General features: G+C 72.5%; 56 protein-coding genes (2 of these 56 running past the window's edge). 43 read left to right on the forward strand and 13 right to left on the reverse strand.

Annotated features, from left to right (window positions below; all coding sequences use genetic code 11):
• The 3 genes from IEY71_RS02220 to IEY71_RS02230 all read right to left on the reverse strand — a co-directional run.
• Nucleotides 1-77, reverse strand: partial view of a GNAT family N-acetyltransferase gene (locus IEY71_RS02220; RefSeq protein WP_189083674.1) — the beginning only. The gene continues 427 nt to the left of window position 1, outside the view; only the first 77 of its 504 coding nucleotides appear in the window; its start codon is at nt 75-77; its stop codon lies beyond the left edge, outside the window.
• Between the two features lie 86 nt (nt 78-163).
• Nucleotides 164-1,801 carry a DEAD/DEAH box helicase gene (locus IEY71_RS02225; RefSeq protein ID WP_189083675.1) on the reverse strand — a complete coding sequence of 546 codons (1,638 nt, stop codon included), beginning with the start codon at nt 1,799-1,801 and terminating at the stop codon, nt 164-166.
• A 225-nt stretch (nt 1,802-2,026) separates the two neighbouring features.
• Nucleotides 2,027-2,536, reverse strand: a complete 510-nt coding sequence (locus IEY71_RS02230) for a hypothetical protein (protein WP_189083676.1) — start codon at nt 2,534-2,536, stop codon at nt 2,027-2,029.
• Between the two features lie 59 nt (nt 2,537-2,595).
• Here IEY71_RS02230 and IEY71_RS02235 point away from each other — a divergent pair, with 59 nt between their 5' ends.
• Together IEY71_RS02235 and IEY71_RS02240 are read left to right on the forward strand one after the other, a co-directional pair.
• On the forward strand, nt 2,596-3,870 hold the full coding sequence (locus tag IEY71_RS02235) for an ATP-binding protein (RefSeq protein ID WP_189083677.1): 1,275 nt from the start codon (nt 2,596-2,598) through the stop codon (nt 3,868-3,870).
• A gap of 53 nt (nt 3,871-3,923) precedes the next feature.
• The gene (locus tag IEY71_RS02240) at nt 3,924-4,700 is read left to right on the forward strand and encodes a 2-phosphosulfolactate phosphatase (protein WP_189083678.1); all 777 of its coding nucleotides are present in this window, start codon (nt 3,924-3,926) and stop codon (nt 4,698-4,700) included.
• A 6-nt stretch (nt 4,701-4,706) separates the two neighbouring features.
• Here IEY71_RS02240 and IEY71_RS02245 read toward each other — a convergent pair whose 3' ends face one another.
• From IEY71_RS02245 to IEY71_RS02255, 3 genes are all read right to left on the reverse strand, one after another.
• Complete coding sequence (locus tag IEY71_RS02245) at nt 4,707-5,318, reverse strand: CGNR zinc finger domain-containing protein (RefSeq protein WP_189083679.1); 612 nt, start codon at nt 5,316-5,318, stop codon at nt 4,707-4,709.
• Nucleotides 5,319-5,407: 89 nt separating this feature from the next.
• A complete protein-coding gene (locus IEY71_RS02250; RefSeq protein ID WP_189083680.1) occupies nt 5,408-5,905 on the reverse strand; it encodes a SprT-like domain-containing protein in 498 nt (165 codons plus the stop codon).
• Nucleotides 5,906-5,975: 70 nt separating this feature from the next.
• Nucleotides 5,976-7,139, reverse strand: coding sequence for a PQQ-dependent sugar dehydrogenase (locus IEY71_RS02255; RefSeq protein ID WP_189083681.1), 1,164 nt, complete (start codon nt 7,137-7,139; stop codon nt 5,976-5,978).
• On the opposite strand from IEY71_RS02255, the gene IEY71_RS02260 reads away from it, so the two are divergent.
• From IEY71_RS02260 to IEY71_RS02270, 3 genes are read left to right on the forward strand one after another with little or no spacing between them, the layout of a single operon-like run.
• Nucleotides 7,126-8,007 carry a LamB/YcsF family protein gene (locus tag IEY71_RS02260; protein WP_444541820.1) on the forward strand — a complete coding sequence of 294 codons (882 nt, stop codon included), beginning with the start codon at nt 7,126-7,128 and terminating at the stop codon, nt 8,005-8,007. The two genes, IEY71_RS02255 and IEY71_RS02260, sit on opposite strands and share 14 nt — an antisense overlap.
• Nucleotides 8,004-8,678, forward strand: coding sequence for a 5-oxoprolinase subunit B family protein (locus tag IEY71_RS02265; RefSeq protein ID WP_189083682.1), 675 nt, complete (start codon nt 8,004-8,006; stop codon nt 8,676-8,678). The genes IEY71_RS02260 and IEY71_RS02265 overlap by 4 nt, the downstream gene beginning before the upstream one ends.
• The gene (locus IEY71_RS02270; protein WP_189083683.1) at nt 8,675-9,538 is read left to right on the forward strand and encodes a 5-oxoprolinase subunit C family protein; all 864 of its coding nucleotides are present in this window, start codon (nt 8,675-8,677) and stop codon (nt 9,536-9,538) included. The genes IEY71_RS02265 and IEY71_RS02270 overlap by 4 nt, the downstream gene beginning before the upstream one ends.
• Before the next feature lie 55 nt (nt 9,539-9,593).
• Here IEY71_RS02270 and IEY71_RS02275 read toward each other — a convergent pair whose 3' ends face one another.
• Nucleotides 9,594-10,460: a spermidine synthase gene (locus IEY71_RS02275; RefSeq protein WP_189083684.1), complete on the reverse strand. Its 867-nt coding sequence runs from the start codon at nt 10,458-10,460 to the stop codon at nt 9,594-9,596.
• Between the two features lie 62 nt (nt 10,461-10,522).
• Nucleotides 10,523-11,284, reverse strand: coding sequence for a spermidine synthase (locus IEY71_RS18275; protein WP_229781490.1), 762 nt, complete (start codon nt 11,282-11,284; stop codon nt 10,523-10,525).
• 393 nt (nt 11,285-11,677) lie between these two features.
• On the opposite strand from IEY71_RS18275, the gene rpoB reads away from it, so the two are divergent.
• The 3 genes from rpoB (at nt 11,678) to IEY71_RS02295 (ending at nt 20,315) form a co-directional block, all read left to right on the forward strand.
• Nucleotides 11,678-15,169, forward strand: a complete 3,492-nt coding sequence (gene rpoB / locus IEY71_RS02285) for a DNA-directed RNA polymerase subunit beta (protein WP_189083685.1) — start codon at nt 11,678-11,680, stop codon at nt 15,167-15,169.
• 41 nt (nt 15,170-15,210) lie between these two features.
• Nucleotides 15,211-19,107, forward strand: coding sequence for a DNA-directed RNA polymerase subunit beta' (rpoC, locus tag IEY71_RS02290; RefSeq protein ID WP_189083686.1), 3,897 nt, complete (start codon nt 15,211-15,213; stop codon nt 19,105-19,107).
• Nucleotides 19,108-19,244: 137 nt separating this feature from the next.
• Nucleotides 19,245-20,315, forward strand: coding sequence for a hypothetical protein (locus IEY71_RS02295; RefSeq protein ID WP_189083687.1), 1,071 nt, complete (start codon nt 19,245-19,247; stop codon nt 20,313-20,315).
• 36 nt (nt 20,316-20,351) lie between these two features.
• Here IEY71_RS02295 and IEY71_RS02300 read toward each other — a convergent pair whose 3' ends face one another.
• Both IEY71_RS02300 and IEY71_RS02305 read right to left on the reverse strand, forming a co-directional pair.
• On the reverse strand, nt 20,352-21,119 hold the full coding sequence (locus IEY71_RS02300; protein WP_189083688.1) for a hypothetical protein: 768 nt from the start codon (nt 21,117-21,119) through the stop codon (nt 20,352-20,354).
• Nucleotides 21,116-21,733, reverse strand: coding sequence for a hypothetical protein (locus tag IEY71_RS02305; RefSeq protein WP_189083689.1), 618 nt, complete (start codon nt 21,731-21,733; stop codon nt 21,116-21,118). The genes IEY71_RS02300 and IEY71_RS02305 overlap by 4 nt, the downstream gene beginning before the upstream one ends.
• 52 nt (nt 21,734-21,785) lie before the next feature.
• Here IEY71_RS02305 and IEY71_RS02310 point away from each other — a divergent pair, with 52 nt between their 5' ends.
• The 3 genes from IEY71_RS02310 (at nt 21,786) to IEY71_RS02320 (ending at nt 27,938) form a co-directional block, all read left to right on the forward strand.
• Complete coding sequence (locus IEY71_RS02310; protein ID WP_189083690.1) at nt 21,786-22,895, forward strand: hypothetical protein; 1,110 nt, start codon at nt 21,786-21,788, stop codon at nt 22,893-22,895.
• Nucleotides 22,896-22,917: 22 nt separating this feature from the next.
• Complete coding sequence (locus IEY71_RS02315) at nt 22,918-27,249, forward strand: type VII secretion EssC family protein (protein ID WP_189083691.1); 4,332 nt, start codon at nt 22,918-22,920, stop codon at nt 27,247-27,249.
• A 131-nt stretch (nt 27,250-27,380) separates the two neighbouring features.
• Nucleotides 27,381-27,938: an FHA domain-containing protein gene (locus IEY71_RS02320; protein ID WP_189083692.1), complete on the forward strand. Its 558-nt coding sequence runs from the start codon at nt 27,381-27,383 to the stop codon at nt 27,936-27,938.
• 9 nt (nt 27,939-27,947) lie between these two features.
• Here the strand turns inward: IEY71_RS02320 and IEY71_RS02325 are convergent, their stop codons facing one another.
• Nucleotides 27,948-28,691 (reverse strand): hypothetical protein, encoded by a 744-nt coding sequence (locus IEY71_RS02325; RefSeq protein WP_189083693.1) that lies wholly within the window; start codon nt 28,689-28,691, stop codon nt 27,948-27,950.
• A complete protein-coding gene (locus IEY71_RS02330; RefSeq protein WP_189083694.1) occupies nt 28,691-29,308 on the reverse strand; it encodes a hypothetical protein in 618 nt (205 codons plus the stop codon). The genes IEY71_RS02325 and IEY71_RS02330 overlap by 1 nt, the downstream gene beginning before the upstream one ends.
• A 174-nt stretch (nt 29,309-29,482) precedes the next feature.
• On the opposite strand from IEY71_RS02330, the gene IEY71_RS02335 reads away from it, so the two are divergent.
• The 19 genes from IEY71_RS02335 to IEY71_RS02425 all read left to right on the forward strand — a co-directional run bounded on the left by IEY71_RS02335 (nt 29,483) and on the right by IEY71_RS02425 (nt 48,654).
• Nucleotides 29,483-29,776, forward strand: coding sequence for a WXG100 family type VII secretion target (locus tag IEY71_RS02335; protein ID WP_056010942.1), 294 nt, complete (start codon nt 29,483-29,485; stop codon nt 29,774-29,776).
• Between the two features lie 64 nt (nt 29,777-29,840).
• Entirely contained in the window at nt 29,841-30,485 is a 645-nt protein-coding gene (locus IEY71_RS02340) for a WXG100 family type VII secretion target (RefSeq protein ID WP_189083695.1), read from the forward strand.
• Nucleotides 30,482-30,793, forward strand: coding sequence for a WXG100 family type VII secretion target (locus IEY71_RS02345; protein ID WP_189083696.1), 312 nt, complete (start codon nt 30,482-30,484; stop codon nt 30,791-30,793). Before IEY71_RS02340 ends, IEY71_RS02345 begins: the two co-directional genes overlap by 4 nt.
• Nucleotides 30,794-30,866: 73 nt before the next feature.
• Nucleotides 30,867-35,861: a polymorphic toxin type 15 domain-containing protein gene (locus IEY71_RS18510; protein WP_189083697.1), complete on the forward strand. Its 4,995-nt coding sequence runs from the start codon at nt 30,867-30,869 to the stop codon at nt 35,859-35,861.
• Between the two features lie 104 nt (nt 35,862-35,965).
• Complete coding sequence (locus IEY71_RS02355; protein ID WP_229781491.1) at nt 35,966-37,501, forward strand: ADP-ribosylglycohydrolase family protein; 1,536 nt, start codon at nt 35,966-35,968, stop codon at nt 37,499-37,501.
• A 39-nt stretch (nt 37,502-37,540) separates the two neighbouring features.
• Nucleotides 37,541-38,026 (forward strand): hypothetical protein, encoded by a 486-nt coding sequence (locus IEY71_RS02360; RefSeq protein WP_189083698.1) that lies wholly within the window; start codon nt 37,541-37,543, stop codon nt 38,024-38,026.
• 41 nt (nt 38,027-38,067) lie between these two features.
• Nucleotides 38,068-38,427, forward strand: a complete 360-nt coding sequence (locus tag IEY71_RS02365) for a hypothetical protein (protein WP_189083699.1) — start codon at nt 38,068-38,070, stop codon at nt 38,425-38,427.
• Nucleotides 38,428-38,728: 301 nt separating this feature from the next.
• Nucleotides 38,729-39,085: a hypothetical protein gene (locus tag IEY71_RS02370; protein WP_189083700.1), complete on the forward strand. Its 357-nt coding sequence runs from the start codon at nt 38,729-38,731 to the stop codon at nt 39,083-39,085.
• A 25-nt stretch (nt 39,086-39,110) separates the two neighbouring features.
• A complete protein-coding gene (locus tag IEY71_RS02375) occupies nt 39,111-39,401 on the forward strand; it encodes a hypothetical protein (protein ID WP_189083701.1) in 291 nt (96 codons plus the stop codon).
• A gap of 31 nt (nt 39,402-39,432) precedes the next feature.
• Entirely contained in the window at nt 39,433-39,804 is a 372-nt protein-coding gene (locus IEY71_RS02380) for a hypothetical protein (RefSeq protein WP_189083702.1), read from the forward strand.
• A gap of 295 nt (nt 39,805-40,099) precedes the next feature.
• Entirely contained in the window at nt 40,100-40,957 is an 858-nt protein-coding gene (locus IEY71_RS02385) for a T6SS immunity protein Tdi1 domain-containing protein (protein WP_189083703.1), read from the forward strand.
• Complete coding sequence (locus tag IEY71_RS02390; RefSeq protein WP_189083704.1) at nt 40,957-41,295, forward strand: hypothetical protein; 339 nt, start codon at nt 40,957-40,959, stop codon at nt 41,293-41,295. The genes IEY71_RS02385 and IEY71_RS02390 overlap by 1 nt, the downstream gene beginning before the upstream one ends.
• 69 nt (nt 41,296-41,364) lie before the next feature.
• Nucleotides 41,365-41,841, forward strand: a complete 477-nt coding sequence (locus IEY71_RS02395) for a DUF6121 family protein (RefSeq protein ID WP_189083705.1) — start codon at nt 41,365-41,367, stop codon at nt 41,839-41,841.
• A gap of 78 nt (nt 41,842-41,919) precedes the next feature.
• Nucleotides 41,920-42,570, forward strand: a complete 651-nt coding sequence (locus tag IEY71_RS02400; RefSeq protein WP_189083706.1) for a spermidine/putrescine ABC transporter substrate-binding protein — start codon at nt 41,920-41,922, stop codon at nt 42,568-42,570.
• 238 nt (nt 42,571-42,808) lie between these two features.
• Nucleotides 42,809-43,183 (forward strand): 30S ribosomal protein S12, encoded by a 375-nt coding sequence (rpsL, locus tag IEY71_RS02405; protein ID WP_022889720.1) that lies wholly within the window; start codon nt 42,809-42,811, stop codon nt 43,181-43,183.
• Nucleotides 43,183-43,653: a 30S ribosomal protein S7 gene (rpsG, locus tag IEY71_RS02410; protein WP_092668506.1), complete on the forward strand. Its 471-nt coding sequence runs from the start codon at nt 43,183-43,185 to the stop codon at nt 43,651-43,653. The genes rpsL and rpsG overlap by 1 nt, the downstream gene beginning before the upstream one ends.
• 172 nt (nt 43,654-43,825) lie before the next feature.
• Nucleotides 43,826-45,940, forward strand: coding sequence for an elongation factor G (gene fusA, locus IEY71_RS02415; RefSeq protein ID WP_189083707.1), 2,115 nt, complete (start codon nt 43,826-43,828; stop codon nt 45,938-45,940).
• A gap of 131 nt (nt 45,941-46,071) precedes the next feature.
• Complete coding sequence (gene tuf / locus IEY71_RS02420; protein WP_189083708.1) at nt 46,072-47,265, forward strand: elongation factor Tu; 1,194 nt, start codon at nt 46,072-46,074, stop codon at nt 47,263-47,265.
• Between the two features lie 153 nt (nt 47,266-47,418).
• Nucleotides 47,419-48,654, forward strand: a complete 1,236-nt coding sequence (locus IEY71_RS02425; RefSeq protein WP_189083709.1) for an acyltransferase family protein — start codon at nt 47,419-47,421, stop codon at nt 48,652-48,654.
• Between the two features lie 17 nt (nt 48,655-48,671).
• Here IEY71_RS02425 and IEY71_RS02430 read toward each other — a convergent pair whose 3' ends face one another.
• A complete protein-coding gene (locus tag IEY71_RS02430) occupies nt 48,672-49,130 on the reverse strand; it encodes an OsmC family protein (protein ID WP_189083710.1) in 459 nt (152 codons plus the stop codon).
• Between the two features lie 515 nt (nt 49,131-49,645).
• Between IEY71_RS02430 and rpsJ the strand changes: the two genes are divergently transcribed.
• The 13 genes in view from rpsJ to rplX are tightly spaced (at most 32 nt apart) and all read left to right on the forward strand, a layout consistent with a single transcriptional unit that may run on beyond the window.
• Nucleotides 49,646-49,954: a 30S ribosomal protein S10 gene (rpsJ, locus tag IEY71_RS02435; RefSeq protein ID WP_087135818.1), complete on the forward strand. Its 309-nt coding sequence runs from the start codon at nt 49,646-49,648 to the stop codon at nt 49,952-49,954.
• A gap of 8 nt (nt 49,955-49,962) precedes the next feature.
• On the forward strand, nt 49,963-50,619 hold the full coding sequence (gene rplC, locus IEY71_RS02440) for a 50S ribosomal protein L3 (RefSeq protein WP_189083711.1): 657 nt from the start codon (nt 49,963-49,965) through the stop codon (nt 50,617-50,619).
• 3 nt (nt 50,620-50,622) lie between these two features.
• Nucleotides 50,623-51,282 (forward strand): 50S ribosomal protein L4, encoded by a 660-nt coding sequence (gene rplD / locus IEY71_RS02445; RefSeq protein ID WP_189083712.1) that lies wholly within the window; start codon nt 50,623-50,625, stop codon nt 51,280-51,282.
• Nucleotides 51,279-51,584, forward strand: coding sequence for a 50S ribosomal protein L23 (gene rplW / locus IEY71_RS02450; RefSeq protein ID WP_189083713.1), 306 nt, complete (start codon nt 51,279-51,281; stop codon nt 51,582-51,584). Before rplD ends, rplW begins: the two co-directional genes overlap by 4 nt.
• 15 nt (nt 51,585-51,599) lie before the next feature.
• Nucleotides 51,600-52,439: a 50S ribosomal protein L2 gene (gene rplB, locus IEY71_RS02455; protein ID WP_189083714.1), complete on the forward strand. Its 840-nt coding sequence runs from the start codon at nt 51,600-51,602 to the stop codon at nt 52,437-52,439.
• 12 nt (nt 52,440-52,451) lie between these two features.
• Complete coding sequence (gene rpsS / locus IEY71_RS02460) at nt 52,452-52,733, forward strand: 30S ribosomal protein S19 (RefSeq protein WP_022889728.1); 282 nt, start codon at nt 52,452-52,454, stop codon at nt 52,731-52,733.
• Between the two features lie 25 nt (nt 52,734-52,758).
• Entirely contained in the window at nt 52,759-53,124 is a 366-nt protein-coding gene (rplV, locus tag IEY71_RS02465; RefSeq protein ID WP_189083715.1) for a 50S ribosomal protein L22, read from the forward strand.
• Complete coding sequence (rpsC, locus tag IEY71_RS02470) at nt 53,124-53,879, forward strand: 30S ribosomal protein S3 (protein WP_189083716.1); 756 nt, start codon at nt 53,124-53,126, stop codon at nt 53,877-53,879. Before rplV ends, rpsC begins: the two co-directional genes overlap by 1 nt.
• Nucleotides 53,880-53,881: 2 nt before the next feature.
• Complete coding sequence (gene rplP, locus IEY71_RS02475; RefSeq protein WP_189083717.1) at nt 53,882-54,301, forward strand: 50S ribosomal protein L16; 420 nt, start codon at nt 53,882-53,884, stop codon at nt 54,299-54,301.
• The gene (gene rpmC / locus IEY71_RS18285; RefSeq protein WP_189083718.1) at nt 54,301-54,621 is read left to right on the forward strand and encodes a 50S ribosomal protein L29; all 321 of its coding nucleotides are present in this window, start codon (nt 54,301-54,303) and stop codon (nt 54,619-54,621) included. Before rplP ends, rpmC begins: the two co-directional genes overlap by 1 nt.
• A 2-nt stretch (nt 54,622-54,623) precedes the next feature.
• Nucleotides 54,624-54,926, forward strand: a complete 303-nt coding sequence (gene rpsQ / locus IEY71_RS02485; RefSeq protein WP_189083719.1) for a 30S ribosomal protein S17 — start codon at nt 54,624-54,626, stop codon at nt 54,924-54,926.
• Between the two features lie 32 nt (nt 54,927-54,958).
• Nucleotides 54,959-55,327, forward strand: a complete 369-nt coding sequence (rplN, locus tag IEY71_RS02490) for a 50S ribosomal protein L14 (protein ID WP_189083720.1) — start codon at nt 54,959-54,961, stop codon at nt 55,325-55,327.
• A gap of 3 nt (nt 55,328-55,330) precedes the next feature.
• Nucleotides 55,331-55,415, forward strand: partial view of a 50S ribosomal protein L24 gene (gene rplX / locus IEY71_RS02495; RefSeq protein WP_189083721.1) — the beginning only. Its footprint extends 275 nt past the window's final position; only the first 85 of its 360 coding nucleotides appear in the window; it begins with the start codon at nt 55,331-55,333; its stop codon lies off the right edge, out of view.

Consider the following 55,415-nt stretch of genomic DNA (forward strand, 5'->3'; position numbering starts at 1 on the left):
TGCACGCGACCGAGGGCCTCGACATCCGAATCGCGGATGGGGCGGACGACGACCTGTGCAACAACCTCGGTGCTCATGCACCTGAGAGTAGGCCAGCACGGCCGCACGACGAAATCGGGCGGCGACGGAGCACCGTCGCCGCCCGATCATCGGGGAAGGCGGGTCAGCCCTGCGCGCGGCGGTTCGTGCGGGCGCCCCGCGAAGAGCCGCCCACGAGGCTGCCGACGCGCAGCGGCTGGGGGCCGCGCGCGCTCTTCGCCGTGCCGCCCTGGCCGCGGCCCGAACCGGCGGCCCGGCCGCCCGAGGTGCTCGACGAGCCGCGCTCGCCGCCGCGCCCGGAGCCCTGCGACGAGGCCGAGCGCGACGCGGCATCCGCCCCGCCCTGACCGCGACCGCTGCCGCCGCGACGACGGCGCGAACCGCCGCCCTCGCCGCTGCGCTCGGTGCGCTCGGCGTCGCCGCGGGGCGCGCCGCCGCGCCCGCCGCGGCCACGGCCGCCCTCGCGGGGCTCGCCGCCCTCCGCACCGCCGGTGCGTCGGGCGCGCTTGCGCTGCGCGTTCGCGCCCTGCGAAGTGCCGCCGCCGCCGCCCTGCGGCTTCGCCTGGCGCGGGGCCGGCTTCACGTAGGGCGCGACGTCGCCGACGAGCGCGACGACCTCGGGGGAGGCCGGCGTGGCCGGCTTCGGGGTGACGGTGATCGCCGCCTTGCGGAGCAGCTGCTTCAGGTCCTGCAGCTGGCTCGGCAGGGCGATCGTGACGACGTCGCCCTCGTTGCCGGCGCGCGCGGTGCGGCCCGAGCGGTGCAGGTACGCCTTGTGCTCGACGGGCGGGTCGACGTGCACCACGAGCTCGACCTCGTCGACGTGCACGCCGCGCGCCGCGACATCCGTCGCGACCATCACGCGCACCGAGCCGTCGCCGAAGGCGGCGAGGTTGCGGTCGCGCTGCGGCTGCGAGAGGTTGCCGTGGAGGTCGACGGCGGGGATGCCGGACTCGGTCAGCTTCTTCGCGAGCTTCTTGGCCTGGTGCTTCGTGCGCATGAAGAGCATGCGGCGGCCGGTGCCGCTCGCGAGGGACTTCACGAGCTCGAACTTCGTGTCCTGATCCTCGGTGAGGTAGACGTGGTGGGTCATCGCGGCGACCGGCGAGTTCGCCTCGTCGACGGAGTGCAGCACCTCGTTCTGCAGGTAGCGCTTCACGAGCTTGTCGACCCCGTTGTCGAGGGTCGCCGAGAAGAGCAGGCGCTGCCCGCCGCGCGGCGTCTTGTCGAGGATGCGGGTGACGACCGGCAGGAAGCCGAGGTCGGCCATGTGGTCGGCTTCGTCGAGCACGGTGATCTCGACGGCGTCGAGGTGCACGAAGCCCTGCTGCATGAGGTCTTCGAGGCGGCCGGGCGCGGCCACGACGATGTCGACGCCGGCGCGCAGCGCCTCGACCTGGCGCTTCTGGTTGATGCCGCCGAAGATCGTCGTCACCTTCAGGCCGTAGGCCTCGGCGAGGGGCTCGATCGTGCGGGCGATCTGCGTGACGAGCTCGCGCGTCGGCGCGAGCACGAGGCCGAGCGGGCGGCCGGCACGACGCGAGCCGCCGGCGAGCACGGTGCCGAGGCGCGCGACCATCGGCAGCGCGAAGGCGATCGTCTTGCCCGAGCCGGTGCGGCCGCGGCCGAGCACGTCGCGCCCGGCGAGGGTGTCCGGCAGGGAGTCGGCCTGGATCGGGGTAGGAGTGGTCTTGCCGTCGGCGGCGAGGATATCGACGAGCGGCGCGGGCACGCCGAGCGTGCGGAAATCGGGGGTGGTCATGCGTGCCTTTCGGGCATGGCCCACGGGCGGGAGCGCGCACGGGCGTCGCGATTCGTGCGGCACGCCGTGGCGGTTCGACCCGTCGGTGGGTGAGTGGCGAAGGCGCCGGTCGGCGCATCCGTTCGCCGTACGAATGAGTCATCGGGGCGGCCTGAGCCGGCCCGGAAGCGTTCTACGACGCGGGGCGCGCAAGGCGCGCCACACCCACAGTCTAGCCGATGCCGCTCATTCGGCCGATTCGGGCTCGTGCGCCCAGCTCGGCGCGAGGGCCCGCAGGCGCGCGCCGCGCCACTGCCAGAACGCCCAGACCGGGTACCAGGCGAGGGCGTCGCCGAGCGTCGATCCCGAGCTCACCCGCAGCTGGTCGCGGTACCGGGTGCGCCCGCCGGGCGCGGGGGAGACGGCCATCCGGTGGTCCCAGCTGCGGAACGCCGCGAACGGGCCGGAGGTGGCGCCGCCGCCGTCCCGCAGCATCCGCACCTCGGGCGGCAGGCCGTCGCGCTCGCCCTCGAGGAAGCGCAGATCGACCACCTCCTCGCCCGCCGGCCAGCGCCGCAGCGCGAGCGGCTGCACCCGGTGCGGCCCCTCCGACCACGTGGTCGGCAGCCCGCCCGGCTCGAGGGAGCGGAAGTCGAGCCAGGGCGCCACGACCTCCCGCAGCACCGCGGGGCTCCGCAGGGCCCGCCAGGCGGCGTCCGGGTCGCAGTCGAGGGTGAGCTTCAGCAGCACGCGCATGCCCGAGAGGCTACGCGGCCGCTCGGCCGCCGTCGAGGCGCGCGCCGTAGACTCCGGCCATGGCCGATGGACTCTGGTGGCTGCCCTCCCTCCTCGTCTTCGGCGGCGCCGCGGTCGCGTTCGTCGCCGCGATCGTCGGAGTGCGCCGGCTCGGCCGCCGCCGCGAGCTCGCCGACCTCGAGGGGGGCCGCGCCGCGGAGGTGCGGGCGAAGCAGCTCATCGTCGAGACCGACGAGCGGGTGCGCGAGGCGCGCCGCGAGATCGCGTTCGCCGAGGCGCAGTTCGGCGCCGAAGCCGCCCGCCCGGTGCGCGAGGCGAGTGAACGGGCCGAGCGCTGGCTGCGCGAGGCCTTCCTGCTGCAGCAGCGGCTCGACGACGCGGAGCCCGACACGGCTGCCGAACGACGCAGCTGGAGCGAACGCATCGCCGGGCTGTGCACCTCGGCGCTCGGCGCGCTCGACCAGGCCGAGCAGGCGCTCGGCGCCCGCCGGGCCGCCGAACGGGGCGCGGGCGCGACGCTCGCCGAGCTGCCGGAGACGGCCGCGAGGCTCGGACGACGCCGAGCGGATGCCGCGGCCGCCCTAGACCGGCTCGGCACCCGTTTCCGGCCCACCGCCCTCGTCGGCGGGCGCGCCGCCCTCGATCGCGTCGACCTCTCGCTCGCCGCGGCCGGCGCCGCCCTCGCCGCCACCGGGCCCGCGGCCGGTGCGGGCGACGCCGAGCGCGCCGCGCGGATCGCCGCGGACCTCGACCGGGCCGCCGCCGACCTCGACGCGATCGACCGGCTCGAGCTCGAGCTCGCCGACGCGGAGCGCGCCGCGGAGCAGGGGATGCGCCGCCTCGACGCCGAGCTCGTCGACGCCCGGCGCCAGCGCGACGCGCTGAGCGAGCCCGAGGACGCGCGCGCGCTCGGCGAGGCCATCGCGGGCGTCGCCGAGCTGATCGGCGGCGCGGCCGCCGCATCCGCCGCCACCGAGCTGCCCGATCCCTTCGCCGAGCGCGACCGGCTCGACGCCGCCCTCGACCGCCTCGAAGCGGCGCGGGCCGAGGCGCGCACCGCGCAGGCGCGGCTCGACGGCGCCCGTTCGGCGCTCGGCGGCGCGCTCGCGATCGCCGAGAGCCAGCTGGGCGTCGCCCGCGCCCTCGTCGAACGCGGGCGCGGCCTCGTCGGCGCGGGGGCGCGCACCCGGCTCGCCGAGGCGGAGCGCCAGCTCGTCATCGCCCGGCAGGAGCCCGATCCGGTCGCCGCTCTCGATGCCGCCCGGCGTGCCGCGGCGCGGGCCGCGGACGCCGAGGCGCTCGCCTCCTGGGACGCCGGCGCCGGGCGGCGCTGACGCACGAGGACGCACGGGCGGGCCATCCCTCCCGCGTCCACTAGCCTGGCCCGGTGCAGCCTGACGCCCCCTTCGCCCAGTCCAAGTACCAGGTCCGGTTCGAGTGGGGCGCCGAGGGCCTCGAACGCCTCGCCCCCGCCGACGTCGTCGTGCTCGTCGACGCGCTCTCCTTCACGACGGCGGTCGTCGCGGCCGCCGAGCACGGCCTCGCCGTGGCGCCCTGGCCGAAGGGCGAGCCCGGCGCCGAGGCGTTCGCCGCGGGCCTCGGCGACGGCACCGGCCTGAGCGCCCCCGCCGCCTTCCTCGCCGGCCTCGCGAGCGGGCAGGAGCTGCCCGCCCGTCCCGGTGCGACCGTCGTGCTCGCCTCGCCGAACGGGGCGACCCTGGCGCGCGGCTTCGCCGTGCGAGCCCAGGCGGGCGGCGCCGACGCCCCCGTCGTGCTCGCCGCGTCGCTGCGCAACCGCACGGCGGTCGCCCGGCGCATCCTCGCCCTGCAGGAGGAGCGCGGCCGACGTCTCAGCGTCGCGATCCTCGCCGCGGGCGAGCGCGGCGGCGACGGCGTGCGCTTCGCCGTCGAGGACCAGCTCGCCGGCGGCGCGGTCGTCGACGCCCTCGTCGCGCTCGGCATCGACCACACGTCGCCGGAGGCCGCCGTCGCCTGCGCCGCCTTCGAGGGCCTGCGCCGTGCGGTCGGCCACCTGCAGAGCGCGAGCGGCAGCGGGGTCGAGCTCCTCGGCCGGGGCGTCGGCGCGGGCGTCGCCGCGGCGGCGCAGACCGACGTCACCGAGCTCGTGCCCGAGCTCCGCGGCGAGGTGTTCCGCGTCGGCTGAGCCCGCTCAGCCCGCCGCGACGGGCCGCTTGCGCGCGCGGTGGGCGCGCACCTTCGCCCGGTTGCCGCAGCGCTGCATCGAGCACCACCGGCGGCTGCCCGCCCGCGAGGTGTCGAGGAAGACGATGTCGCAGTCGTCGCCGGCGCAGACGCGGATGCGCTCGGCGTTCGCCGCCCCGAGGAGGTCGACCGCGTCGCGGGCGATCGTCGACAGCGCCTGAGCGACGAGCTGCACCGAACGGCCCGCCTGACGCGAGCCGCCCGCGAGCGACGGCGGGATGTCGGGGGTCGCCGCGTAGAGGTTCACGATGTCGACGTCGTCGCTGCGGCGCTCGCCGCCGTGCGCCGCGGCGAGAGTGAGCCGGGTGATCGCGTCGCGGAGCGCCGTGGCGTCGAAGAGGTCGCGGGTGCGGGCATCGCCGATCGCCATCGGGAAGCGCTCGCGCAGCCAGCCGGCGAGGTCGTCGGGGGAGTGCAGCAGCTCCTCGGCGAGCGAGGCGCCGATCGGGCCCGTGCACGCGAAGTCGAGGGCGAGCGAGCCGGAGTCGAACCACCAGCGGAGCCCGTCGCCGGAGACGACCCACTGGCCGACGGGGATCTGCACGGTGGAGACGGGCATGCTGCGCTTTCGGGTGGGGAGGTGCGGGGCGCCGCTCGGGCGCGCTGTCCATTCTGCCCGACGTGCGGGCCGCGTTCGGCGCGGCGCAGTCAGCCGGCCGCGGCGCTCGCGGCGCGGCGGCGCATCGCCGGGGTGATGTCGCGGCGGTGCCACTCGATGAGGTTCGCCCGGTCGAAGCCGCGCCGGCAGAGCCCGCAGCTGAGCGGCCGCTCGGGCCGGCGGTACCGGTAGTGCACGTGCCCCGCCGGGCAGCGGCCGACCCAGGGCGCGAGCTCGTCGGCGATCTCGCCGTCGTGGGTGCGGCGGCCGACGTAGCCGAGCTCGGCCGCGGTCTTGGCCCACTTCGGGCCGTGTCCGGCGCGCGGGCCGGCGAGCGCGTGCGCGACCTCGTGCAGCAGGATCTGGTGGATCTCGTCGTCGTCGTAGCGGGCGGCGAGGTAGCGCGACACCGAGATGTGCTTCGCCGTGTAATTGCAGAGGCCTGCGCGCTTCTTCGCATTGTCGAAGCCGAAGCTCCACTGGGCGGGATCGAGGTGCAGGGCGATGAGCGCCTCGGCCCACCGCCTGACCCGTTCGAGTTCCGCCATGGGACAGAGAATAGCGCCGCCCACCGGCACCCGGCCCGCGTCGGCGTCGGCGCTCGGCTTCGGCGTCCGCTCAGCCCGTGAGGCCGACGAGCAGCAGCCGGTCGTCGCCCGCGCGGGGGTCGCCGCGGCCGTCGGTGTTGTTCGTCAGCACCCAGAGCCCGCCGCCCGGCGCCGCGACGACGTCGCGCAGCCGCCCGTGCTCGCCCGCGAACCAGGCCTCCGCCGTCGGCGCGGCCGCGCTCGCCGGGGAGACCGCCCACAGCCGTTCGCCGCGGAGTGCCGCGAGGAACAGTGCGTCCCCGGCCGCCGTCAGCCCGCTCGGACTGGCCTCCGACGTCGGCCACTGCAGCACCGGGTCGACGAAGGCCGGGTCGCCCGCGACGCCCTCCACGACGGGCCAGCCGTAGTCGCCGCCCGGCTGGATGAGGTTGAGCTCGTCCCAGGTGTTCTGGCCGAACTCCGCCGCCCACAGCCGGCCCGAGGCATCCCAGGCGATGCCCTGCGGATTGCGGTGGCCGAGGCTCCAGACCTGCGTGCCGAAGGGGTTGCCGGGCGCGGGCGCGCCGTCCGGCGTCATCCGCAGGATCTTGCCGGCGAGCGAGCCGCGGTCGCGCGCCGCGTCGCGCAGCCCGGCGTCGCCCGTCGTCGCGTAGAGGAAGCCGTCGGGGCCGAAGGCGAGCCGGCCGCCGTTGTGGTTGCCCGCCTTCGGGATGCCGGTGAGCACCGGCTCGGCCGCGCCGAGCGCGATCGCGCCGGGGTCGCCGGTCACCGGCATCCGCACGATCCGGTTGTCCTCGGGCCCGGTGAACATCGCGTAGAGGGATGCCTCGCGCGCGCCGTCGCCCGGCAGCTGGGCGAGGCCCAGCAGGCCGCCCTCGCCGCCCGGGGCGACGCCCGGCACCTCGGCGACCACGCGGGTGCCGCCGCCGGGCAGCACCTCGACGATGCGGGCGAGGTCGCGCTCGCTCACGAGCACCGCGCCGTTCGGCAGGGCGACGACCGACCACGGCGCGTCGAGGCCCGTCGCGAGCTCGCGGACCGAGCCGTCCGGTCGGAGCACCGGGGGCGGCGCGGGCGGCGGGGAGGGGGCCGGGCTGGTCGCGGCGGGCGTCCCCGGGGCGCTCGGCGGCGGGCTCGTCGGCGCGGCGTCGCCCGGCCCGCAGGCGGTGAACGCGAGGAGCGCGAGGGCCGCGACCGCGACGGGGCCGCTCATGCGGCGGGTGCGGTTCGGCATCCTGCCCCCGTTCCTCGTCGACGTCGTCGGCTCCAGTCTGCGCGCCGCGCACCCGCGCGGCAACGCCCGCCGCGCGACGCCGCACGCGGCGCGGCAGAATGGGGTCATGGCGGCGGCGATCGATCTGAACTGCGACCTCGGCGAGTCGTTCGGGGCGTGGCGGCTCGGCGACGACGAGACGATGTTCGGCCTCGTGACGAGCGCGAACGTCGCGTGCGGCTTCCACGCCGGCGACCCCGCCACGATGCGCCGGAGCGTCGGGCTCGCCGCCCGGCACGGCGTCGCCCTCGGCGCGCACCCCGGCTACCGCGACCTCGGGGGCTTCGGCCGGCGCGCGCTCGACGTCGCGCCCGAGGAACTCGCCGCCGAACTGCTCTACCAGCTCGGCGCCCTCGACGGCCTCGCCCGGGCGCAGGGCGTCCGCGTCCGCTACGTCAAGGCGCACGGTGCGCTGTACCACCGGCTCGGCGCCGACGAGCGCGCCGCCGCCGCGTTCGCCGAGGCCCTCGCCGCCTACGATCCCGCGCTGCCCGTGCTCGGTGCTCCCGGCGGGGCGATCGAGCGGGCGGCGCAGGCGGCCGGCCTCCGCTTCGCCCGCGAGGCGTTCGCCGACCGCGGCTACGGCGCCGACGGCCTGCTGCTGCCGCGCGGGGCCGAGGGCGCGCTCGTCACGGACCCCGAGGAGGTCGCCGCCCGCGCCGTCGCCCTCGCCACGACCGGGGCGGTGCCGCTCGCGGACGGCGGTGCGCTCGAACTCGCCCCCGACTCGATCTGCCTGCACGGCGACACCCCCGGCGCGCCCGAGCTCGCCCGGCGCGTGCGGGCGGCGCTCGAGGCGGCCGGCGTCCTGGTGCGGGCGTTCGCATGACCGTGCGACTGCTGCCGAGCGGACCCGACGCGATCCTCGTCGAGTGCGGCTCGCAGGCCGAGGTGCTCGCGCTGCACGAGGCGCTCGCCGCCGAGCCGCCCGCGGGGCTCGTCGAACTCGTGCCGGCCGCGCGCACCGTGCTCGTCAGCGTCGATCACCGGGTGCTGCCGCTCGAGACGGCGGCGAGCTGGGTGCGGCGCGCGGCGCAGCGGAGCCCGGCCGACGGCGCAGTGGCCCCGTCCTCCGCCACGGTTCTCCCCGAACGCGCCGCGCCGGTCGTCCTCGACGTCAGCTACGACGGCGAGGACCTCGACGACACCGCGCGGCTGCTCGGCATCGGGACGGCCGAGCTCGTCGCCCGCCACCTCGCCGCCGAGTGGCGGGTCGCGTTCATCGGCTTCGCCCCCGGCTTCGCCTACCTCGTGAGCGACGACTGGCCCTATCGCGTGCCCCGGCTCGACGCCCCGCGCACGCGCGTGCCCGCCGGATCGCTCGCGCTCGCCGACGGCTACACCGGGGCCTACCCGCGGGAGAGCCCGGGCGGCTGGCGGCTCATCGGCCGCACGGAGGCGGTGCTCTGGGACGAGCTGGCCGAGCCGCCGGCCCGGCTCGTGCCCGGGGCGCGGGTGCGGTTCCGCGAGTCCGGCTCGCGGATCGGGGCGGACTCGTGACGGCGCTCCGCATCGTCGCGCCCGGCGCATCCTGCCTCGTCGAGGACCTCGGCCGGCCGGGCCTCGCCCGCCTCGGCGTCGGGCGCTCGGGCGCCGCCGACCGCGGCGCGCTCGCGCTCGCGAACCGGCTCGTCGGCAACGCGGAGGGGGCGGCCGGCCTCGAGGTGCTGCTCGGCGGCTTCCGCGCGGTCGCGGAGGCGGATGCCTGGATCGCCGTCACGGGCGCGCGCGGCCCCATCCTCGTCGACGGCGTCGAGGCGCCGCCGGCCGTCGCCGTGCGGGTGCCGGCCGGCGCCGAGCTGGAGCTGCGGCCCGCCGAGCACGGCCTCCGCTATCTCGTCGGGGTGCGCGGCGGCATCGCGGCGCCCGAGGTGCTCGGCTCGCGCTCCCGGGACACGCTCGCCGGGCTCGGTCCCGTCCCGGTCGCGGCGGGCGACCGCCTGCCGATCGGCCCGGAGCCCGAGGCGCCGGTCGCGCTCCTCGACCGCGAGGCGGCGTTCGCCCCGGTGGACGGGCCCGTCGTGCTCGAACTCGTGCCGGGCCCGCGCGCCGACTGGTTCACCGACGCGGCCCGGGCGCTCCTCTTCGACGCGGAGTGGCGCACCTCGGCGGCGGCCGACCGGGTCGGCACCCGGCTCGAGGGGCCGGCGCTCGATCGGCTCGTGGCCGGCGAGCTCGCGAGCGAGGCGACGGTGCCGGGCTCGATGCAGGTCTCCACCTCGGGGCAGCCGACGATCCTCGGGCCCGACCGCCCGGTCACGGGCGGCTACCCGGTGATCGCGATCGTCGCGCCCGCCTCGCTCGACCGCGTCGCCCAGCTCCGCCCCGGCCAGCCCGTGCGCTTCCGCCACGCCCGCTGACTCGCCGGGACCTCGCCGCGACTCGGCCGGGACGCGCTACTTGGCGAGGAAGACGCTATTTGGCGAGGAAGACGGAGCGGGCCGGCGGCGGGCTCGGCACCGCCGTGGCATCCGTCACCACCGGCGCGCCCGCGACGAAGCGGCGCAGCTCCTCGCCGTCGACGAGCTTGGCGGGCGCCGGATCGCTCGCGAGCCGGCGCGGCAGCTCGGCGAAGGGCAGCTCGGCGTCGCTCGCGTACATCACGACGTTGCCGAAGCGGCGCCCCTTCAGCATCGAGGCGTCGGCGGCGATCGCGACGTGCGCGAAGACGTGGCCGAGGGTCGCCGCCTGCGCCCGGGCGAAGCCGAGCCCGGCCCCGTCGGCGACGTTCACCGCGACGATGCCGCCGGGCGCGAGCCGCGGCTGCAGCAGGCCGTAGAACTCGGCGCTCGTCACGTGCGCGGGCGTGCGCGCGCCCGAGAAGATGTCGACGACGGCGAGGTCGACGGCGCCGTCGAGCCCGGCGGGCAGCTTCTGCAGCACGGCGCGCGCGTCCCCGTGGCGAACCCGCAGCTGCGCGCCGCGGGGGAGCGGCAGCACCTCGCGCACGAGCTCGACGAGCTCCGACTCGAGCTCGATCACCTGCTGCCGGGAGCCCGGGCGGGTCGCGATGACGTAGCGGGGCAGGGTGAGCGCCCCGCCGCCGAGGTGCAGCGCCGTGATCGGCTCGCCCTCGGCGCGGACGAGGTCGATCGCGTGCCCGATGCGGCGCACGTATTCGAAGCCGAGCCACTCGGGCCGTTCGAGCTCGACGTGCGACTGCGGGGTGCCGTCGACGTAGAGCGTCCAGGAGCCGGGCGTGCTGCGGGACTCCTCGAGCTTCGCGAGGTGGCCGCTCGCGGAGAGGCGGCGTTCGAGCGGCGGATCGTCGTGGTGCGGCACGCCCCCAACGGTACCCCGCGCCCTCGGCGGGTGCGCCGGGCGGGCGGCTTCAGCAGGCGGCTTCAGCAGGCGCCGAAGAGCACCGCGTCGAGGCGGTCCCGTTCCAGGACGGAGGCGGGGTGGGGGCCGTGCAGCGCGAGGCGCTCCGCGACGAGGGGCGGGATGCCGGCCGGGCCGGCGACGAGGACCGCGTTCCCCTCCTCGGCGCCCGCCAGCACGCCCGCGTCGCCCGCGACGAGCAGCTCGGTGCCCGGCCGCGCCCTGGCGATCGCCCGCGCCTGCTCGCGCAGCCGGCCGAGGCCGGCGGCGTCGGCGACGTTCGCGATGAGCAGCGGCGGCCCGTCGGCGGGGTCCAGCAGGGCGAGCAGCTCGCGCTGGAAGGCGACGTCGGCGACGAAGGCGGGCGGATCGAGCCGGCTGTACAGGTCGAGCACGACGAGGTCGAAGCCCGCGCCCGCCTCCCGCAGCGCCGGCACGGCGTGGGCGGCGTCGGCGATGCGGGTCTCGACGCCCGCGGGGGCGGGCAGCCGCTCGAGCACGAGGTCCAGGAGCTCCGCGTCGAGCTCGACCACGAGCTGCGCGGAGCCCGGCCGGGTCGCCGCCACGTAGCGCGGGATGGTCAGCGCCCCGCCGCCGAGGTGCAGCGCCCGCAGCGGCGCGCCGGGCGTCGCCATCGCGTCGATGACGTGGCCGATCCGGCGCACGTACTCGAAGAACAGCCGGCCGGGGTCCTCGGCGTCGACGTGGGACTGGGCGGTGCCGTCGACGAGCAGGGTCCAGCCGTGGCTGCTGAAGACGTCGCGCTCGAACTCGATCCGGGTCATCGACTGCGGTCGGCCGGCGCGGCGGGCGGGCTGGGAACGGCACCTGGCTCGGTCATGGCACCTCCTCGTGCCGGTCAGTCTAGGGATCGCGACGGGCGCGATGCGGGAGGATCGGCCCGGAATCCCGGGCGAGCCGGGCCGCGCGAGGAGGCATCCGGACCCCGCGCCGCGCGTTTATACCGGAGATCCACGACGAAATCAAGAATCCGGCTGGACATGGCGCGTCTTGTCGCATATGCTTGACCTTTGCGCTCCCAGACCCACTCTGCCTTCATATTGCGGTCGGCTCCGTGTAGTCCGTGATCTCGCGATCACCGACTCCCGCACACGTCTCGGGGCAACTCTCCACTTGTGACAATGAACCGGGCCGACGGGCCCATGGAGGTCATTTCCTTGGCTGCTGCGCGCAACGCGACCACGCCCACCCCCAAGAACGGACGCGAGGCAAGTCGCCTCTCGTTCGCGAAGGTCACCGACACCCTCACCGTCCCCGACCTGCTCGCCCTGCAGACCGAGAGCTTCGACTGGCTCGTCGGCAACGACGCGTGGAAGGCGCGCGTCGAGCAGGCCATCGCAGACGGTCGGACGGATCTGCCCGAGGCCACCGGCCTCGAGGAGATCTTCGAGGAGATCTCCCCGATCGAGGACCTCGGCGAGACCATGCAGCTCTCGTTCACCAACCCTGAGCTCGAGCCGCCGAAGTACACGATCGACGAGTGCAAGGAGAAGGGCAAGACCTACTCCGCGCCGCTCTACGTGAACGCCGAGTTCATGAACCACCTCACGGGCGAGATCAAGACCCAGACGGTGTTCATGGGCGACTTCCCGCTGATGACCGCCCGCGGCACCTTCGTGATCAACGGCACCGAGCGCGTCGTCGTCTCGCAGCTCGTCCGCTCGCCCGGCGTGTACTTCGAGCGCACCCCCGACAAGACGAGCGACAAGGACATCTACTCCGCTCGCGTCATCCCGAGCCGCGGCGCCTGGCTCGAGTTCGAGATCGACAAGCGCGACCAGGTCGGCGTCCGCATCGACCGCAAGCGCAAGCAGTCGGTCACGGTCTTCCTGAAGGCCCTCGGCCTCACCTCCGAGGAGATCCTCGAGCAGTTCGCCGGCTACGAGTCGATCGCCCTCACCCTCGAGAAGGACAACATCCTCACGAAGGAAGAGGCGCTCAAGGACATCTACCGCAAGCTCCGTCCGGGAGAGCAGGTCGCCGCCGAGGCCGCCCGCGCGCTCCTCGACAACTTCTACTTCAACCCGAAGCGCTACGACCTCGCGAAGGTCGGCCGGTACAAGATCAACCAGAAGCTCGGCCTCGAGGCCCCGCTGACGGACTCGGTCCTGACCGTCGACGACATCGTCGCGACGATCAAGTACCTCGTCGCGCTGCACGAGGGTCGCGAGACCCTGCCGGGTCGCCGCGGCGGTAAGGCGGTCGACATCCGCCTCGACGTCGACGACATCGACAACTTCGGCAACCGTCGCATCCGCGCCGTGGGCGAGCTCATCCAGAACCAGGTGCGCACCGGCCTCAGCCGCATGGAGCGCGTCGTCCGCGAGCGCATGACGACGCAGGACATCGAGGCGATCACCCCGCAGACCCTGATCAACGTGCGACCCGTCGTCGCCGCGATCAAGGAGTTCTTCGGCACCTCGCAGCTGTCGCAGTTCATGGACCAGAACAACCCGCTGGCCGGCCTCACCCACAAGCGCCGCCTCTCGGCGCTCGGCCCCGGCGGCCTCTCGCGCGACCGCGCGGGCGTCGAGGTCCGCGACGTGCACCCCTCGCACTACGGCCGCATGTGCCCGATCGAGACCCCGGAAGGCCCGAACATCGGCCTGATCGGCTCGCTCGCCTCGTTCGCGCGGATCAACTCGTTCGGCTTCATCGAGACGCCGTACCGCCGCGTCGAGAACGGCAAGGTCAGCAACCACATCGACTACCTGACCGCGTCGGAGGAGGACGACTTCATCGTCGCCCAGGCCAACGCGCCGCTGAAGGCCGACGGCTCCTTCGTCGAGGACCGCGTGCTCGCCCGCAAGAAGGGCGGCGAGGTCGACCTGTTCCCGGCCGCCGAGATCGGCTACATGGATGTCTCGCCGCGCCAGATGGTGTCGGTGGGTACCTCCCTCATCCCGTTCCTCGAGCACGACGACGCGAACCGCGCCCTCATGGGTGCGAACATGCAGCGCCAGGCCGTGCCGCTGCTGCGCAGCGACTCGCCGCTCGTCGGCACCGGCATGGAGGGCTACGCGGCCGTCGACGCCGGTGACGTCATCACCGCCGACCGTGCGGGCGTCGTCGCCGAGGTCTCGGCCGACTCCGTCACGGTGCAGCTCGACGAGGGCGGCACGCAGACGTACTACCTGCGCAAGTTCGACCGTTCGAACCAGGGCACCTCGTACAACAACCGCGTCGTGGTCTCGGCCGGCGAGCGCGTCGAGGTCGGCGAGGTCATCGCCGACGGCCCCGCCACCGACAACGGCGAGCTCGCGCTCGGCAAGAACCTCCTCGTGGCGTTCATGCCGTGGGAGGGCCACAACTTCGAGGACGCGATCATCCTCAGCCAGAACCTGGTGAAGGACGACGTCCTCTCCTCGATCCACATCGAGGAGTACGAGGTCGACGCCCGCGACACCAAGCTCGGCAAGGAGGAGATCACCCGCGATCTCCCGAACGTCAGCCCCGACCTGCTCGCCGACCTCGACGAGCGCGGCATCATCCGCATCGGCGCCGAGGTCCGCCCCGGCGACATCCTCGTCGGCAAGGTCACGCCGAAGGGCGAGACCGAGCTCAGCGCCGAGGAGCGCCTGCTCCGCGCGATCTTCAACGAGAAGAGCCGCGAGGTCCGCGACACCTCCCTGAAGGTGCCCCACGGCGAGCAGGGCACCATCATCGGCGTCAAGGTGTTCGACTCGCAGGACGGCGACGACGAGCTCGGCTCGGGCGTCAACCAGCGCGTGGTCGTGTACATCGCCCAGAAGCGCAAGATCACCGAGGGCGACAAGCTCGCCGGCCGCCACGGCAACAAGGGCGTCATCTCGAAGATCCTGCCGGTCGAGGACATGCCGTTCCTCGCGGACGGCACGCCGGTCGACGTCGTGCTGAACCCGCTCGGCATCCCGGGTCGAATGAACTTCGGCCAGGTGCTCGAGACCCACCTCGGCTGGGTCGCGAAGCAGGGCTGGAAGGTCGACGGCAGCCCCGAGTGGGCGAAGACCCTGCCCGAGGCCGCCCGCGAGGCCGCCCCCGGCACCAAGGTCGCCACCCCGGTGTTCGACGGCGCCCACGAGGAGGAGATCGCCGGTCTCCTCGACTCGACGCTGCCGAACCGCGACGGCGAGCGCCTCATCGACTCCTCGGGCAAGACCCAGCTGCTCGACGGTCGCTCGGGCGAGCCGTTCCCGTACCCCGTGTCGGTCGGCTACATGTACATCCTGAAGCTGCACCACCTCGTGGACGACAAGATCCACGCCCGCTCCACCGGCCCCTACTCGATGATCACGCAGCAGCCGCTGGGTGGAAAGGCGCAGTTCGGCGGCCAGCGCTTCGGCGAGATGGAGGTGTGGGCGCTCGAGGCGTACGGCGCCGCCTACGCCCTCCAGGAGCTCCTCACGATCAAGTCCGACGACATCCTCGGCCGCGTCAAGGTCTACGAGGCGATCGTCAAGGGCGAGAACATCCAGGAGCCCGGCATCCCCGAGTCGTTCAAGGTGCTCATGAAGGAGATGCAGTCGCTCTGCCTGAACGTCGAGGTGCTCTCGGCCGACGGCACCGCGGTCTCGCTCCGCGACACCGATGACGAGGCCTTCCGCGCAGCGGAGGAGCTCGGCATCAACATCTCCGCGCGCTTCGAGTCGTCGAACATCGACGAGATCTGAACCGCCAGGTACGAAACGACTTCAGGAATCTAGGAGAGAAATTGCTCGACGCAACGACGTTCGATGAGCTTCGTATCGGCCTGGCCACCGCAGAGGACATCCGCAAGTGGTCCCACGGCGAGGTCAAGAAGCCGGAGACCATCAACTACCGCACGCTGAAGCCCGAGAAGGACGGGCTCTTCGGCGAGCAGATCTTCGGGCCGTCCCGTGACTGGGAGTGCGCCTGCGGCAAGTACAAGCGCGTCCGCTTCAAGGGCATCGTCTGCGAGCGGTGCGGGGTCGAGGTCACCAAGAGCTCGGTCCGCCGCGAGCGGATGGGCCACATCGAGCTCGCCGCCCCGGTGACGCACATCTGGTACTTCAAGGGCGTCCCCTCGCGCCTCGGCTACCTGCTCGACATGGCGCCGAAGGACCTCGAGAAGGTCATCTACTTCGCCGCCTACATGGTGATCGATGTCGACGAGGACGGCCGTCACGCCGACATGCCCGGTCTCGAGAACGAGCTCCGGCTCGAGATCAAGACCATCGGCGACCAGCGCGACGCCCGCATCGCGACGCTCATGGCGCGCAAGGAGGAGGAGCTCGCGCAGCTCGAGGCCGACGGCGCCAAGTCCGACGTCCGCAAGCGCGCCGAGGCCGCCGCCGACAAGGAGATGACGCAGGTCCGCAAGTCGGCCGACGAGCAGATCGCGCACCTCGAGCGCGTCTGGGAGGACTTCCGCACGCTGAAGGTCGGCGAGCTGAAGCCCGAGGACTCGGTCTTCCACGAGCTGCAGGACCGCTTCGGCATGTACTTCGAGGCCTACATGGGCGCCGAGGCCATCAAGAAGCGTCTGCTCTCGTTCGACCTCGCGGCCGAGGCCGAAGACCTGCACCTGCAGATCGCCGAGGGCAAGGGTCAGAAGAAGATCCGCGCCATCAAGCGCCTCAAGGTCGTCAACTCGTTCCTGCAGACCGGCAGCTCGCCGGCGGCGATGGTGCTCGACGTGGTGCCGGTGATCCCGCCGGAGCTGCGCCCGATGGTCCAGCTCGACGGCGGCCGCTTCGCGACCTCCGACCTGAACGACCTGTACCGCCGCGTCATCAACCGGAACAACCGTCTCCGCCGCCTGCTCGACCTCGGCGCCCCCGAGATCATCGTGAACAACGAGAAGCGCATGCTGCAGGAGGCCGTCGACGCCCTGTTCGACAACGGCCGCCGCGGCCGCCCGGTCACGGGCACCGGCAACCGCGCCCTGAAGTCCCTCAGCGACATGCTGAAGGGCAAGCAGGGCCGCTTCCGCCAGAACCTGCTCGGCAAGCGCGTCGACTACTCGGGCCGTTCGGTCATCGTCGTCGGCCCGCAGCTGAAGCTGCACCAGTGCGGTCTGCCCAAGCAGATGGCGCTGGAGCTCTTCAAGCCGTTCGTGATCAAGCGCCTCATCGACCTGAGCCACGCGCAGAACATCAAGGCCGCCAAGCGCATGGTCGAGCGTTCGCGCCCGCAGGTGTGGGACGTGCTCGAGGAGATCATCCGCGAGCGCCCCGTGCTGCTGAACCGTGCGCCCACGCTGCACCGTCTCGGCATCCAGGCGTTCGAGCCGCAGCTCGTCGAGGGCAAGGCCATCCAGCTCCACCCGCTCGTCTGCGCCGCCTTCAACGCGGACTTCGACGGCGACCAGATGGCCGTGCACCTGCCGCTGTCGGTCGAGGCCCAGGCCGAGGCCCGCGTGCTCATGCTCGCGTCGAACAACATCCTGAAGCCGTCGGACGGCCGTCCGGTGACCCTGCCCTCGCAGGACATGATCATCGGCCTGCACCACCTGACGACCGAGAAGCCGGGCGCCCCCGGCGAGGGCCGCGCGTTCTCGTCGATCGCCGAGGCGATCCTCGCGTTCGACCAGAACCGTCCGGGCGACATCAAGCTCGACCTCGGCGCGGTCGTGAAGATCCGCCTCGAGGGCCTGCACTTCGGTGAGGGCCAGGAGCCGGAGGGCTTCGAGCCGGGCAAGTCGTTCCTGCTGGAGACCACCCTCGGTCGCGCGATCTTCAACGAGGCGCTGCCGGTGGACTACCCGTACTTCAACAAGCAGGCCGGCAAGGGCCAGATCTCGGCGATCGTCAACGACCTCGCCGAGCGCTACCCGAAGACGGAGGTCGCCGCGACCCTCGACCGCATCAAGGACGCCGGCTTCCGCTGGGCGACCCGTTCGGGCGTGACCGTCGCGCTCTCGGACATCATCACGCCGCCGAGCAAGGGCGAGATCGTGGCGAAGTACGAGAAGCAGGCCGCCAAGGTGCAGTCGCAGTTCGAGAAGGGTCTCACGACCGACCTCGAGCGTCGCCAGGAGCTCATCCAGATCTGGACCAAGGCCACCGACGAGGTCGCCAAGGCCATGCAGGAGAGCTTCCCGACCGACAACACCATCAACCGCATGGTGACCTCGGGCGCCCGTGGTAACTGGCTGCAGGTGCGCAACATCGCCGGCATGCGAGGCCTGGTGAACAACCCGAAGGGTGAGATCATCCCTCGCCCGATCATCTCCTCGTACCGCGAGGGCCTCTCGGTCGCCGAGTACTTCATCGCGACCCACGGTGCCCGCAAGGGTCTGGCCGACACGGCGCTCCGCACCGCGGACTCCGGCTACCTGACCCGTCGTCTCGTCGACGTCTCGCAGGACGTCATCATCCGCGAGGACGACTGCGGCACCGGCAAGGGCCTCGAACTGCCGATCGGCCTCACCGACGCCTCGGGCGAGCTCGTGCGCGACCCGAACGTGGAGAACTCCGTGTTCGCCCGCTCGCTCGCGGCCGACGCCGTGAGCGCCAAGGGCGAGGTCGTCGCCGAGGCCGGCGAGGACGTGGGCGACGTGCTCATCGACAAGCTGATCGCGGCGGGCGTCGAGTCCATCAAGGTCCGCTCGGTGCTCACCTGCGAGTCGGCGGTCGGCGTCTGCGCGAAGTGCTACGGCCGTTCGCTCGCGACCGGCAAGCTCGTCGACATCGGCGAGGCCGTCGGCATCATCGCCGCCCAGTCGATCGGTGAGCCGGGCACCCAGCTCACGATGCGTACCTTCCACACCGGTGGTTCGGCCTCGGCCGACGACATCACGCAGGGTCTGCCCCGCGTGCAGGAGCTCTTCGAGGCCCGCACCCCCAAGGGCGCGTCGCCGATCGTCGAGGCCCCCGGCCGCATCACGATCGACGAGACCGACAAGCAGCGCAAGGTCATCCTGACGCCCGACAACGGCGACGAGCCGATCACGTACAACGTGCTCAAGCGCTCGACGCTGCTCGTCGAGGACGGGCAGCACGTCGAGCTCGGCCAGCAGCTCATCGTCGGCACGGTCGACCCGAAGGAGGTCCTCCGGGTCAAGGGCGTGCGCGAGGTGCAGAAGCACCTGGTGAACGGCGTGCAGGACGTGTACCGCTCGCAGGGCGTGCCGATCCACGACAAGCACATCGAGGTCATCGTGCGTCAGATGCTGCGCAAGGTCACCGTCGTCGACCACGGCGACACCGAGCTGCTGCCCGGCGAGCTCGTCGACCGGTCGAAGTACAACTCGATCAACCGCGCGGCGCTCACCGAGGGCAAGAAGACCGCCTCGGCGCGTCAGGAGGTCATGGGTATCACCAAGGCCTCGCTGGCGACCGAGTCGTGGCTGTCGGCCGCGTCCTTCCAGGAGACGACCCGCGTGCTCACGCAGGCCGCCATGGAGGGCAAGAGCGACCCGCTGGTCGGCCTCAAGGAGAACGTGATCATCGGCAAGCTGATCCCCGCCGGCACGGGCCTTGCGAAGTACCGCAACGTCACGGTCGAGGCGACGGAGGAGGCGAAGGCGGAGCGCTACCCGAACCGCATCTTCGCCGACGACGCGTCGTTCAACGAGGGCGACCTCAGCTTCGTCGACTTCGACGCGTTCTCGAGCGACGACTTCACGCCCGGCAACTACAGCTGAGCGTGAGACGCTGACCCGAAGGGCCCCGGAGGAATCCGGGGCCCTTCGGCGTCTCCCGCGCGCTTCCGCGGGCAGGCGGCGCCTCGGCGCTAGCATGAGCCGAATCGGTCACACGGGGTGCCCGGAGGGAGCGGACCATGACGAGCACGACGCCCGGAGACGACGAGCCGACGCGCGAGCGCGACGACGCGGCGGCGAACGCCGACCTCACGCCCGCAGCGCACGACGCGGACACCGAGCACCCCACCGCGGTGCTGCCGGAGCCCGTCGCGGCGCCCGGTGCGGATGCCTCGGCGCCCGCCTCGCCGGCAGCTCCCACTGCGGATGCCTCGGCGCCCGCCTCGCCCGCGGACGACGCACCGGTGCACGACGCCGCGCCGGCCGAGGAGTCCGCGACCGCGGCGCTCGGCGAGGCCCCCGGCGTCATCGAGCAGCCCGAGCCGGTGAACGACGAGCTCGACGCCAACGCCCGGCTCGACGCGGCCGTGCAGCGCGCGGCCGTCGTCAGCGACTACACCGCCGAGGACGTGCCCGAGCCGGTCGCGGCCGACACGGTCCGCCGCGAGACGTACGTCCCGGCGGGTGCCGCGGCGGGCGCCGCCGCCGGTGCCGCCACGCTCGCCCCCGAGCCCGGCTTCCCGGCCGGCCCGCAGACCGTCTACGTGCAGGCCCCCGAGCCGCCGAAGGCGAAGGGCAACCGCGGCTTCGGCATCCTCGTCGCCCTCATCGGCACGGTGCTCTTCGCGGCACTGTACCTCGGCGCCGCGTACCTGCTGCTGCTCAGCCAGGGCGACGCCGGATCGGCGACCGAGCAGCTCACCCAGTTCGCCGCCAAGCAGCTGTTCTGGGTGCCCGTGGCGGTGTTCTTCCTCGGCTTCGCGCTGCTCGCCGCGATCGTGAACAAGGGCGCCTGGTGGACCTACGCGGTCTTCGGCCTGCTCGTCGCGGCGGCCGTGTACTTCTCCTACGTGGGCGGGGCGCTCTGGTCGGTCGCGTGGACGATCACCCCGAGCGACGTGCCAGGCTTCGTGGCGCAGCGCTGGCTCGACCCCTTCGCGATCGTGGCGGCCGTCATCGCCCGGGAGATCCCGATCTGGCTGGGCGGCTGGATTGCGGCTCGAGGCCGCAAGGTGACCGAGCGCAACCGCCTCGCTCTCGAGGCCTACGATCGCGAGATCGCGGCGGGGCCGCAGGCGCAGCTGCGCTGACGTCGCCGGGAGGCCCGCGCGGCGCGGCCGCGCGGGCTACTCGCAGCCCAGCTCGGCGGCCGCGGGGCCGAGTTCGAGCTCGGCGCCCCAGTCGGCGAAGGCGAGCTCCGCGTCGCCGTCCGTCTCGGCGAGCGTGAGCGACCGGGGGAGGGGCGGGCCGTAGCGCTCGACGACGAGCACCCCGGCGCGGCTGTCGCTCGCCCCGATCTGCACCGCGAGGGTCTCGCCGTCGCCGCTCGGGGCGGTGACCGAGAGCTCAGCGCCGGAGAGGATCGCCTCGAGCAGGGCCTCGGGGTCGGTGAACGGCGCCCACTGGGCGACCGCCGGGTCGGTGCCGACCGTGCACACGCCGTCGACGAGCTCGGGCCGCCCGCTCGCGGCGGCGAAGGCGGCGTCGCCACGCACCGCGGTGCGCCCCTCATCGACGAGCATCGAGGTCGAGACGCCGTCGGCGGCGAGGTCCGCGCGGAACGCGCCCGCCCGACCCGCGTAGTCGACCGTGATCGTGCGGCCCGGCAGCAGTTCGCCGTCCTCGGACGCGACGAACTCGTGCACCGTGCCGGTCACCGCGACCGAGCCGCCGCCGCGCACCGCGTCGAGGACCCGATCGGCGAGCTCGTTCGAGGGGACGAGCCACAGCCCGTTGCCGCTCGCGCCGTCGAAGGACTCCGTGTCGATGCCGGGCGGCGCGGTCGGCAGCGGGGGCGTCGCGGCGCAGCCGGCGAGCAGCAGCGGCGCGGCGAGCAGCAGGGCGGTGCGGATGCCTCGGCGCCCCGTCTGCCGTGCGCCGTCGGCCCGGCTCATGAGGAGGCGTCCGCCGCGCAGACGCTGGCGCCGCGCTGCCCGGAGAGCGTCGCGGCGTCGAGCGAGACCTCGCCCTCGGTGCCGCCGGGACGGACGACGAAGCAGCTGCGGTCGTCGGCGAGCCCGGCGGCCGCGGGGATCCACGCCTCCGTGCCGCGAACGAGCCCGCTCAGGTCGGTCTGGGCGCCGTCGCCGTCGACGACGAACAGCTGGTAGTCGGCGTCGGGCCCGGACCAGTCGAGCCGCAGGTTGCCGGACTCGACCGAGGCGCTGAGGCCCTCGACGCGCACGCTGGAGTCGGTGGCCATGGAGACGATCCACCAGGCGAGGGCGCCGGCGAGCGCGAGGAAGGTGAGCCCGACCGAGACGAGGAACGCCGGGTGCAGCCACCAGCGCCGCGTGCGCGGCGGGGCCTCGGCGAGCTCGGGGAGCACCGAGGAGCCGCTGCCGAGGGCGCGCGCGCCGCCGGAGACGCGCGCCGCGTTCGTCGGCTGGCCGAGCGCGGCCGGCCCTGCGGCGGGCGGCGGCGTGCGGTCGGTCATCTCGGCTCCCTCGGGGTCGAACGGCTCGGCGGCGCGCAGCGGGCCCGGCCCGGCCGCGCGACCGCGTACCATGCTATATCGGTGCGCCTGCCCCGAACGGGGCACGCGCAGGAGGGGGACCGGAGTGGGCAGCACGCGACGACGGCTCGGCGCCGCCGCGCTGTCGATGCTGCTCGCCGTGCTCGGCTCCGTCGCGATCGCCGCGCCCGCCGGAGCCGCGGGGTCCGCGCCCGGGCCGGGCGCCGGGGACGTCGCGATCCCGTACCTCGGCAGCACCACCATCGACATCGCGGCGCCGTGGCGCATCACCGACTGCCAGACGCCCGCGCAGGCGAGCCCCCTCGTCGTCGGCTGCGACGAGCGGAGCATCTCCCTCGCCGCCCCCGAGTACGACCCGGATGCCGCAGCCGTCGTCGTCCCCGTCCCGCTCACCGACGGCCGCATCACGACGATCGCCGAGTACCGGGTGAGCCTCGAGGCCCCGGAGACGCCGAGCGCCGAGCCGGCCCGCGCGGTCCGCCCGACGGCGGCGGGCACGCTGCTCCGGCTGCCGATCTCCGAGCTCGGCATCGAGTGCGCGGTCTGCGACGCGGGCGGACGCCTGCGCGCGGTCGCCGTGCACCCCGCCGAGGCCGGCTCGCTCTGGGCGACGCCGACCCACCTCGTCTTCCGGGCCGCGCAGGGCTACGCCGGGCCCGCCGAGCTCGTCTACCGCTTCGCCGACGACTACGGCACCTGGTCGCCGGAGGGCGTGATCCAGGCATCCGTGCTCCGCTCCGCGGGAGCCCCGCTCGTGACGAGCGATCTCGTCGTCGCCCTCGAGGAGGGCGGGGCCGAGCTCTCGCTCGAGCAGCTCGGCTTCGTGCTCGGCGACGACGAGCTCGTGCTCGTCGGCTGCGGCACCGCGATCCGCGGCCAGCTGCGCTGCGACGCCGACGGCTCGATCGAGTACCGCGGCGACGGCGCGGCCGACCAGTTCGCCGTGCAGCTCGCGACCGCCGGCGGCGAGCAGGCGCTCGCCTCGGTCACGCTCGTGCCGGCCGCCGAGGACGAGGGGGCGGATGCCGCCTCCGACTCCCTGCGGCCCGGCACCGCGCCGATCGCGAAGCCGAAACAGGGCAAGCAGGGCGTCGCGAGCGCGATCGTCCCGCGCCGGCCCGTCGAAGACCACCACGGGGCGGGCGGTCTGCTCGCCCCGCTCCTCGCCACCCTCGACCGTGTGGGGGCCCGATGACCAGTCGCTGGAGGCGCACGCCATGAGCCTGAGACTCACGATCGATCGCACCGCGAGCCCCGATGCCGCGGGCAGCTGGGCCCTCGACGTCGACGAGGCGACGACGGTCGGCGAGGTGGCCGAGTCGCTCGGCCTGCCGAGCGAGGCGCTCGACCCCCTCGCGGGCGCCGCCGCGCCCCTCGCGGAGAGCACGCTGCTCTCCGGGGCGACCCTGCCGGCCGCCGCCGACACCTCGCTGCAGCCGGGCACGCTCCGGCTCGAGCTCGTCGGCGGCCCGTTCGCGGGCGAGACGGCCGCGGTGGCCAGGGGCGGCGTCGTGACCGTCGGCAGCGCGGCCGGCGCGACGCTCGCGATCGCGGACCCGGCGCTGCAGCCGAGCCACGCGACGTTCCGCATCGCCGACGGCGTGGCGGCCGACGGCCGGCCCGCCCCGCTCGGCGCGACCGTCGAACCCGCCCCCGGCGCGGCCGTCTGGGTGAACGGGCAGCCCGTGGAGGGGCCGACCGAGATCGTCCCCGCCGACCTCGTGCAGCTCGGCAGCAGCGTCGTCCGCCTCGGCATCGCGCCGGCCGCCGACGCCGACCTGACCCGCGACGCCCTCGGCGACCGCGGCTTCAACCGCCCCTCGCGCATCCGCCCCGCCGCCGAGCAGCCCGTCGTGCCGCTGCCCGGCGACCGCCCGGAGGACCCGGACCAGTCGCCGCTGCCGTGGCTCTCGGCGATCATCCCCGTCGTCCTCGGCGTGACCATGGCGGTCGTCTTCGGCCGCCCCATCATGCTCCTGATGGCCGCGGCGAGCCCCATCATGGTCGTCGGCTCCTTCCTCACCAACCGCAAGCTGGCGAAGAAGAAGGGCGTGAAGACCGAGCAGCAGTGGATCGAGGAGGTCCGCGTCGCCGAGCGCCGCATCGACGAGCTCGCGAAGCGGCAGCGGATCGAGCGCTGGTACCGGCTGCCCGACCCCGTCGTCATCCTCGACATCGCCACCCGCCCGCTGTCCCGGCTCTGGGAGCGGCGCCGCAGCGACGTCGACGCGCTCTCGATGCGCGTGGGCGTCGCCGAGGTCGCGCTCGACGTGCGCTTCGAGGGCGGCGGGCGCGATCGCGGCGAAGCCCGCCGCGTCGGCGTCTCGCCGGCCCCTGTCGCCGCCGAGCTGCGCGCGGGCCCCCTCGGCATCGCCGGGCCGCAGGACGCCGTGCGCTCGGTGGCCCGCTCCGTGGTCGCCAGCTGGGTGACCCTGCGCTCGCCGCGCGACGCCGAGCTCGTCGTCGTCTGCCCCGACGACGCCGCACCCGACTGGTCGTGGGTGCAGTGGCTCCCGCACGCCGCAGGCAGCGGCGCGGCGGCCGCGATCGGCAACACCGACGACACCCGGCGCGAGCGCGTCCGCGAGCTCGGCGTGCTGCTCGAGCAGCGGATGCGGCAGTCCGGGCAGCGCGGTGCCGAGCCGCCGAGCGACGTGCTCGTGGTCGTCGACGGCGCGCGCGAGTACCGCATGCTGCCGGGCATGGTGCCCCTCCTCGAGCACGGGGCGAGCCACGGCATCCACGTCGTCGCGCTCGACTCCGAGCGGGCGAGGCTCCCCGAGGAGGCGAAGAGCGTCGTCGCGATCGACCACGGCGACCCCGCCATGGCGCGCGTCGAGACCGGCGCGGAGTACTGGCCGATCGTGCTCGTCGACGGCCTGTCGACCGCGCACTGCGAGCGGCTCGCCCGCAGCCTGTGCTCGCTGCGGCACGTGAGCGGCGTCGGCGACGACGCGATGCTGCCCACCGCGGTGCGCTTCGCCGAGCTGATGAAGCTCGACCTCGACGACCCCGAGCCGCTCGTGCGGCGCTGGTCGACTCACCCCCGCAACACCTTCGTCGTCGTCGGCGCGACGGGCGAGGGCGAGTTCGCGATCGACATCTCCCGCGACGGCCCGCACGCGCTCGTCGCCGGCACCACCGGTTCCGGCAAGTCCGAGTTCCTGCAGGCGCTCGTGGTGAGCCTCGCGATGGCGAACCGCCCCGACGCCCTGAACTTCGTGCTCGTCGACTACAAGGGCGGCTCGGCCTTCGCCGACTGCGAGCGGCTGCCGCACACCGTCGGCATGGTCACGAACCTCGACGCCCGCGAGACCGAGCGCGCGCTCGCCTCGCTCGACGCCGAGCTCAAGCGCCGCGAGAAGGTGCTCCGCGACATGAACGCGAAGGACGTGGACTCCGCGTGGGCGAAGGACGCCGACACGGCCGCTCGTCGCGGCCTCGCCCGGCTCATGATCGTCATCGACGAGTTCGCCGAGCTCCGCACCGAGCTGCCCGAGTTCATCGACGGCCTCGTCCGCATCGCCCGCGTCGGCCGCTCGCTCGGCGTGAACCTCGTGCTCGCGACGCAGCGGCCCTCCGGCGTCGTGACGCCCGAGATGCAGTCGAACATCAACCTGCGCGTCGCGCTGCGGGTCACCGACCGGGCCGACTCGGCCGACATCCTCGGCTCGGGCGAGGCCTCGCTGATCAGCGCCTCGACGCCCGGCCGGGGCTACGTGCGCACGGGACCGGCCTCGGCGCCGGCGCCCTTCCAGACCGCCCGCGTGGCCGGCATCCGCCCCGGCGTGCAGCGCCAGGTGAAGGTGCTCCCGCGCAAGGCGCCGCTCGAGTGGGACGAGCTCGGCTACCCCGTGCGCTACCCCAAGCCGGTCTCGACCCAGGCGCAGAACACCGACCACGACGACACCGACCTGCGCGCGATCGTGAACCTCATCACGGCGGCGACGGTGCAGCTCGGCGTGCCGAAGAACCCCTCGCCGTGGCTCATGCCGCTGCCGACGGTGCTGCCGCTGGAGAAGTTCCAGGACGAGGCCATCCCGGAGCAGTCGATCGTGCTCGGCCTCGAGGACGTCCCCGGCGAGCAGTCGCAGCGCAGCCTCACGTGGCGCGTCGACGAGGGCTCGCACGTGCTCTTCCTCGGCGGGGCCATGTCGGGCCGAACGACGGCGCTGCGCACCGTGCTCGGCCAGCTGGTGCAGGAGTTCTCGCCCGCCGATCTGCACCTCTACGTCATCGACTTCGGCAACGGCGCGCTGCTGCCCCTCGTCGACGCGCCGCACACCGGCGCCGTCGTCACGCAGCTCGACGCCGACCGGCTGCCCCGGCTCGTGCAGCGGCTGCTCGAGGAGCTCGGCCGCCGCCAGGCGGTGCTCTCCGCCGCGGGCGTCGGGCACATCTCCGAGCAGCGCGCCCAGTCCACGCCGGAGACCCGCCTGCCCTACGCGGTCGTCGCGGTCGACGGCTGGGAGCGGATGCTCTCGACGATGAACCCCGACCAGCTCGTCACCTTCCGCGACCAGTTCATGCGGGTGCTCCGCGAGGGGCCGGCGGTGGGCGTTCGGGTGCTGCTCACCGGCGACCGCGGCATCACGGGCGACAAGGTCGTCGCGTTCATCGACGAGCAGTACGTGCTGCCGATGCGCGACATCGCCGACTACCGCACCGCCGGCATCCTCGCCCGCGACATCCCGCTCGACCTGGCACCCGGCCGGGTGCTGTTCGGCGCTGCGGGCGCCGAGGCGCAGCTCGCCGTGCTGAGCCGCGACACGAGCGGCGAGGCGCAGACCACGGCGCTCCGCCGCATCGTCGAGCAGGTGCGCGACCACTACGACCAGTTCCCGCAGTTGCAGGCCCTGCCCTCGCCGTTCCGCGTCGACCCGCTGCCCGGCCACTTCGCCCTCACCGCCGCGTACGAGCTGCCGCTCGGCGACTCGGGCCCGGCCGACGGCCCGGTCGTCGCCGTGGGCGGCGACCAGCTGTCCCGGTTCACCCTCGACTGGCCCGCCGACGGCGGCTTCCTCGTCACCGGCGCGCGCAAGTCCGGCCGCTCCTCGGCGCTCGCCGCGATCGTGCACCAGCTGGCGTGGCGCAAGACCCCGCTCGTCGTCGTGTCGACCCGCGACTCGATCCTCACCGAGGTGGCGGCGGCGCACAGCATCCCGGTCGTGCAGGGCGGCGACCTCACGCCCGCCGAGCTCGACCCGATCCTCGACGCCGCCGGCGAGCACGTCACCGTCGTCGTCGACGACGCCGAGCAATACAAGAACGCGCCGCTCGAGCACGCGCTCACGGGCGCGAAGCACCGGGCGACGTTCATCGTCGCGGCCGACTCGGAGTCGCTGTCGACCCTGTTCGGCGGCCCCGTGGTCGAGGCGAAGCGCTCGCGGCGCGCCCTGCTGCTCCGTCCCGAGTCGACGATCATGGGCACGCAGGCGATCGGCACGCCCGTGCCGAAGTTCATGCTGGGCCGGGGCACGCCAGGCACGGCGGTGCTCACGACGCCCGGCGGCTGGCTGCCGGTGCGAGTGCCGGACATTCGGCAGTAGGCGCCCTCCGGCGCACGTAGACTGGCCGGGCTGGACCCGGGGGAATCGGGCCCGAGCCCGTCGAGAAGGGGATGATCCGAGTGGCCTCTGCCCGCTGCGCGTACTGCGATGCGACGCTGGAGCCGAACAGCATGTACTGCCTCTCATGCGGTCAGCTGATCCCGCAGGCCCAGAGCGCACCGCCCGTGCCCGCGCCGTTCGCCGGCGCCAAGCCCGCGCCGAGCGCGGCCCCGGTCGTGCAGGCGCCCGTGCAGGCGGCTCCCGTCGAGCCCGTGCCGCTGCCGCGCTCCCTGCCGTGGCAGCAGACCCCGCGGGTCGAGACGATGCCGGCGCCGCCGACCGCGGCGCCCGCCGCCGTCGAGCGCGTCGAGCTGCTGTTCTCCACCGGTCAGCGCGTCGTCGTCGAGGGCGCCGCGGTCGTCGGCCGCAAGCCCGCGGACACCGCGCTCGCGATGGGCGCCCGCGCCGTCGAGGTGCTCGACGACACCCGCTCGGTGTCGCGCGTGCACCTCTTCCTCGAGGTCTCCGGCGGCGGCATCACGGTCGGCGACGCCGGCTCGGCGAACGGCTCGCGCCTCGAGCGCGGCGGCCGCGAGATCGAGCTCGAGAGCGCCGGCACCCGAGTGCCCGCCGTCATCGGCGACACGGTCTGGCTGGGCGACCTGAGCTTCGTCATCCAGGCGGCGTAGCGCTCCGGCTCAGTCGCGCTCGGCGCTCGGCCACGCCGGGTCGAGCAGCGGGCCCTTCCAGGCGGTGAACGGCAGCGCCTGCTCGAAGAGCGCGTGCGGGATGCCCCGGGCGGATGCCTCGCTGAGCAGCAGCTGCACCGCGGTCGCGGCGACGTCGTCGGCGAGCACGGCGTCCATCAGCAGCGGCACGAGCCCGCGCCTCGCGCCGTCGGGCCAGCGGCCGTAGAGGCCGATGCGGGAGGCCGCGCCCCGATCGCTCGTCCGGGCGCGCAGCGCCTCGCCGTCGCGCACGCCGAGCTCGCAGAGCAGGGTGCCGTTGCCGGCCTTCAGGGCGAGCCCGCCGGCCTGGCCGAAGATCGGCACCGAGCGGAGCCGCGCTGTGCGCGGGCGGTCGTTCAGCACGCCGACGAACGCGAGCTCCGACCACGGGATCTCGGGCAGGCCCGCGGTCGAGACGCCCGTGTCGGTGACCACGAGCACGGGGGCGCCGGGGGCGAGCAGCAGGCGCAGCATCCGCCCCCGCAGCAGGCTCGTGACGAGCAGCCCGCAGGCGGCGAGCCCGAAGACGACGACGAGGCCGATCGTGAACCAGCTGCCGAAGCCCGTGAGCGCGAGCGCGACGACGCCCGCGGCGGCGAGCCCGATGAGCACCCAGCCCGTCACGATGAACCGGCGGTTCCACCGCGGCACCGAGACCGCCTTGACGGGGTCGGGCTGCGCGACGAAGCGCACCGGACCGGCTGGGGCGGACATCAGCCGCGGAGGAACGGGTCGACGACGCCGGAGGCCGAGGGGCGCACGAGGTCGCCCGTGCCGAGCCGCTTCAGCTGCACGTAGGCCCGGTCGTGCAGGGTGATGAGCGGCAGGCCCGTCGCGCCGGGCTCCTTGCCGAGCCGCACCGTGACGTAGGCCGTGCGGTCCGGCACGGCGAGGTAGATGGAGAGGCGGATGTCGCCCTTCTTGTGATTCGGCACGGGCAGGTAGACCGCCGGGTCGCCGGTCGCGAAGCGGGCGTGCAGGGCCTCCGCCTCCGCCCGGCCGCCCGCGGCCAGGAAGTGCCGGCCCGACAGTGCGGTGCCGGTGTCGACGCGGATCCAGCGGTGCGCGCCGCCGATCGCGAACCAGGCGAAGAGCAGCGCGAAGAACGCCGTCACGACGACGAGGGTCGGGGCGACGACGCCGCGCAGGCCCGAGCGGCGGCCGGTCATCTCGCTCGCGTCGTCGCGGATCGCACCGAAGTTCACGAGCACGAGGACGAGCGCGACGAGCGCGACGCCGGCGAGCACGGCGAACGCGACGGTCCTGGCCGTCGAGCGGGCGTAACGGAACGACTCCGGCAGGGCGGCGAGGGTGGCGTCGGAGGGGCGCACGGCGGGCCTTTCGCATGGAGAACAGCGGCGAGAACGACTGTACCCAGTCCGGGGGCGCGGCGGACGGGGAGTTCTCCCCATCGGAATCTGCGCCGACTCCGGGTAACGTGAGGCACGCGCCGGGAACGGACATCCCCGTCCGGCCCCCGACACCAGCCAAATCTGGAGGAAACCATGGCGGAGATCCGCGTCACTTCCGACTCCCTCGCCGGGGTCGCCGGTCAGCTCTCGAGCGGCTCGCAGTCGATCGAGTCGCAGCTGTCCAACCTCAAGTCCCTCGTCGAGGGCCTCATCTCGGGCGACTGGTCGGGCACCGCGTCGCAGAGCTTCAACGAGCTGTACTCGCAGTGGGACCAGGCCGGTCTCCAGCTGAAGGAGTCGCTGCAGGGCATCAGCGATCTGCTGAACCAGGCCGCGCTGTCCTACGAGGACAGCGAGAACGCCATCGCCGGCACGTTCAACGGCTGACATCCGTCGCTGACGGCTCCGCGGGCATCCGCCCGCGGAGCCAATCCGGTCGGGAGGGAACCCTGTGGTCCAGTTCAGAGTCCGCGCCTCGGCGCTCAGCGAGGTCGCCGCGCTGCTCGGCACCGTGCTCGCGACGTTCGACACGAACCTGTCGACCGTCGACGCACAGGTCAAGCGCACGGTCGACGTGACGTGGAAGGGCGACGACGCCGAGAGCTTCTCCGAAGGCTGGGCCACGTTCATGACCACGGCCGGCTTCGTCCGGCAGTCGCTCGCGGCGCTCCAGGCCGGACTCATCGCCGCCGACGGCTCGTACACGCAGAACGAGTCGGGCGTGCAGCGCTCCTTCACCGGCCGGGCGCCCGCGCTCGCCGCGATGCGCTCCGGCACCGGGGAGCTCGGCAAGCGGGTCGCGAGCGGTGAGGAGAAGGCCGAGGACATGGCCGAGTTCTTCGGTCGCGACTACGCGGGCGACGACGAGGTCGAGCAGTTCGGCGGCGGGGCCCTCGGGCCGCGCAAGACGAGCGGGCAGGCCACGGGCGGCGGCTCCGGCGACACCGACGGCGACGGCGACGACGACTCGATCGGCGAGGGCGTGTTCCGCCTCGGCGCCGACGGTGAGCCGGCGATCACCGCGCAGGTCGCGCCGGTCGAGATCGGAGAGGTGCCGGTCGTCGGCACCGCTGACGCGGAAGGAACGGGCGCATGAGCGAGCAGCAGGCCGACACGACCGAGCTGAAGGCGCTCGCCGACATGCTGGGCGAGCTCGTCACGTACTGCTCCGCGCTGAAGCAGGGCGCGAGCGGCTTCGCCTACATGCTGCCGGCCGAATGGCAGGGCCCGGCCATGGCGAACTTCATCGGCATGTTCGAGAAGTGGCAGCTCGGCGCCGAGGCCATGACCCAGGCCGCCGAAGGCCTGCAGGACCAGGTCTCCGGCGCCCATCAGGCCTACACGGAGACCATCGAGACCCTCGACGGCGCCTGGAGCAACCTCGCCAACGGCCTGAGCGGCTGAGCCGGCGCGGCGCGCTCCGCGTGCCCCGATCAGCCCCAGACATCCACCATCCGATCCCACCGGGAGTGCACTCATGACGCAGGTCCGCCTCGACGCCGCACGGCTCGCCGCCGACGGCACCGCGCTGTTCTCGATCGCGAGCTCGGCCTCCCAGGCGGCGCGCGCCTGCGAGTCGGCCCTCGGCGGCACCGGCGGCATGGCCGGCGACGATGAGTCGGCCGAGGTCTTCGCGCACGGCCAGGACGGCGAGCCCGGCTACGACACCTACGCGGTTGACCTGCTGAAGGCCGTGCAGGGCATGTCCAACGCCCTGCGCATCGTCGACGCGGCGCTCGGCAACACGGGTCGCGCCTACGACGGGGCGCAGCTCGTCGGCGCCTTCAAGCCCGCGTCCTCCTCGAGCATCCCCGAGGAGACGGCCGTCGTGAACGACCCGCACGCCTCGGTGCCCACGGCGCTGGGCAAGGGTCCGGAGGGCCCGCTCGGCGAGTTCGGCGACTTCCTGAAGGACGCCCTCGCCACCCTCGGCGTCGTCCTGCCGTCGGCCGACCGCGGCAAGCTCTCGACCGCGCAGCAGGCGTGGAGCAGCCTCGCGCAGGCGATGACGTCCGCGAAGTCCGAGGTCGGCTCCGCCTTCGTGAACGTGTCGTCGATGACGCTGCCGCCGTCGCAGGCGAGCAACATCCGCCGCTGCCAGACCTCGCTCGGCAGCTCCTTCGGCAAGCTCTCCGAGAGCGCGAACTCGATGGCCGGCTTCGCGCAGGGCATGATCGACGCCGTCGACAAGGCCTGGGAGGAGATCGGCTGGTTCATCGCGCAGATGGCCATCGAGATCGCCCTCGAGATCGGCATCGGCGCCCTCCTCGGCGCCGTGACCTTCGGCGCCGGCGCGGCCGCGATGGCCGCGAAGATCATGCTCACCGTCACGCGCTGGGCGATCAAGATCGCCGCGCTCTGCCAGAAGCTCCGCCGCCTCATCATGGCGGCCCTCCGCATCGCCCGCATGGCGGTGCGCGGCGGCATCCGCGTCGCCCGCGAGGCGCTCTCCGCCGGGCTCGCGAGCGCGATCACGACCGCCTCCTTCAACCAGGTGCGCGGCGCACTCGACCCGAACTACCAGCCGCAGAACGTGCTGAACGCGGCCCTCGCCTCGGCGGCGGGCGGCGCGGCCGGCGGCACCGTCTCCGGCGCCGCGGGGCGGCTCACGAACCGCATCAACCCGGGCGCCATGCAGCGCGTCACGCACATCGCCGTCGAGACCGGCGGCGGCGCGGTCGACGGGCTCGCCTCGGGCCTCGCCGAGTCCGGGCTGAACGGCACGCCGTTCTCGCCGCTCAGCTCGATCGCGGCGGGCGCCCTCCTCGGCGGTGCGCTGGCGGGCCGCCCCGGCGGCCACGGCGGACCCTCGAGCCCCTCGGCGCCGAGCGGTCCCGGCAACGGTTCGACGCTGCCGGCGGTCACCGTCCCCGGCGCCGACTCGCCGACCCCCGGCGGCGGCAACCAGACCACCGCGACGGCCGGCAACGGCGGCGGCGCGGTCGACGTCCCGAACGACGCGCCGACGCCGGGCGCCGGCGACGCCGGCACCTCGGCCGGCGACGGCGGTGGCGGGGTCGACATCCCGAGCGACGGACCGACGCCCGGCGGCGGCGACGCGGGCGGCGGCGCCGGTGACGGCGGCGGCTCGATCGATCTCCCGACGGACGCCCCGTCGGCCCCCGGCGACCTCGGCGGTGGCACGGGCGACGGCGGCGGCTCGGTCGACGTGCCCACCGCGGGCGGCGACGGCGGCGGCACGCCCGGTCACGCGGACGGTGGCACGCCCGGTGCCGCGGACGGTGGTACGCCCGGTGCCGCGGACGGTGGTACGCCCGGTGCCGCGGATGCAGGCACGCCTGGTCACGCGGATGCTGGGACGCCTGGTCACGCGGATGCTGGGACGCCTGGTCACGCGGATGCTGGGACGCCTGGTCACGCGGATGCCGGGACGCCTGGTCACGCGGATGCCGGGACGCCTGGTCACGCGGATGCCGGGACGCCTGGTCACGCGGATGCGGGCACGCCGGGTCACGCGGATGCTGGGACGCCCGGTCACGCGGATGCGGGCTCGCCGAGCACGGTCGACGCCGGCACGCCCGGCAGCGTCGACGCCACGACTCCCGGCACGGCTGATGCAGGCACCCCGGGCACCGCTGACGCGGGCACGCCCGGCACGGCGGACGCGGGCACGCCCGGGACCGCTGACGCCCCCGCGGCGGACGCCGGCACGCCCGGGACCGCTGACGCTCCCACGGCGGACGCTCCCACGGCGGACGCTCCCGCGACCGACGGCTCGTCCGGTGACGGCCAGGGCAACGGCGCGCCCGGTGCTGCGGCGGCCGGCTCGGCCGCGACGGCGAAGCCCGGTGACGCCGGCTCCGTCGACAGCAGCGCTCCGGCGCACGCCGACGGCACCGAGGGCGGCCAGCCCGATGGCACCCAGCCCGAGGCGGACGGCACGCAGCCCGACGCCGACAGCGCACCCGCCGACGGCGAGGGCGGCACCGATGGCGACGCCGACGGGATCGCCCCCGAAGAGGCCGCGGCTGCCGGTGGCGCCGCGGCGGCGGCCGGCGCGGCGACCCTGCTCGGCAAGCCATCGCTCTTCTCGAAGCCCTCGCTCTTCTCGCCGAACGGCAACGGCGGCAAGCCCGACGCTCCGAGCGCCGACGGCTCGAACGGACACGGCGCCCCCGACGGCAGCACGAACGTCGACGGCTCGCAGCCGGACGCCCCGGCAGCCGACGGCGGCGACGGCACCGGCCAGGCGGGCGACGGCACCGGCCAGGCCGGCGACGGCTCGCAGCCCGAGGGCCAGCAGCCGGACCAGGCCCCGTCGAACAACAGCTCCGAGCGCTCGATCGACGAGATCGACCAGGCGCTGAACGAGATCAACCCGAACTTCGACCCCTCGGACCCCGCCAACGGCTACGCCACGAACTGCGGCAACACCTCGGCGAACCTGAACGACTTCCTGAACGGCAAGGACAGCGCCGAGGCATCCACCGGCACCCTCAGCACGCCGGACATGGAGGCCCGCACGGGCAACCCGCAGACCACCGTGACGCCGGAGCAGATCGAGTCGACGCTGCGGGCGATGGGCCCGGGCTCGCACTGCGTCGTCGGCATCGACCGCGCGGGCGACGCCGGGCACTGGTTCAACGCCTACTTCGACGGCGACACGGTCTGGTCGCTCGACGCGCAGAACGGCACGCGCTCGCCGTGGCCGCCCCACGAGCCGAACGCGACGAACTGGGATGCCTCGGTGCGCCCCGAGGACGTGGTGAACCCGGACGGCACGAAGCCGGCCGACGCGAAGCCCGACGCGAACGCGCCCCAGGCCCCGACGACGCCGGACGCCGCGAACCCGAACGCGAGCGCGCCGACCGCGCCGACCGCGCCGAGCGCGCCGAGCGCGCCGACCGCGCCGGAGGCGGGAACGAGCTCGCCCGCCGAGGCCTCGCCCACGACGCACCAGGCGCCCGACGGCAGCGCGCCCGACGGCAGCGGCACCGACGCGGACGGCTCGAGCACCGACGGCACCGACGGCACCGACTCCGACCGGGACGGCTCCGGCTGGACGAGCAAGGCGACCGTTCCGGCGACGCACCCGTCCGACGGCTCCGCTGGCCCGGGCACGACGTACAACGGCTACGACATCCCCGAGCTGACCCCGGAGATCCGGGATCGCCTCGACGCCCTCGCCGCACAGCCGAACTCGCCGATCGTCGCGAACCCCGATGGTTCGTACTCGCTGAAGAACCCGATCACGGTCGACGCGTTCGACCGCAAGGACCCGAACGTCGGCAAGAACCCGAACCACGACTGGGACGAGTTCCAGCGGCAGGTGGGCCTCCAGCAGCAGGGACTCAACCAGCTGACCGTGAGCGAGTGGCAGCACAACGTCAACTTCTACGACCGCAACAACCGCGTGGCCAAGGGGCTGCAGCAGTCGGCGCTCGACGCCATGACCGCCAATCGCGTGCGCGTGGTCTACCCGAAGCCGGCGGTGCTGCACGGTCCCGACCAGGTCGCCGGTGGCCGCGCCGACCGCTTCGACGGTGCGGGGCACTCGCCGATCAACAGTGCGCTCGGCGCCGGGTGGGCTGGCCGTCGCATCGACGATCTGCGCGCCGACGTCGCCGGCGCGGTGCGCAAGATCGATCCCTCGCTGCGCGCGCACATCAAGCTCAACGTCCAGCTCGGCGCCAGGAACCTCGAGACCGGAGCGACCGCGACGCAGGCGACGCTCGGCTCGGCCCAGCCCGTGACGTCGGGGCCCGCTCCGACGCCCGCGCGCGCGGGCGCGGTCGATGCGCCGAGCGGCACCGACGCCGCCCAGGGGCGCACGGGAGCCGCCGGCTCGACGCCGGGAGGCACCGGCACCTCGCCGACCCACGTCCCGGCGCACACCGGACTGCCCGCCCCGGCCACCCCGGCCGGGACTGCACCGATGCCCGACCTCAGCGCGGTGAACGACGCCTATCGCGACCCGTACACCGACTCGATCCCGGCGAGCTCGCTGGACGCATGGGCGAACGACGTCGCAGCTGCGTACCCCGCGCTCGATGCCGGCGACGTGCTCGGCATCTACGACTACACCACCGGTGCGTACAACGAGATGAACGGCTATCTGCGCGACCTCTCCACGCCGGCCGACGTCCCGGCGCTCGAGCAGCGCATCACGGCAACGACCGATGGCCTGTCGAAGCTGCGTCCAGTGCCCGGGGTGACCCATCGCGGGATGCGCCTCTTCCCCGGTCTGCTCGACCAGTTCCAGCTCGGCCAGCCGTGGTCCGACCCCGCGTTCCTCAGCTCCTCGACGAGCGGGGCCGTCGCGGAGGGCTTCGGCGCCAGCGGCGGCATCCACCTGACGGTGACGGCGAAGAGCGGCGTCGACGTCGGTCAGTTGTCGCAGTACCGCAGCGAGGCCGAGATCCTGTTCCAGCGGGGCACGCGCTTCCTGGTGACGCGCAAGGAGCTCGTCGGCAAGGTCTGGGAGATCGACGTCGAGGAGATCACCGCGTGACGCCCGACGGGGCCGAGTCCTTCGGTCTCCGGGCCTTCGACGAGCTCGCCGCGCGGCGCCAGCTCGAGCTCGGACATCGCTCGAACGTCGAGAAGTGGCTCGGAATGGACGGCGATGCCCGGCGTCCGCGTGAGGTGATCGGCGATCGGATCCAGGCGGTCATCGATGCCGTGCTCGGTTTCGCCGGCGACGGGCCGGAGACCGTGTCGTTCCCGGAGCCGCTCACCGCGTCGGTCGCGCTTGACGAGCGACTCGAACTCATCATTCGTTTCGGGATGGATGACGCGGATCTGATCGAGCGAAGGATCGGCGTCGAGCGCCGAATCGCCGTTTCCCCGCACCGCTTCGCGCCGTCCGCAGTGCTGTGGCTGCTGCTGTCTCGCCGGTGGCCGGGCCGGGTCTCGGCGCAGGACGGGGCGGTCGAACCGCTGCAGCTTCGTCGTGTGCCGCGGGGCGGCGGGTTCGAACTCGTTCCTGCGGACGCGCACGAGCTGGGCTGGGGGCCGCTCGTCGTCGATGCGGCCGACGCCGTCGAGCTCGCCTGGGCCTGCGGCGTCGCACCTGCAGAGCTCATCGCACGAGCGGGGGAGATGCGCGCAGCCGACCGGCGAGCCGGGCTCGAGGGTCCCGCGAGTGTCGATGACCGAATTGTCGGGGCGCTGCTCGGCGGGGCGGTGGGCGACGCCCTCGGCTTCCCCGTCGAGTTCGATGACGGGGCGACGGCCGAGCGGCGGCTGGCGGAGGCCGGCGGTGGCTTCGTCCGGCCCAGTGCGGGTCCGCTCGGCGCGATCAGTGACGATACCCAGCTGACGATGTTCACCGCTGAGGCGCTCGCGCGCAGGACCGGAGACGATGCGGCTGCGGTGCGCCAGGCCGGTCACGGAGCGAATCTCGCGTGGTACCGCACCCAGTGCGCGACATCGCCGGCCGGCGACGCCCGAGGGCTCGCCGCCGAGCCGTGGCTCTATGCGCGCCGCGCGCCCGGTGCCACCATGATGAGCTCCCTCGCCGCGGTGGCAGCCGAGGCTCGAGCCGATCGGGTCGCGGATGCCGTGAACGACAGCAAGGGCTGCGGCACGGTGATGCGGAGCGCCCCGTTCGGGCTGGTCCTGGACTGGTCACCGGCGCAGGCGTACGGTGCTGCGGCCGCGACGGCACGACTGACGCATGGCCACCCGAGCGCGGCCGCCTCAGCTGGCGCGTTCGCCATGCTCGTCCGGCTGCTCGTGGATGGACACGGCCTCGCCGGCGCGCTCGGGCTGGTGCTCGCGGAGTTGCGACTTCGTGATCCCCTCGACGGCGCGGAGACCGACGCGGCGCTGCGAGGTGCGATCTTCGCGGCTGGGCTCGCTCGGCCGAGCCGCCACCGTCTCGAGGCGCTGGGGGAGGGGTGGGTCGCCGAGGAGGCGCTCGCGATCGCGGTCTACGCGGCGCTGAGCCATCCGGAGCCCGACGAGGTCGGGCGCGCGCTCGCCCTCGCCGTCGCGCACGGCGGCGACAGCGACTCGACGGGGTCCATCTGCGGCAATCTGCTCGGCGCCGTACACGGCTCCGCTGCCCTGCCCGCGGCCCTCGTGCGGACCGTGGAGGGAGCGGAACAGCTGCGGACGCTCGCCGCCGAGCTCCGCGCGGCCCGCTGACCCGCTATGACAGAATTCTCTGGAAACGAAAGGGGTCCCATGTCCTCCTCGGCGGATCGCATCCTGGCTGCGTTCTCGAAACTGCCCCCGGTCGCCGGGGTGAGTTTCCACGGCGGCGACGACGATGCAGCCGCCGAGGGTGGCACGCTCGCGGGAGTGCTCGCCACTTCCCGCTCGCCGCGGGTCGCCAGCGAGAACTTCTCGACCTCGGTTCTGTACTGCCTTGTCGCAGTGAGCGGTCGTGACCTCACCCAGCTCTCCCGGCACGAAGTCGAGCAAGAGATCGTGCTGCTGCCGGGCACCACTCTGCTCGGGCTCGGCTCGATTGAGGCGGAAGGGCTCCGGCTCGTGCTGCTCGAAGAGCTCGACGTCGAGCGGGAGCCGAGCGAGGCGCGCCCTTCCGGAGACGCGCTGGATCAGCTCTTCGCCACCGTTTCCGCAGCCGTTGCGACCGCACGTGCCGAGCCTCCGGTGCCGGTGACGAGCCCGGGGAAGTTCGTCGCCCCCATTCCCTTTCTGAGCTAGGCACAGCCAGAGTGCCGCCCGAGAAACCGAGTGGAGTGATCATGCTTGATCAGGTGACGACGAACTTCGTCGACGAGGCGGCGGGGCTCCCGCCCGCGGAGCTCGAGGCGGCGTTCGACCGCCTCGTCGATCTGCGCCCCGAGGGCGGCAAGGAAGCGAGTCGGGCGGCGGTCCCATCGGCGAGCGAGAACTCGGCGCTGGATCATCGGATTCGCGCCGCGCTGCTGCCGCGTGCCGACGAACTTGACGCGCATCTGACCGGGCTCCACTCCGACGCACGTGCCGCGATCTCGACGACGGCGCGCGCGATCCTGAAACGGCGCACGCTGACGGAGCAGCAGTACGCGGTGCTCGTCGAACCGTTCGTGGGGCGTGCGCACGTTCCGGCGCAGGGCGAGTAGCGTTCTGGAAGCGCGCGGGTACCTCGTGTACGACGGTGATCAGCTCGCGCTCGAACTCCGCGAAGGAGCCGGGATCCTCGTGAGCCTCTCCGCGCCGCCGCCGATGCCCGGAAGCGCTCCGGTGACCCACCCCTTCGCGAGTGCGACGTTCCGAATGGCTGCGAACGAGGGGGAGCTGGGCGCACTGCTTCGGACTGCCTCGGATCTCGGGGCGTTCCTCGACCAGGTCGAGGCCCGAGGCTACCGAGTCGAGCGGTCCGGCTCGTAAGCCCTCTTCGTGGAGGGACGTTAGGCTCAGCCGGTGACGAGTCCTGACCTGGCGTCCCTCGACGCGTTTCTTGCCCGAGTCGTCGAGCTCTCCCCGGCGCAGTTCGATGCGGTGCGGGCAGCCGGTCGCGCCATCGGCCCGGCCCGTCGGATCGCCGCCCGGAAGGCCGCGAAACTCTCGGCGTCCGAGTTCAGCCCACTCGACACGCGAGTGCGCGATCGTCTGCAGCCGCACTCTGCGGAGCTGATGGCGTTCGGCGACGGTGCGCTCGCGGCCGCGGTGGCAGACACACTGTTCGCCGCCCACGCGAAGGCGTTCGGCGAGCGTCTCTCCGTCGAGGAGCGGGAGATCCTCCTGCAGCCGTTCGCCGCGGTGCTCGAGGTCGACTGAGCGGCGGCGGGTGCGCAGCGGGAGCATGGTGACCATTCAGGACGCACGTCGGCTGCTCGAGCAGTACTTCGCCGAGCACCCGCCCGCGCTCTCGGGAGAGCTCTACATCGCGCCGGAGTGGTTCGAGGACGAGCACGACTACCTGCCCGTGTGGGGGACGAAGGAGTTCCTCGTCGACGGTCTCGAGCCCTCTGCGCGCTACGACAACCTCGCGATCTTCGTCGACAAAGCGTCGGGCGCCGTGCGCCAGGAGTACCACACGCCGAACTTCGAGAAGATCCGGCGGATGACGCCGGTCGATGCGCCGGCCCAGTGAACCGCGGTCCGAGACGCCCGAAGGCGATCGCATGCTGAACACCTCGACCGAGCGCTTCCTCGCGCAGGCCGCCGCCCTCCCGGCGGAGCAGCTGGCGAGCGCCTTCGACCGTGCGGTCCGGCTCCGGCGGGCGGGCGGCAAGGAGGCGAGCCGGGCGGCGAAGCCGTCGGCGGCGGTGAACTCCGAACTCGAGCACACCGTCCGAGAGTTGCTGCTGCCCCGCTCCGAGGAGCTGAACGCGGCGCGCGCCGGACTGCACGCCGACGCGAAGAGCGCTATCGTGATCGCCGGTCGCGCGGTCCAGCAGGCCGCGCAGCTCACGCCCGAGCAGTACGAGATCCTGCTCACCCCGTTCACTGAACTCGGCGTCGAGGTGCCAGCGCACCCTGACGCCGCGAGGTGACCCGGCCGAGGGGGTCGTTTTCCGGCACGGGCTTCGTGCGACCGCCATCCGCCCGTCGGAATCTGACCCCCTCGGGGCAGGCAGGCAGGCAGGCAGGCAGGCAGGCAGGCGGGCGGGCGGGCAGGCGCGGTGGAGCTGGTGCCGATCCTCGGCGATGGGGAGCCCTCCCCATGGCCCGCGGGCTCAGCCTCGGTAGACTTCCGGAGGTGACCGGCCGCGTGCGTTCTCGCCGCGGCAGGCGCCCCGAGGCATCCCGCGCGCCGCACCGGTGCGCGCCGACCAGAGGAAGGCCCGCATGACGAGGTTCCGGAGCTTCGACCCGGTCGCCCCCATCTCCGACGAGACGATCGCTGCCTTCGCGGGCCGCGTGCCGGCCGAGGTCGCCGAGCTCTGGCGCACCCAGGGCGCCGGCTTCGTCGGCGACGGCTACTTCCGCTTCGTCGATCCGGCGCGCGCGGCCGAGATGCTCGAGGGCGTCTTCGGACTTCCCGAGGGCAGCACGGTGCTCTTCACCACCGCCCTCGGCGACCTCGTGGTGCACGTGAACCGCCTGTACCTCGTCGTCAAGTCCCGCTGGGGCGCGATCGACCTCCTCGAGGGGGCGAGCTTCGAGGAGCTCGTCGCCCTGATCGAGGATCCGGCCCAGCGCGACGTCGCCTGGGAGTGGCAGCCCTACCCGGCCGCACGCGACCGCGACGGCGTGCCCGGCTTCGAGGAGTGCTACGGTTTCGTGCCGCTGCTCGCGCTCGGCGGCTCGCCCGACCCGGCCCGGCTCCAGCGCGCCGGCCTGTACGAGCACCTCGCGGTGATCGCGCAGCTCGCGGGCCAGCCCGAGGTGCGCCGGCACCTGCAGACGGCGGGCGCCGACGGAGCGGATGCCTCGGGCACGGACCGCCTCGTCGCCGTGGGCCGCGCGCTCTTCGCGAAGCTCGCGCCCGACGCCGAGCTGAACGTCGTCGAGCTGCCCGACGGCCTCGGCGTCTGCCTCGTGCACGCCGTGCGCGGCGGCGGCAAGATCTACGTCGCCCCCGACGAGACGGTGCTCTTCGTCGGCTCGGCGGTCGACTTCGAGGCGGGCCTCGGCGCCTTCCGCGACGGCGTGCGCACCCCGCTCGAGAAGTTCGAGCTCGACCGGCCGGCGGGCGGAAACTGATGGCCGACGCCCTCGCCGAGCGCTGCGAGCGCCTGCGCCAGCCCGTCACCGAGCTCGTCGCGATCAGCATGTCCGCCGCCTACCGGGCGCAGGACCAGCCCGAGCTGCTGCGCGCCATCGGCGTCGTGCGCGGCATCCTCGCCGAAGACCCGGCGGCGCTGCCCGAGGGTGCGCTCCGCGACTGGATCCCCACCGCGCTCCGCAACCTCGAGCAGATGCGCGAGGCCGTCGAGCGCGGCGACGCGGCGAAGTCCTACGCGATCCTCACCGACAAGACCGACGGCTTCATCCGTCTCGCCTACGGCTGCGCCGGCTTCCCCGGCTGGGAGCAGGGCTGAGCGGAGCGGATGCCTCGCTCCGGCGCAACCCCGCGGCGGCGAGCCGGGCGGGCGCGTAGCCTCGAAGGCATGGAGCAGCGCACACGTGACGCCTGGGTGGTCGCCGGATTCGCGGCGGCGCTCGATCTCGCCCTCGTGGTGTGCGGCTTCGGCTTCGTGAGCCTGCTCGCCGACCTCGAGGTCGTCGGCGACCGCGACGTCGGCGTGCTCGTGGCCCCGGTCGCGGTCGGCGCCTCGGTGCTGACCGTGCTCCTCGTGCTGGGCCTGCGGCTCCGCCGGCCGGAGCGGACCGCTGCGACCGTCGTGCTCGCCGCGCTCGGCTCCTGGCTCGCCTTCGTCGTCGTCGCCGCGATCGGCCGCATCGTCTCTTCGACGGGGGATCCGGGGGAGGGGCTGCGCTTCGCGGTCGTGCTCGGGCTCGGCTGGTTCGGGCTGCTCATCCCGGTCTGCGCGGCGCTCACCGCCGCGGTCGCCGTGCTGGTGGCGCGCGGCCGGCGCGGCGGCATGGAGCGCCCGCGCTGGCCCTGGGAGGGCGACGCGGAGTAACCGGGCCGGGCGGTTGCGGCGCGCCAATCGACCGTCGAATCGGCGCAGCGGGGCGGCAGCGGCGCTATCGTGAAGCCCGTGCAGGGTTCGATCGAGGCTCGGGTGAGCTCCGAGGTCGACCGCTGGCTGCAATGGCTGCCGCGGTGGCGACCCGGCACGCACCGTGCCCGCGTGCGACTCTGCCAGAAGTGCTTCGGCTCGCCGATCCTGGCCGCCGCCGGGCTCGACGTGGACGTGCCGCACCCCGTGCAGCACGCGTTCTCGATGCGGATGAAGACGGTCATCGACGACGCGGTCGACGACTACACGGCGCGGAACCTCCCGCTGCTGCACCGCGAGATCCGCCTCGCCGAGGAGCGGAAAGCCCGCCGCCCGTACCGGGCCGGGGAAGGCCTCGACCCCGAGTACCTCGGCCTCGAGCTCGACCCGGAGCCGGTGCCGGACCAGCCCTTCCTGTTCACCCTCGCCGGGCTCGAGGCCGACACGGCCGCCGCGGCCGCGGAGCCGGCCCCGCGCCCGTTCACCCCGGAGGAGAAGGAGGCCCTCCGCGAGGAGGTGCGTCTCGCCGACGACTTCGCGAAGCAGCTCGGCCGGCGCATCTGCGTGGAGCTCGCCCAGCACCGCCGGCGCATCGGCAACGCGGTCGAGCGCCTCGTCGAGCCGCAGGTCGCGGAGCTCCTCGCCGACCTCGAGCGCGAACTCGACGCCCCGGGATGGCCGGGCGCCTGAGCGTGCGCCCTGCGCGAACGCGGCCCCTGGCGGCCTCGCCCCATTTGACCGGGGCGTGACGCCGCATTACGATTGATCGGGTGTGCGCGCTCGCGCGTGCATGTCCGGGTGCCTGCGGACATCCGCGGTTCACCCCCACGGCATACCCACCACGAAGACGACGCAGTTCTGCGGCGTCGGCGGGTCTGATGTGAAATCCATCACCGCTGTCACCGTGCAGCAGCAACTAGGAGAAGCAGTGCCAACCATTCAGCAGTTGGTCCGCAAGGGTCGCTCGCCGAAGGTCACCAAGACCAAGGCTCCCGCCCTGAAGGCCAACCCCCAGCAGCGCGGCGTGTGCACGCGTGTGTACACCACCACCCCCAAGAAGCCGAACTCGGCGCTCCGCAAGGTCGCCCGTGTGAAGCTCTCGAACGGCACCGAGGTCACCGCCTACATTCCCGGCGAGGGCCACAACCTGCAGGAGCACTCGATGGTGCTCGTGCGCGGCGGCCGTGTGAAGGACCTCCCCGGCGTGCGCTACAAGATCATCCGCGGCGCGCTCGACACGCAGGCCGTGAAGAACCGCAAGCAGGCTCGTAGCCGCTACGGCGCGAAGATGGAGAAGAAGTAATGCCTCGCAAGGGTCCCGCTCCGAAGCGCCCCGTCGTCGCCGACCCGGTGTACGGCTCGCCGGTCGTCAGCCAGCTCGTCAACAAGATCCTGATCGACGGCAAGAAGGACCTCGCGCAGCGCATCGTCTACGAGGCGCTCGAGAACGTCGCCAACAAGTCCGGTCAGGACGCGGTCGCCACCCTGAAGAAGGCGCTCGACAACGTGCGCCCGACCCTCGAGGTGCGTTCGCGCCGCGTCGGCGGCTCGACCTACCAGGTCCCCGTCGAGGTGAAGCCCCACCGCGCCAACACGCTCGCCCTGCGCTGGCTCACGAGCTACGCCAAGGCCCGTCGTGAGAAGACCATGACCGAGCGTCTCACCAACGAGATCCTCGACGCCTCGAACGGCCTGGGTGCCGCGGTCAAGCGCCGCGAGGACACCCACAAGATGGCCGAGTCGAACCGCGCCTTCGCCCACTACCGCTGGTAGTCGACGGCGGGTGCCGCTCGCGTTCCGCGGCGGCACCCGTACGGCCCGCTACCGCTGGTAGTAGGCCGGGCGGATGCCCCGGCTGGTCCCCTGAGCCTGTCGACGGGCTCCAGACCAGGCATCCGCCCGCCCCAGACCTTCCGTTCCGCACCACCCATCCGGAGGAACCCCCGTGGCACAAGACGTGCTCACCGACCTGAGCAAGGTCCGCAACATCGGCATCATGGCGCACATCGATGCCGGCAAGACCACCACCACCGAGCGCATCCTGTTCTACACGGGCGTGAACCACAAGCTCGGCGAGACCCACGACGGCGCCTCGACGACCGACTGGATGGAGCAGGAGAAGGAGCGCGGCATCACCATCACGTCCGCCGCGGTCACCTGCTTCTGGAACAAGAACCAGATCAACATCATCGACACCCCCGGCCACGTCGACTTCACGGTCGAGGTCGAGCGCTCGCTCCGCGTGCTCGACGGCGCCGTCGCCGTCTTCGACGGCAAGGAGGGCGTCGAGCCCCAGTCCGAGACGGTGTGGCGTCAGGCCGACAAGTACAACGTCCCGCGCATCTGCTTCGTCAACAAGATGGACAAGCTCGGTGCGGACTTCTACTTCACCGTCGACACCATCGTCAGCCGCCTGGGCGCCAAGCCGCTCGTGCTGCAGCTGCCGATCGGTGCCGAGAACGACTTCATCGGGGTCGTCGACCTGATCGAGATGCGCGCCCTCGTGTGGCCCGGCGACGCCAAGGGCGACGTGACCATGGGCGCCAAGTACGAGGTCCAGGAGATCCCCGCCGATCTGAAGGACAAGGCCGACGAGTACCGTCAGGTCCTGCTCGAGACCGTCGCCGAGACCGACGACGCGCTGCTCGAGAAGTTCTTCGGCGGCGAGGAGCTGACGGTCGCCGAGATCAAGGGCGCCATCCGCAAGATGGTCGTCAACTCGGAGATCTACCCCGTGCTCTGCGGCTCGGCGTTCAAGAACCGCGGCGTCCAGCCGATGCTCGACGCGGTCGTCGACTACCTGCCGTCGCCGCTCGACGTCCCCGCCATCGAGGGTCGCAACCCGCGCAACGAGGACGAGGTCATCGAGCGCCACCCCGACGCGAAGGACCCGTTCGCGGCCCTCGCGTTCAAGGTCGCCGTGCACCCCTTCTTCGGCCGCCTCACCTACGTGCGCGTCTACTCGGGTCACCTCGACTCGGGCGCCCAGGTCGTCAACTCGACCAAGGGCAAGAAGGAGCGCATCGGCAAGATCTTCCAGATGCACGCCAACAAGGAGAACCCGGTCGACTCGCTGACCGCGGGCAACATCTACGCGGTCATCGGCCTGAAGGACACCACGACCGGCGACACCCTGTGCGACCCGGACAACCAGGTCGTCCTCGAGTCGATGACGTTCCCGGAGCCGGTCATCGAGGTCGCCATCGAGCCGAAGACCAAGGCCGACCAGGAGAAGCTCGGCACGGCCATCCAGAAGCTGGCCGAGGAGGACCCGACCTTCCGCACCGAGCTCAACCCCGAGACGGGTCAGACCGTCATCAAGGGCATGGGCGAGCTGCACCTCGACATCCTCGTGGACCGCATGAAGCGCGAGTTCAAGGTCGAGGCGAACGTCGGCAAGCCGCAGGTGGCCTACCGCGAGACGATCCGCCGCGAGGTGGAGCGCCACGACTACACCCACAAGAAGCAGACGGGTGGCTCGGGCCAGTTCGCGAAGATCCAGTTCAAGCTGGAGCCGCTCGAGGTCGAGGGTGACAAGACGTACGAGTTCGTGAACGCCGTCACCGGTGGTCGCGTCCCGCGCGAGTACATCCCCTCGGTCGACGCCGGCTTCCAGGACGCCATGCAGTACGGCATCCTCGCCGGCTTCCCGATGGTGGGCGTGAAGGCCACCCTCGTGGACGGCGCGGCCCACGACGTCGACTCCTCGGAGATGGCGTTCAAGATCGCCGGTTCGATGGGCTTCAAGGAAGCCGCGAAGAAGGCGAACCCCGTGCTGCTCGAACCGCTGATGAGCGTCGAGGTCCGTACTCCCGAGGAGTACATGGGCGACGTCATCGGCGACCTGAACTCGCGCCGCGGCCAGATCCAGTCCATGGAGGACGCCGCCGGTGTGAAGGTCGTGCGTGCGCACGTCCCGCTCTCGGAGATGTTCGGATACATCGGTGACCTGCGGTCGAAGACCTCGGGCCGCGCGGTGTACTCGATGGAGTTCGAGAGCTATGCGGAGGTCCCGAAGGCGGTTGCCGACGAGATCGTCCAGAAGAACAAGGGCGAGTAACTCCTCCACGGAGTTCGGCACCCTGCCCGCACGACCCACCCGGGTCGCGTAACATATCAACACAACCCCGCAACCCACCGAGCGCAATCCGGCGCCCGTTGAAGTTGCACGATGTCCTGAGGAGGACCACAGTGGCGAAGGCCAAGTTCGAGCGGACCAAGCCGCACGTCAACATCGGCACGATCGGTCACGTCGACCACGGCAAGACGACGCTCACCGCCGCGATCTCGAAGGTGCTCGCCGACAAGTTCCCGTCGGCCACCAACGTGCAGCGCGACTTCGCGTCGATCGACTCGGCTCCCGAGGAGCGCCAGCGCGGCATCACGATCAACATCTCGCACGTCGAGTACGAGACGCCGAAGCGCCACTACGCGCACGTCGACGCCCCGGGTCACGCTGACTACATCAAGAACATGATCACCGGTGCCGCTCAGATGGACGGCGCGATCCTCGTGGTCGCGGCGACCGACGGCCCGATGGCTCAGACCCGCGAGCACGTGCTGCTCGCGAAGCAGGTCGGCGTGCCGTATCTGCTCGTGGCGCTCAACAAGAGCGACATGGTCGACGACGAGGAGATCCTGGAGCTCGTCGAGCTCGAGGTCCGCGAGCTGCTTTCGTCGCAGGGCTTCCCCGGCGACGACGCTCCGGTCGTCCGCGTCTCGGGCCTGAAGGCGCTCGAGGGCGACGAGAAGTGGGTCCAGTCGGTCCTCGACCTCATGGAGGCCGTCGACGAGTCGATCCCCGACCCGGTGCGCGACAAGGACAAGCCGTTCCTCATGCCGGTCGAGGACGTCTTCACGATCACCGGTCGTGGCACGGTCGTCACGGGCCGCGCCGAGCGCGGCACGCTGAAGATCAACTCCGAGGTCGAGATCGTCGGCATCCGCCCGACGCAGAAGACCACGGTCACGGGCATCGAGATGTTCCACAAGCAGCTCGACGAGGCCTGGGCCGGCGAGAACTGCGGTCTCCTGCTCCGCGGCACCAAGCGCGAGGACGTCGAGCGCGGCCAGGTCGTCGTGGCGCCGGGCTCGGTCACCCCCCACACCAACTTCGAGGGCACTGCCTACATCCTCTCGAAGGACGAGGGCGGCCGTCACAACCCGTTCTACGCGAACTACCGTCCGCAGTTCTACTTCCGCACCACCGACGTCACCGGCGTCATCACGCTGCCCGAGGGCACCGAGATGGTCATGCCCGGCGACACCACCGACATGACGGTCGAGCTCATCCAGCCGATCGCCATGGAGGAGGGCCTCGGCTTCGCCATCCGTGAGGGTGGCCGCACCGTCGGCGCCGGTACCGTCACGAAGATCCTCAAGTAAGGACCTTCGCGACTACGACCTGAGAGGGGTCGGGCCTTCGGGCCCGGCCCCTTTCGTCGTCCCGCCCGGCGACGGGACGGGAAAGCTGAAGAGGTCCAGGGAGCCGGCCGCCCCCTCTGGCGGGACGCGGATGGCCGACGTAGCGTGGGAGGGATGGCTTCCCCCACACCGCCATTCGTACGATCCGCGATCCGTCCGGAGGTCCAGGCGCTCCGAGCCCTCGCGGTGGGCGCCGTGGTGCTCCACCACGGCTGGCCCGCCGTCGCCCCTGCCGGTTACATGGGCGTCGACGTGTTCTTCGTGGTCTCCGGCTTCCTCATCACCGGCATGCTCGTGCGCGAGGCGGAGGCGGAGGGGCGGGTCTCGCTCACCCGCTTCTACCTGCGCCGCGCGCGCCGCATCCTGCCCGCGGCCGTCGCCGTGCTCGTCGTCGTCTCGGCGCTCACGATCGCGGTCGTGCCGATGGAGGAGTGGCGGCGCTGGTTCCGGCACATCGTGGCCAGCGCGCTCTACTTCGAGAATTGGCAGCTCGCGATCGACTCGCAGATCCCGCGCCGCGCGGACCTGGAGTCGACGCCGGTGCAGCATTTCTGGTCGCTCTCGGTCGAGGAGCAGTTCTACCTCGTCTGGCCGCTGCTCGTCATCCTCGCCTTCGCCCTCGCGATGAAGCTGGGGCGCTCGGGCCGCGCGCTGACGGTGGGGATCCTCGGCGCGGTCACGGCCGCCTCCTTCGCGCACTCGATCCTGCTGACGGCGGCCGACGCGAACCTCGCGTACTTCGGGACCTTCGCGAGGGCGTGGGAGTTCGGCGCCGGCGCGCTCCTCGCGCTCTGGCTCTCGCGGCGACAGGCCGCCGAGGCGGCGCCGCGGCCCTGGACGCCGCAGCTGCGGGCCGCGGTCTCGTGGGCGGGACTCGTCGCCATCCTCGTGCCGATCGCCCTGTTCCGCGAGCCGGAGGTGTTCCCCGGCTTCGTGGTCCTCGCGCCCGTGCTCGGCACGGTCGCCGTGATCTGGGCGGGGATGCCGGAGCCGGCTTGGTCGCCGGCGAGGCTCGCCGCCTGGCGCCCGGTGCAGTGGACGGGCGACGTGTCCTACTCGCTGTACCTCTGGCACTGGCCGATCTTCATGTTCGCGCCGTACCTCACCGGGGTGCCGAGCCCGCCGTGGCTGATGGCGCTGCTCGTGGCGCTCGCCCTCGCCGTCTCCGCCGGGTCGAAGCGCTGGATCGAGGACCCCTTCCGCCGGGCGCGTGGCCGGGTGCTCGCCCGGCCCACGCTCGTGCTCGGCGGCATCGCGACCGCGGTGGCGGTCATCGTGGGGGCGGGCGTCGCGATGCCCGGGATCGCGGCCGACGAGCGCGGCCGGGCCTGCGAAGCCCCGCAGCGGTGAGGCCGGGCGGGCCGGGGTCAGCCGACGCGGGTGCCGTCGATCTCGGTGCTCACGTCGATCGCGCCCTCGACGCTGCGACCGACGGTGCAGGCCTTCTCGATGGCCCGCGCCATGATGTCGATGAGCTTGGCGCGCTCGGCGTCCTCGAGGCCGGAGAGGTCGAGCACGAGCTCCTCGGCGATCGCCTCGTAGCGATTGGATGCCTCCTCCGACTGGCCGTGCGCCCACACCGTGAGCGCGAAGTCGTCGCCGAGCCGCCGGGCGGCGACGCGATCCGCGGAGAGGCCGACGCAGCCCGCGAGGGCGAGCTTCAGCAGCTCGCCCGGGGTGAAGTGCGCGCCGTCGAGCTCCGGCGCCCCGATCTCGACCGTCGCGCCGCGGGCGTTCCGGCCGAGGTATCGGCGCGAGGATCGGCGGGTGGCCGAGACGCTGCCCGGCCCTTCCTGGGTGCTCGGCTGCACGGTCGGATCGGTCATCGGGGGCCTCCCAGCGTCGTCGGTCGTTCCCTCCCATCATGCCCCGTGAAGGCCCGGGAATCCGGGGGAGGAGGCGCTGCAGCCGGGAGCCTCCTGGGAGTCGGGCGAGCGCGACACGCCCGGGTTGCACGGACCCGCCGGATATGGCAAACTCGTTGAGTTCAACATTTCGAACGGCATGCTGCTGCGCGCCGTCCGAATCACTGCCAGGCAGTGCATAGCCCCCGGGTCCGCGAGGACGTCCGGCGTCAGGCTAGGCCGCGGGCAGCAGGACACGACAACCTCCATCATCGAGACCCGGGGCGACCTGTGTCTCCGGCCGGGCGCGAGCCCGGGCGGACGGAGGTGGCTCGAGGTCGAGCGTGTCGAGGCCATCGCAGCTGTTCGCAGCGAGCGGGGTGCCTTCGACAGGCTCGATGATCAGGCCGTTGACAGCAGAACAGTGGTGACAAGAACCACGCGGCGTCCAATGCCCTCGGAAGGGGTACGACGCCTTGACAGAGAGAGAGTTCGACATGGCGGGACAGAAGATCCGCATTCGACTGAAGTCGTATGACCACGAGGTCATCGACACCTCGGCGCGCAAGATCGTCGACACGGTGACCCGCGCGGGCGCCACGGTCGTCGGCCCCGTGCCGCTTCCGACCGAGAAGAACGTGGTGTGCGTCATCCGCTCGCCCCACAAGTACAAGGACAGCCGCGAGCACTTCGAGATGCGCACCCACAAGCGTGTGATCGACATCGTGGACCCGACGCCCAAGGCCGTCGACTCGCTCATGCGTCTCGACCTCCCGGCCGACGTCAACATCGAGATCAAGCTCTGAGGTTCGAAATGTCCACCGCTACCAAGAACGTGAAGGGTCTGCTCGGCACCAAGCTCGGCATGACCCAGGTCTGGGACGAGAACAACAAGGTCGTCCCGGTGACCGTCATCCAGATCGACCCCAACGTGGTCACCCAGATCCGCACCCCCGAGAAGGACGGCTACACCGCCGTGCAGATCGCGGCCGGTCAGATCGACCCGCGCAAGGTCACCCAGCCGCTGCAGGGCCACTTCCAGGCCGCCGGCGTCACCCCCCGCCGTCACGTCACGGAGATCCGCACCGCGGACGCCGCGTCGTACGAGGCGGGCCAGGAGCTCACCGTCGAGGGCACCTTCGAGGCCGGCCAGCTGGTCGACGTCGTCGGCACCTCGAAGGGCAAGGGCTTCGCCGGTGTCATGAAGCGCCACAACTTCAAGGGCGTCTCCGCTTCGCACGGTGCCCACCGCAACCACCGCAAGCCCGGTTCGATCGGTGCTTCGTCGACCCCGAGCCGTGTCTTCAAGGGCATGCGCATGGCCGGTCGCATGGGTGGCGAGCGCGTGACCGTGCTCAACCTCCGCGTGCACGCCGTCGACGCCGAGAAGGGCCTGCTGCTCGTCAAGGGCGCCGTCCCCGGTGCGCGCGGCCGTCTCGTGTTCGTCCGTAACGCTGTGAAGGGGGCGTAGTCCATGGCTACCGCCAACACCATCGACGTCCTCGACGTCACCGGCAAGAAGACCGGCACCGTCGAGCTCCCCGCCGAGCTCTTCGACGTGCAGACCAACGTGCCGCTCATCCACCAGGTCGTCGTCGCGCAGCGCGCCGCCGCCCGCCAGGGCACGCACAAGACCAAGAACCGCGGCGAGGTGTCGGGTTCGGGTCGCAAGCCGTTCAAGCAGAAGGGCACCGGCCGTTCGCGCCAGGGCTCGGTCCGCGCCCCGGAGCACACCGGTGGTGGCGTCGTGCACGGCCCGACCCCGCGCGACTACTCGCAGCGCACCCCCAAGAAGATGATCGCGGCCGCCCTGCTCGGCTCGCTCTCCGACCGCGCCCGCGGCGGCCGCATCCACGCGGTCGAGGGCTTCGCGGCCGGCGACGTGGCCAAGACGAAGGACGCCGTGGCGCTGCTCGGCAAGATCGCCCCGGCGAAGCACTTCCTCGTCGTCCTCGCCCGTGGCGAGGAGCTCTCGGAGCGCGCCGTCCGCAACATCCCGGCCGTGCACGTGATCGTCGCCGACCAGCTGAACGCGTACGACGTGCTCGTCTCCGACGACATCGTCTTCAGCACGGCCGCGCTCGAGGCGTTCATCGCCGCGAAGCAGGCCAAGAAGGAAGAGGTCTCCGCATGAGCTCCGCCGCTTTCAACAAGAACCCGCGCGACATCATCATCGCGCCGGTCGTCTCGGAGAAGAGCTACGGCCTGATCGACGAGGGCAAGTACACGTTCATCGTGGACCCCCGCTCGAACAAGACCGAGATCAAGCTCGCCATCGAGAAGATCTTCAACGTGCAGGTCGCGTCGATCAACACCCTGAACCGTCAGGGCAAGACCCGCCGCACCCGGTTCGGGATCGGCAAGCGCAAGGACACCAAGCGCGCGATCGTCACCCTCAAGTCCGGTTCCATCGACATCTTCACGGCTGTCGGCTGAGGAGCGTAGAAAACAATGGCTATTCGTAAGTACAAGCCCACGACCCCGGGTCGTCGCGGTTCTTCGGTCTCGGACTTCGCCGAGATCACCCGTTCGACGCCCGAGAAGTCGCTGCTGCGCCCGCTCTCCAAGACCGGTGGCCGCAACAACCAGGGTCGCATCACCACCCGCCACATCGGCGGTGGCCACAAGCGCCAGTACCGCGTCATCGACTTCCGTCGCAACGACAAGGACGGCGTGCCCGCCAAGGTCGCGCACATCGAGTACGACCCGAACCGCACCGCGCGCATCGCGCTGCTGCACTTCGCGGACGGCACCAAGCGCTACATCCTGGCGCCGGCGAAGCTCCGTCAGGGCGACCTGATCGAGTCGGGCCCCGCGGCCGACATCAAGCCCGGCAACAACCTGCCGCTGCGCAACATCCCCACCGGTACCGTCGTCCACGCGATCGAGCTCCGTCCCGGCGGCGGCGCGAAGATGGCCCGTTCGGCGGGCGCCTCGGTGCGTCTCGTCGCGAAGGACGGCCCCTACGCCCAGCTGCGTCTGCCCTCGGGCGAGATCCGCAACGTCGATGCGCGCTGCCGCGCGACCATCGGCGAGGTCGGCAACGCCGAGCAGTCCAACATCAACTGGGGCAAGGCCGGCCGCAAGCGCTGGAAGGGCGTCCGCCCGACCGTCCGCGGTGTCGCCATGAACCCGGTCGACCACCCGCACGGTGGTGGTGAGGGCAAGACCTCCGGTGGTCGCCACCCGGTCAGCCCGTGGGGTCAGCCCGAGGGACGCACTCGTCGCCCCAACAAGGAAAGCGACAAGCTCATCGTCCGTCGTCGCACCGTCGGCAAGAAGCGCAAGTAGGAGTAAGAGAAGATGCCTCGCAGTCTTAAGAAGGGCCCCTTCGTCGACGAGCACCTGCTTCGCAAGGTCGTCGTCCAGAACGAAGCCGGCAGCAAGAACGTCATCAAGACGTGGTCGCGCCGCTCGATGATCATCCCGGCCATGCTCGGGCACACGATCGCCGTGCACGACGGCCGCAAGCACATCCCGGTGTTCGTCACCGAGACCATGGTGGGTCACAAGCTCGGCGAGTTCGCGCCCACCCGCACCTTCCGTGGACACGTGAAGGACGACAAGAAGGGCCGCCGCCGCTAGTCGCGGTGGTGTGAAGGAGGAAGAAATGGTGGAGTCGATCGCCCGCGTGCGACACATCCGCGTCACCCCCATGAAGGCTCGCCGCGTCGTCAACCTGATCCGCGGCAAGCAGGCTCAGGAGGCCCTGGCCATCCTGAAGTTCGCGCCCCAGAGCGCGAGCGAGCCGGTGTACAAGCTCGTCGCCTCGGCCATCGCGAACGCTCGCGTCAAGGCTGATGCCACGAACACCTACCTGGACGAGCAGGACCTGTACGTCGCGCGTGCATTCGTCGATGAGGGCACCACTCTCAAGCGTTTCCAGCCGCGTGCGCAGGGCCGTGCCTTCCGCATCAACAAGCGAACGAGCCACATCACCGTCGTGCTCGCCACGCCCGAGGAGGGTACGAAGTAATGGGTCAGAAGGTCAACCCGTACGGCTTCCGTCTGGGCATCACCACCGACCACGTGTCGCGGTGGTTCTCCGACTCGAACAAGCCCGGTCAGCGCTACGCCGACTACCTCGCCGAGGACGTCCGCATCCGTCAGATGCTGACCACCTCGCTCGACCGCGCGGGTGTCTCGCGCATCGAGATCGAGCGCACCCGCGACCGCGTCCGCGTGGACATCCACACGGCCCGCCCGGGTATCGTCATCGGCCGCCGCGGCGCCGAGGCCGAGCGCATCCGCGCCGACCTCGAGAAGCTCACCGGCAAGCAGATCCAGCTCAACATCCTCGAGGTCAAGAACCCCGAGGCCGACGCCCAGCTCGTCGCGCAGGGCATCGCCGAGCAGCTCTCGGCTCGTGTGGCGTTCCGCCGCGCGATGCGCAAGGGACTGCAGGGCGCGCAGCGCGCCGGCGCCAAGGGCGTCCGGATCCAGGTCTCCGGCCGCCTCGGCGGCGCCGAGATGAGCCGCTCGGAGTTCTACCGCGAGGGTCGTGTGCCGCTGCACACGCTGCGCGCGAACATCGACTACGGCTTCTACGAGGCCAAGACCACCTTCGGCCGCATCGGCGTGAAGGTCTGGATCTACAAGGGCGACATCACGAACAAGGAGCTCGCGCGCGAGCAGGCGGCCCAGAAGCCGTCTCGCGGCGACCGCGACCGTCCCCGCCGCGACCGCGCCCCCAAGGCTGCGGAGCCGGCGGCAGCAGGAGTTGAGGCGTAACCATGTTGATTCCCCGTCGAGTCAAGTACCGCAAGCAGCACCACCCCAAGCGCGACGGCGCCGCCACGGGCGGCACCAAGGTCAGCTTCGGTGAGTACGGCATCCAGGCCATCACCCCCGCCTACGTGACCAACCGTCAGATCGAGTCCGCTCGTATCGCCATGACGCGTCACATCAAGCGTGGCGGCAAGGTGTGGATCAACATCTACCCGGACCGTCCGCTCACGAAGAAGCCTGCCGAGACCCGCATGGGTTCCGGTAAGGGTTCGCCCGAGTGGTGGGTCGCCAACGTCAAGCCGGGTCGCGTCCTGTTCGAGGTCTCGGGTGTCTCCGAGGAGCTCGCGCGCGAGGCCATGACCCGTGCCATCCACAAGCTGCCCCTCAAGGCACGCATCATCAAGCGCGAGGAGGGCGACGCGTAATGTCCGTCGGAACCAAGGGGCTCGAGACCGTCGAGCTCGACACCTTCGAAGACGAGCGTCTCGTCGACGAGCTGAAGAAGGCGAAGGAAGAGCTGTTCAACCTGCGCTTCCAGTCGGCCACCGGCCAGCTCGAGAGCCACGGCCGCCTCCGCGCGGTCAAGCGCGACATCGCCCGCATCTACACGGTGATCCGCGAGCGCGAGCTCGGCATCCGGGCCACCCCCGCTCCGGTCGAGGTCCCCGCCAAGGCCGAGAAGAAGACCAAGAAGGCCAAGGCCGCTGACGAGGCCGCCGACGCCGCAGAGACGAAGGAGGCCTGATCATGGCTGAGACCAAGAAGGCCGCCACGGCCGAGGTCGCCGAGACGGCCGAGCAGCGCCCGTACCGCAAGGTGCGCCGCGGCTACGTCGTCAGCGACAAGATGGACAAGACCATCGTCGTCGAGGTCGAGGACCGCGTGAAGCACCCGCTGTACGGCAAGGTCATGCGCCGCACCTCGAAGGTCAAGGCGCACGACGAGCAGAACACCGCCGGCATCGGCGACCTGGTCGTCATCTCCGAGACCCGGCCGCTCAGCGCCACCAAGCGCTGGCGCCTCGTCGAGATCGTCGAGAAGGCCAAGTAAGCCTCCTGGCTTGCTTATAGAAGGAGTTCGAAGTGCTTCAGCAAGAATCACGACTCAAGGTGGCCGATAACACCGGCGCCAAGGAGCTGCTCACGATCCGTGTCCTCGGTGGGTCCAAGCGCCGGTACGCCGGCCTCGGCGACATCATCGTCGCGACCGTCAAGGACGCGATCCCCGGCGGGAACGTGAAGAAGGGCGACGTGGTCAAGGCCGTCATCGTCCGCACCCGCAAGGAGACCCGTCGTCCCGACGGCTCCTACATCAAGTTCGACGAGAACGCCGCGGTGATCCTCAAGAACGACGGCGAGCCGCGCGGCACCCGTATCTTCGGCCCGGTGGGCCGCGAGCTGCGCGACAAGAAGTTCATGAAGATCATCTCGCTGGCTCCGGAGGTGCTCTAACCCATGGCGAACATCAAGAAGGGCGACCTGGTCCAGGTCATCTCCGGCCGTAGCCAGGCCCGCGGCGGAGACCGCGGCAAGCAGGGCA

Source organism: Agromyces mediolanus, assembly GCF_014648575.1.
GTDB classification, from domain to species: Bacteria; Actinomycetota; Actinomycetes; order Actinomycetales; family Microbacteriaceae; genus Agromyces; species Agromyces mediolanus.

Excerpts from the sequence above, each read along its gene's own strand:
- IEY71_RS02320 (WP_189083692.1), top strand. The coding sequence starts at position 27,381 with ATGTACTGCCTCTCATGCGGTCAGCTGATCCCGCAGGCCCAGAGCGCA.
- IEY71_RS02235 (WP_189083677.1), top strand. The coding sequence starts at position 2,596 with ATGGCCGATGGACTCTGGTGGCTGCCCTCCCTCCTCGTCTTCGGCGGC.
- IEY71_RS02395 (WP_189083705.1), top strand. The coding sequence starts at position 41,365 with ATGGAGCAGCGCACACGTGACGCCTGGGTGGTCGCCGGATTCGCGGCG.
- IEY71_RS02430 (WP_189083710.1), bottom strand. The coding sequence starts at position 49,130 with ATGACCGATCCGACCGTGCAGCCGAGCACCCAGGAAGGGCCGGGCAGC.
- IEY71_RS02315 (WP_189083691.1), top strand. The coding sequence starts at position 22,918 with ATGAGCCTGAGACTCACGATCGATCGCACCGCGAGCCCCGATGCCGCG.
- IEY71_RS02345 (WP_189083696.1), top strand. The coding sequence starts at position 30,482 with ATGAGCGAGCAGCAGGCCGACACGACCGAGCTGAAGGCGCTCGCCGAC.
- rplB (WP_189083714.1), top strand. The coding sequence starts at position 51,600 with ATGGCTATTCGTAAGTACAAGCCCACGACCCCGGGTCGTCGCGGTTCT.
- rpsJ (WP_087135818.1), top strand. The coding sequence starts at position 49,646 with ATGGCGGGACAGAAGATCCGCATTCGACTGAAGTCGTATGACCACGAG.
- IEY71_RS02225 (WP_189083675.1), bottom strand. The coding sequence starts at position 1,801 with ATGACCACCCCCGATTTCCGCACGCTCGGCGTGCCCGCGCCGCTCGTC.
- IEY71_RS02245 (WP_189083679.1), bottom strand. The coding sequence starts at position 5,318 with ATGCCCGTCTCCACCGTGCAGATCCCCGTCGGCCAGTGGGTCGTCTCC.
- IEY71_RS02300 (WP_189083688.1), bottom strand. The coding sequence starts at position 21,119 with ATGAGCCGGGCCGACGGCGCACGGCAGACGGGGCGCCGAGGCATCCGC.
- IEY71_RS02365 (WP_189083699.1), top strand. The coding sequence starts at position 38,068 with ATGCTTGATCAGGTGACGACGAACTTCGTCGACGAGGCGGCGGGGCTC.
- rplW (WP_189083713.1), top strand. The coding sequence starts at position 51,279 with ATGAGCTCCGCCGCTTTCAACAAGAACCCGCGCGACATCATCATCGCG.
- rplV (WP_189083715.1), top strand. The coding sequence starts at position 52,759 with ATGGTGGAGTCGATCGCCCGCGTGCGACACATCCGCGTCACCCCCATG.
- rpsC (WP_189083716.1), top strand. The coding sequence starts at position 53,124 with ATGGGTCAGAAGGTCAACCCGTACGGCTTCCGTCTGGGCATCACCACC.
- IEY71_RS02250 (WP_189083680.1), bottom strand. The coding sequence starts at position 5,905 with ATGGCGGAACTCGAACGGGTCAGGCGGTGGGCCGAGGCGCTCATCGCC.
- IEY71_RS18275 (WP_229781490.1), bottom strand. The coding sequence starts at position 11,284 with ATGACCCGGATCGAGTTCGAGCGCGACGTCTTCAGCAGCCACGGCTGG.
- IEY71_RS02305 (WP_189083689.1), bottom strand. The coding sequence starts at position 21,733 with ATGGTACGCGGTCGCGCGGCCGGGCCGGGCCCGCTGCGCGCCGCCGAG.
- IEY71_RS02375 (WP_189083701.1), top strand. The coding sequence starts at position 39,111 with ATGGTGACCATTCAGGACGCACGTCGGCTGCTCGAGCAGTACTTCGCC.
- IEY71_RS02355 (WP_229781491.1), top strand. The coding sequence starts at position 35,966 with ATGGACGGCGATGCCCGGCGTCCGCGTGAGGTGATCGGCGATCGGATC.
- rplD (WP_189083712.1), top strand. The coding sequence starts at position 50,623 with ATGGCTACCGCCAACACCATCGACGTCCTCGACGTCACCGGCAAGAAG.
- rplP (WP_189083717.1), top strand. The coding sequence starts at position 53,882 with ATGTTGATTCCCCGTCGAGTCAAGTACCGCAAGCAGCACCACCCCAAG.
- IEY71_RS02230 (WP_189083676.1), bottom strand. The coding sequence starts at position 2,536 with ATGCGCGTGCTGCTGAAGCTCACCCTCGACTGCGACCCGGACGCCGCC.
- IEY71_RS02390 (WP_189083704.1), top strand. The coding sequence starts at position 40,957 with ATGGCCGACGCCCTCGCCGAGCGCTGCGAGCGCCTGCGCCAGCCCGTC.
- IEY71_RS02380 (WP_189083702.1), top strand. The coding sequence starts at position 39,433 with ATGCTGAACACCTCGACCGAGCGCTTCCTCGCGCAGGCCGCCGCCCTC.
- rpsQ (WP_189083719.1), top strand. The coding sequence starts at position 54,624 with ATGGCTGAGACCAAGAAGGCCGCCACGGCCGAGGTCGCCGAGACGGCC.
- rplC (WP_189083711.1), top strand. The coding sequence starts at position 49,963 with ATGTCCACCGCTACCAAGAACGTGAAGGGTCTGCTCGGCACCAAGCTC.
- IEY71_RS02325 (WP_189083693.1), bottom strand. The coding sequence starts at position 28,691 with ATGTCCGCCCCAGCCGGTCCGGTGCGCTTCGTCGCGCAGCCCGACCCC.
- IEY71_RS02385 (WP_189083703.1), top strand. The coding sequence starts at position 40,100 with ATGACGAGGTTCCGGAGCTTCGACCCGGTCGCCCCCATCTCCGACGAG.
- IEY71_RS02295 (WP_189083687.1), top strand. The coding sequence starts at position 19,245 with ATGACGAGCACGACGCCCGGAGACGACGAGCCGACGCGCGAGCGCGAC.
- IEY71_RS02335 (WP_056010942.1), top strand. The coding sequence starts at position 29,483 with ATGGCGGAGATCCGCGTCACTTCCGACTCCCTCGCCGGGGTCGCCGGT.
- IEY71_RS02265 (WP_189083682.1), top strand. The coding sequence starts at position 8,004 with ATGACCGTGCGACTGCTGCCGAGCGGACCCGACGCGATCCTCGTCGAG.
- IEY71_RS02255 (WP_189083681.1), bottom strand. The coding sequence starts at position 7,139 with ATGCCGAACCGCACCCGCCGCATGAGCGGCCCCGTCGCGGTCGCGGCC.
- IEY71_RS18510 (WP_189083697.1), top strand. The coding sequence starts at position 30,867 with ATGACGCAGGTCCGCCTCGACGCCGCACGGCTCGCCGCCGACGGCACC.
- IEY71_RS02360 (WP_189083698.1), top strand. The coding sequence starts at position 37,541 with ATGTCCTCCTCGGCGGATCGCATCCTGGCTGCGTTCTCGAAACTGCCC.
- rpsS (WP_022889728.1), top strand. The coding sequence starts at position 52,452 with ATGCCTCGCAGTCTTAAGAAGGGCCCCTTCGTCGACGAGCACCTGCTT.
- rpmC (WP_189083718.1), top strand. The coding sequence starts at position 54,301 with ATGTCCGTCGGAACCAAGGGGCTCGAGACCGTCGAGCTCGACACCTTC.
- rpsG (WP_092668506.1), top strand. The coding sequence starts at position 43,183 with ATGCCTCGCAAGGGTCCCGCTCCGAAGCGCCCCGTCGTCGCCGACCCG.
- IEY71_RS02425 (WP_189083709.1), top strand. The coding sequence starts at position 47,419 with ATGGCTTCCCCCACACCGCCATTCGTACGATCCGCGATCCGTCCGGAG.